At 70.9% G+C, this 47,847-nt stretch carries 46 protein-coding genes and 1 pseudogene; 26 read left to right on the top strand and 21 right to left on the bottom strand.

The window, feature by feature from the left end; genetic code table 11:
• Positions 1 to 61: 61 nt before the first annotated feature.
• Together FV226_RS14725 and FV226_RS14720 are read right to left on the bottom strand one after the other, a co-directional pair.
• A complete protein-coding gene (locus tag FV226_RS14725) occupies positions 62 to 1,132 on the bottom strand; it encodes a glycosyltransferase family 1 protein (protein ID WP_147763493.1) in 1,071 nt (356 codons plus the stop codon).
• Complete coding sequence (locus FV226_RS14720; RefSeq protein WP_147763492.1) at positions 1,129 to 1,950, bottom strand: UDP-2,3-diacylglucosamine diphosphatase; 822 nt, start codon at positions 1,948 to 1,950, stop codon at positions 1,129 to 1,131. Before FV226_RS14720 ends, FV226_RS14725 begins: the two co-directional genes overlap by 4 nt.
• A 696-nt stretch (positions 1,951 to 2,646) precedes the next feature.
• Between FV226_RS14720 and FV226_RS14715 the strand changes: the two genes are divergently transcribed.
• From FV226_RS14715 to FV226_RS28015, 11 genes are all read left to right on the top strand, one after another.
• Positions 2,647 to 3,858 (top strand): aminotransferase class V-fold PLP-dependent enzyme, encoded by a 1,212-nt coding sequence (locus FV226_RS14715; protein WP_147763491.1) that lies wholly within the window; start codon positions 2,647 to 2,649, stop codon positions 3,856 to 3,858.
• A gap of 142 nt (positions 3,859 to 4,000) precedes the next feature.
• Complete coding sequence (locus tag FV226_RS14710; RefSeq protein ID WP_147750975.1) at positions 4,001 to 4,939, top strand: D-2-hydroxyacid dehydrogenase; 939 nt, start codon at positions 4,001 to 4,003, stop codon at positions 4,937 to 4,939.
• A 211-nt stretch (positions 4,940 to 5,150) separates the two neighbouring features.
• Positions 5,151 to 6,011 (top strand): NADP-dependent methylenetetrahydromethanopterin/methylenetetrahydrofolate dehydrogenase, encoded by an 861-nt coding sequence (locus tag FV226_RS14705; RefSeq protein ID WP_147763490.1) that lies wholly within the window; start codon positions 5,151 to 5,153, stop codon positions 6,009 to 6,011.
• An 18-nt stretch (positions 6,012 to 6,029) separates the two neighbouring features.
• Positions 6,030 to 6,656 carry a methenyltetrahydrofolate cyclohydrolase gene (gene fchA, locus FV226_RS14700; protein WP_147763489.1) on the top strand — a complete coding sequence of 209 codons (627 nt, stop codon included), beginning with the start codon at positions 6,030 to 6,032 and terminating at the stop codon, positions 6,654 to 6,656.
• A 233-nt stretch (positions 6,657 to 6,889) separates the two neighbouring features.
• Positions 6,890 to 8,062, top strand: a complete 1,173-nt coding sequence (locus FV226_RS14695) for a malate--CoA ligase subunit beta (RefSeq protein ID WP_147750978.1) — start codon at positions 6,890 to 6,892, stop codon at positions 8,060 to 8,062.
• Positions 8,063 to 8,091: 29 nt separating this feature from the next.
• A complete protein-coding gene (gene sucD, locus FV226_RS14690) occupies positions 8,092 to 8,982 on the top strand; it encodes a succinate--CoA ligase subunit alpha (protein WP_147750979.1) in 891 nt (296 codons plus the stop codon).
• A 180-nt stretch (positions 8,983 to 9,162) separates the two neighbouring features.
• Complete coding sequence (locus FV226_RS14685) at positions 9,163 to 11,922, top strand: phosphoenolpyruvate carboxylase (RefSeq protein WP_147750980.1); 2,760 nt, start codon at positions 9,163 to 9,165, stop codon at positions 11,920 to 11,922.
• Positions 11,923 to 12,036: 114 nt separating this feature from the next.
• The gene (locus FV226_RS14680) at positions 12,037 to 13,011 is read left to right on the top strand and encodes a CoA ester lyase (protein WP_147763488.1); all 975 of its coding nucleotides are present in this window, start codon (positions 12,037 to 12,039) and stop codon (positions 13,009 to 13,011) included.
• A 163-nt stretch (positions 13,012 to 13,174) separates the two neighbouring features.
• Positions 13,175 to 13,609 (top strand): heme-binding protein, encoded by a 435-nt coding sequence (locus FV226_RS14675; RefSeq protein WP_147763487.1) that lies wholly within the window; start codon positions 13,175 to 13,177, stop codon positions 13,607 to 13,609.
• Positions 13,610 to 13,860: 251 nt separating this feature from the next.
• Positions 13,861 to 14,577, top strand: coding sequence for a cache domain-containing protein (locus FV226_RS14670; protein ID WP_147763486.1), 717 nt, complete (start codon positions 13,861 to 13,863; stop codon positions 14,575 to 14,577).
• Positions 14,578 to 14,669: 92 nt separating this feature from the next.
• A complete protein-coding gene (locus FV226_RS28015; RefSeq protein WP_187273587.1) occupies positions 14,670 to 14,846 on the top strand; it encodes a hypothetical protein in 177 nt (58 codons plus the stop codon).
• Between the two features lie 7 nt (positions 14,847 to 14,853).
• Here FV226_RS28015 and FV226_RS14665 read toward each other — a convergent pair whose 3' ends face one another.
• From FV226_RS14665 to FV226_RS14640, 6 genes are all read right to left on the bottom strand, one after another.
• Complete coding sequence (locus tag FV226_RS14665; RefSeq protein ID WP_147763485.1) at positions 14,854 to 15,249, bottom strand: hypothetical protein; 396 nt, start codon at positions 15,247 to 15,249, stop codon at positions 14,854 to 14,856.
• Positions 15,250 to 15,366: 117 nt separating this feature from the next.
• On the bottom strand, positions 15,367 to 15,573 hold the full coding sequence (locus tag FV226_RS14660; RefSeq protein WP_147750985.1) for a hypothetical protein: 207 nt from the start codon (positions 15,571 to 15,573) through the stop codon (positions 15,367 to 15,369).
• A gap of 307 nt (positions 15,574 to 15,880) precedes the next feature.
• Positions 15,881 to 16,675, bottom strand: coding sequence for a formylmethanofuran dehydrogenase subunit C (locus FV226_RS14655; protein WP_147763484.1), 795 nt, complete (start codon positions 16,673 to 16,675; stop codon positions 15,881 to 15,883).
• The gene (gene fhcD / locus FV226_RS14650) at positions 16,672 to 17,625 is read right to left on the bottom strand and encodes a formylmethanofuran--tetrahydromethanopterin N-formyltransferase (RefSeq protein WP_147750987.1); all 954 of its coding nucleotides are present in this window, start codon (positions 17,623 to 17,625) and stop codon (positions 16,672 to 16,674) included. The genes FV226_RS14655 and fhcD overlap by 4 nt, the downstream gene beginning before the upstream one ends.
• A 33-nt stretch (positions 17,626 to 17,658) precedes the next feature.
• Entirely contained in the window at positions 17,659 to 19,302 is a 1,644-nt protein-coding gene (locus tag FV226_RS14645) for a formylmethanofuran dehydrogenase subunit A (RefSeq protein ID WP_147763483.1), read from the bottom strand.
• Positions 19,302 to 20,330 carry a formyltransferase gene (locus tag FV226_RS14640; protein WP_147763482.1) on the bottom strand — a complete coding sequence of 343 codons (1,029 nt, stop codon included), beginning with the start codon at positions 20,328 to 20,330 and terminating at the stop codon, positions 19,302 to 19,304. The genes FV226_RS14645 and FV226_RS14640 overlap by 1 nt, the downstream gene beginning before the upstream one ends.
• A 356-nt stretch (positions 20,331 to 20,686) precedes the next feature.
• On the opposite strand from FV226_RS14640, the gene FV226_RS14635 reads away from it, so the two are divergent.
• The 8 genes from FV226_RS14635 (at position 20,687) to FV226_RS28010 (ending at position 27,900) form a co-directional block, all read left to right on the top strand.
• Positions 20,687 to 21,664 (top strand): beta-ribofuranosylaminobenzene 5'-phosphate synthase family protein, encoded by a 978-nt coding sequence (locus FV226_RS14635; RefSeq protein ID WP_147763498.1) that lies wholly within the window; start codon positions 20,687 to 20,689, stop codon positions 21,662 to 21,664.
• A gap of 95 nt (positions 21,665 to 21,759) precedes the next feature.
• Complete coding sequence (locus FV226_RS14630) at positions 21,760 to 22,653, top strand: NAD(P)-dependent methylenetetrahydromethanopterin dehydrogenase (protein ID WP_147750990.1); 894 nt, start codon at positions 21,760 to 21,762, stop codon at positions 22,651 to 22,653.
• Between the two features lie 7 nt (positions 22,654 to 22,660).
• Positions 22,661 to 23,860 (top strand): ATP-grasp domain-containing protein, encoded by a 1,200-nt coding sequence (locus FV226_RS14625; RefSeq protein WP_147763481.1) that lies wholly within the window; start codon positions 22,661 to 22,663, stop codon positions 23,858 to 23,860.
• Positions 23,796 to 24,764 (top strand): methenyltetrahydromethanopterin cyclohydrolase, encoded by a 969-nt coding sequence (mch, locus tag FV226_RS14620; RefSeq protein WP_147763480.1) that lies wholly within the window; start codon positions 23,796 to 23,798, stop codon positions 24,762 to 24,764. Before FV226_RS14625 ends, mch begins: the two co-directional genes overlap by 65 nt.
• Positions 24,765 to 25,018: 254 nt before the next feature.
• Complete coding sequence (locus FV226_RS14615; RefSeq protein WP_147763479.1) at positions 25,019 to 25,927, top strand: RimK family alpha-L-glutamate ligase; 909 nt, start codon at positions 25,019 to 25,021, stop codon at positions 25,925 to 25,927.
• Entirely contained in the window at positions 25,927 to 26,775 is an 849-nt protein-coding gene (locus FV226_RS14610) for a triphosphoribosyl-dephospho-CoA synthase (protein ID WP_147763478.1), read from the top strand. Before FV226_RS14615 ends, FV226_RS14610 begins: the two co-directional genes overlap by 1 nt.
• A gap of 222 nt (positions 26,776 to 26,997) precedes the next feature.
• Positions 26,998 to 27,510, top strand: a complete 513-nt coding sequence (gene fae / locus FV226_RS14605; protein WP_147750994.1) for a 5,6,7,8-tetrahydromethanopterin hydro-lyase — start codon at positions 26,998 to 27,000, stop codon at positions 27,508 to 27,510.
• Positions 27,511 to 27,726: 216 nt separating this feature from the next.
• A complete protein-coding gene (locus FV226_RS28010) occupies positions 27,727 to 27,900 on the top strand; it encodes a hypothetical protein (RefSeq protein WP_187273586.1) in 174 nt (57 codons plus the stop codon).
• A 13-nt stretch (positions 27,901 to 27,913) separates the two neighbouring features.
• Here FV226_RS28010 and FV226_RS14600 read toward each other — a convergent pair whose 3' ends face one another.
• A complete protein-coding gene (locus FV226_RS14600; RefSeq protein WP_147763477.1) occupies positions 27,914 to 28,213 on the bottom strand; it encodes an alkylphosphonate utilization protein in 300 nt (99 codons plus the stop codon).
• Positions 28,214 to 28,352: 139 nt separating this feature from the next.
• Positions 28,353 to 29,651, bottom strand: coding sequence for a crotonyl-CoA carboxylase/reductase (ccrA, locus tag FV226_RS14595; RefSeq protein ID WP_147750996.1), 1,299 nt, complete (start codon positions 29,649 to 29,651; stop codon positions 28,353 to 28,355).
• A gap of 519 nt (positions 29,652 to 30,170) precedes the next feature.
• Between ccrA and FV226_RS14590 the strand changes: the two genes are divergently transcribed.
• The 3 genes from FV226_RS14590 to FV226_RS14580 all read left to right on the top strand — a co-directional run bounded on the left by FV226_RS14590 (position 30,171) and on the right by FV226_RS14580 (position 34,245).
• Positions 30,171 to 32,228: a protein meaA gene (locus FV226_RS14590; protein WP_147763476.1), complete on the top strand. Its 2,058-nt coding sequence runs from the start codon at positions 30,171 to 30,173 to the stop codon at positions 32,226 to 32,228.
• 77 nt (positions 32,229 to 32,305) lie between these two features.
• The gene (locus FV226_RS14585) at positions 32,306 to 33,313 is read left to right on the top strand and encodes a glycosyltransferase family 4 protein (protein ID WP_147763475.1); all 1,008 of its coding nucleotides are present in this window, start codon (positions 32,306 to 32,308) and stop codon (positions 33,311 to 33,313) included.
• Complete coding sequence (locus FV226_RS14580) at positions 33,310 to 34,245, top strand: NAD-dependent epimerase/dehydratase family protein (RefSeq protein ID WP_246685558.1); 936 nt, start codon at positions 33,310 to 33,312, stop codon at positions 34,243 to 34,245. The genes FV226_RS14585 and FV226_RS14580 overlap by 4 nt, the downstream gene beginning before the upstream one ends.
• Here the strand turns inward: FV226_RS14580 and FV226_RS14575 are convergent.
• From FV226_RS14575 to FV226_RS14540, 8 genes and pseudogenes are all read right to left on the bottom strand, one after another.
• Entirely contained in the window at positions 34,239 to 34,502 is a 264-nt protein-coding gene (locus FV226_RS14575; protein WP_147763473.1) for a hypothetical protein, read from the bottom strand. The genes FV226_RS14580 and FV226_RS14575 overlap by 7 nt on opposite strands.
• Before the next feature lie 73 nt (positions 34,503 to 34,575).
• Complete coding sequence (locus FV226_RS14570) at positions 34,576 to 34,905, bottom strand: PepSY domain-containing protein (protein ID WP_246685559.1); 330 nt, start codon at positions 34,903 to 34,905, stop codon at positions 34,576 to 34,578.
• Between the two features lie 107 nt (positions 34,906 to 35,012).
• On the bottom strand, positions 35,013 to 37,004 hold the full coding sequence (locus FV226_RS14565) for an SDR family NAD(P)-dependent oxidoreductase (RefSeq protein ID WP_147763472.1): 1,992 nt from the start codon (positions 37,002 to 37,004) through the stop codon (positions 35,013 to 35,015).
• Positions 37,005 to 37,054: 50 nt separating this feature from the next.
• Positions 37,055 to 37,927, bottom strand: a complete 873-nt coding sequence (locus FV226_RS14560; RefSeq protein ID WP_246691606.1) for a DUF1206 domain-containing protein — start codon at positions 37,925 to 37,927, stop codon at positions 37,055 to 37,057.
• Positions 37,924 to 38,265 (bottom strand): hypothetical protein, encoded by a 342-nt coding sequence (locus tag FV226_RS14555; protein WP_147751003.1) that lies wholly within the window; start codon positions 38,263 to 38,265, stop codon positions 37,924 to 37,926. The genes FV226_RS14560 and FV226_RS14555 overlap by 4 nt, the downstream gene beginning before the upstream one ends.
• A gap of 74 nt (positions 38,266 to 38,339) precedes the next feature.
• Entirely contained in the window at positions 38,340 to 38,906 is a 567-nt protein-coding gene (locus FV226_RS14550; protein WP_147763471.1) for a Uma2 family endonuclease, read from the bottom strand.
• 73 nt (positions 38,907 to 38,979) lie between these two features.
• Positions 38,980 to 39,390: pseudogene (locus FV226_RS14545) on the bottom strand (Uma2 family endonuclease); the annotation flags it as partial.
• Between the two features lie 72 nt (positions 39,391 to 39,462).
• Positions 39,463 to 40,920, bottom strand: a complete 1,458-nt coding sequence (locus FV226_RS14540; RefSeq protein WP_147763469.1) for a saccharopine dehydrogenase NADP-binding domain-containing protein — start codon at positions 40,918 to 40,920, stop codon at positions 39,463 to 39,465.
• Positions 40,921 to 41,300: 380 nt separating this feature from the next.
• Between FV226_RS14540 and FV226_RS28005 the strand changes: the two genes are divergently transcribed.
• From FV226_RS28005 to FV226_RS14525, 4 genes are all read left to right on the top strand, one after another.
• Positions 41,301 to 41,471, top strand: a complete 171-nt coding sequence (locus FV226_RS28005; RefSeq protein WP_187278763.1) for a hypothetical protein — start codon at positions 41,301 to 41,303, stop codon at positions 41,469 to 41,471.
• Positions 41,472 to 41,578: 107 nt separating this feature from the next.
• Positions 41,579 to 42,280, top strand: coding sequence for an invasion associated locus B family protein (locus tag FV226_RS14535; protein WP_147763468.1), 702 nt, complete (start codon positions 41,579 to 41,581; stop codon positions 42,278 to 42,280).
• A gap of 79 nt (positions 42,281 to 42,359) precedes the next feature.
• Complete coding sequence (locus FV226_RS14530; protein ID WP_246691605.1) at positions 42,360 to 42,749, top strand: hypothetical protein; 390 nt, start codon at positions 42,360 to 42,362, stop codon at positions 42,747 to 42,749.
• 198 nt (positions 42,750 to 42,947) lie between these two features.
• Positions 42,948 to 46,334 carry a hypothetical protein gene (locus FV226_RS14525; RefSeq protein ID WP_246691604.1) on the top strand — a complete coding sequence of 1,129 codons (3,387 nt, stop codon included), beginning with the start codon at positions 42,948 to 42,950 and terminating at the stop codon, positions 46,332 to 46,334.
• Positions 46,335 to 46,433: 99 nt separating this feature from the next.
• Here FV226_RS14525 and FV226_RS14520 read toward each other — a convergent pair whose 3' ends face one another.
• The 3 genes from FV226_RS14520 to fliP all read right to left on the bottom strand — a co-directional run bounded on the left by FV226_RS14520 (position 46,434) and on the right by fliP (position 47,825).
• The gene (locus FV226_RS14520) at positions 46,434 to 46,781 is read right to left on the bottom strand and encodes a DUF6883 domain-containing protein (RefSeq protein WP_147763466.1); all 348 of its coding nucleotides are present in this window, start codon (positions 46,779 to 46,781) and stop codon (positions 46,434 to 46,436) included.
• Positions 46,778 to 47,005, bottom strand: coding sequence for a DUF4926 domain-containing protein (locus FV226_RS14515; protein ID WP_147763465.1), 228 nt, complete (start codon positions 47,003 to 47,005; stop codon positions 46,778 to 46,780). Before FV226_RS14515 ends, FV226_RS14520 begins: the two co-directional genes overlap by 4 nt.
• Before the next feature lie 94 nt (positions 47,006 to 47,099).
• Positions 47,100 to 47,825, bottom strand: coding sequence for a flagellar type III secretion system pore protein FliP (fliP, locus tag FV226_RS14510; RefSeq protein WP_147763494.1), 726 nt, complete (start codon positions 47,823 to 47,825; stop codon positions 47,100 to 47,102).
• Positions 47,826 to 47,847: the final 22 nt, after the last annotated feature.

The following is a 47,847-nucleotide window of genomic DNA, read 5'->3' as shown; positions in this document are numbered from 1 at the left end:
GGCGGGTCGCGTCTCCACGGGGCCGCGACCCTTCGCATTCCTCGTTCGGCCCGTCACCCCGTCAGCCGAGCAGCGCCGCCTCGGCGCCTGCCGGCAGGGCGAGGTCGGCGGCGTGGGCGTGCGCGCTCTCGATGTTGCCGAAGAACTGGCGGGCGCTCTCGGCCCATGTCCGCCGCAGTGCCTCGGCGCGGCATTGGGCGCGCGGGATCTCCAACGCGGCCAAGCACGCCGTCCGCAGGTCGGCGTCGAGCACGCCGGCGCCGGTCCCGGCGACGACGTCGAGGGGGCCGGTCACCGGGTAGGCCGCCACCGGCAGGCCGCAGGCCATCGCTTCGAGCAGCACGATGCCGAAGGTGTCGGTGAGGCTCGGGAACACGAACACGTCGGCGGCGGCGTAGAGGGCGGAGAGTTCCGCGCCGGTGCGGGTGCCGAGGAAGCGCGCCTGCGGGTTGGCGGCCGCGAGCCGGGCGCGGTCCGGCCCGTCGCCGACCACCACTTTGCTGCCGGCCAAGTCCAGGCCGAGGAAGGCGGCGACGTTCTTCTCCACCGCTACGCGGCCGACGAATAGGAAGATCGGGCGCGGCAAGCCGTCGAGCGCCTTGGGCGGCGACGCGTCCGCCTCGGCCGGGCGGAACAGCTCGGTGTCGACGCCCCGCGTCCAGCGCATCAGGTTGCGGAAGCCGCGACCGGCGAGTTCGTGTTCGAGGGAGGCGGTGCTGACCATCGTGCCGCTGGCGGCTCGGTGGAAGCGCCGCAACCAGGCGTAGCTCCAGGCCTCCGGGATCGGCGCGCGGGCGGCGAGGTATTCGGGAAAACGGGTGTGGTAGCTGGTGGTGAAGGGCCGGCCCTTGGCGATGCAGAGCCGGCGCACCGCGTGGCCGATGGTGCCCTCGGTGGCGATGTGCACGTGGGTCGGGTCGATTCGCTCCCAGGCCACGCCGATTCCGCGGGCGCCGGCGAGGGCGAGGCGGATCTCGGAATAGCCCGGCATCGGCAGCGAGCGGAAGTCGCGCGGGGTCAGGAAGAACGGCTCGAAGCCGCGCGCGGGAGCGGCCTCGGCCATACGCTCCAGCGAGCGCACCACGCCGTTGACCTGCGGCGCCCAGGCGTCGGTCGCGACGAGCAGCCTCACGCGACGGCCCGGCGGTCCGGCGCCGGAAGCGCCGCACGCTCGGCCTCCGCCGCGCGGGCTCGGAGGATGGTCGGATAGTGCAGCACCTCCATGCGGCCGTCGTAATGCTCGACGAGGGCGGTGCAGGATTCGACCCAGTCGCCGGTGTTGAGGTAGCGCAACCCGTCGATGCGCCGGTCGGCGGCGTGGTGGATGTGGCCGCAGATCACCCCGTCGGCACCCTGGCGCCGGGCCTCGTCGGCGAGGAAGGTCTCGAACGCGCCAATGAAGTTGACCGCGTTCTTCACCTTCAGCTTCGCCCAGGCCGAGAGCGACCAGTAGGACAGGCCCAGCCGCCGGCGCAGCTTGTTCAGACCGGTGTTGACGAACAGCGCGACGGTGTAGGCGCCGTCGCCCAGGTGGGCGAGCCAGCGGGCGTGGCGCACCACCATATCGAACTGGTCGCCGTGGATCACGAGGTAGCGCCGCCCGTCGGCCGCCTCGTGGATGCGGCTCTCTGCGATCTCGATGCCGCCGAAGGTGGTGCCGATGTAGTTGCGCAGGAACTCGTCGTGGTTGCCCGGCACGTAGACCAGGCTCGAGCCCTTGCGCACCTTGCGCAGCAGCTTCTGCACCACGTCGTTGTGCCCCTGCGGCCAGTACCAGCCCGAGCGGAGCTGCCAGCCGTCGACGATGTCGCCGACGAGGTAGAGCGTGTCGGCGTCGTAGTCCTTCAGGAAGTCCAGCAGCAGCCCGGCCTGGCAGCCACGGGTGCCGAGGTGCAGGTCTGAGAGGAACAGGCTGCGGACGCGGGTCGTCCCTTCCGTGTCGTCGGCCACGAGCATCTCCCGGCGGTCTTCGGCCGAGCCAAACCGGAAACGCGTCTCAGTTTGATGACGGTGGAGTCCGTTCGATGCTGCGATGCAGCAAGCAACACAATGGTCGTTCGCGCGATTGTTGCAGTGCACGACAATTTTTTTTCGCCATCCGGGAAGTTTTTCCAGTTTTGCTTGTGAGGCTTCGGTGTCCATAATGGATGCAAAGCGATCACCTGCCGAAAGGCGGGCGCCGGAGACGGCCAAGGGATCGCCGACCGGAGCGGCCGGCCTCGCCTTCGTGGCGGGGCGGCCGGACGGGTCGACTTGAATCGTGGCCCGGGGCGGGACGACGGGGAGGACAGTGCCGAAGGTCGTCGGAATTCCGGCGTGCAGGATCCGCGTCGAGCGGCTTGCGCACCGGGCACGGCCGACGCAAGGAAGACGAAGGCTATCGGAGGCGACCGGCATGGATCCATGCCGCGACCGCGAGCGGTGCAAGACCGTTCCGCCGCTCCGCATCGCCCGGCGATGCGACCGACCGACGAAGCGGAAGTTCCGCGCGGGACAGCCCTCCCGCGCGCTTCCGGCCGCGCCGGTTCGGCACACCGCTCGCCAGAACGCCCACGGATCACCACACGCCCATGCGCCGCCTGCCGGCGCATCGTTCCTGACGCCGGCTTGCCGGCCAACGTATCTTGGTAATCGGAGGACACACCCATGGCTGCAACGCGGCGCCCCGGACGCAACCACCTTTTCATTCCCGGCCCGACCAACATCCCGGACCGCGTGCTGCGCGCGATGCACGTCCCCTCGGAGGACCACCGCTCGCCGGACTTCCCGGCGCTGGTGAAGCCCCTGTTCCAGGACGCCAAGATCGTGTTCGGCTCCGAGGCCGGCACGATCATCTTCTATCCGTCCTCCGGCACCGGCATCTGGGAATCGGCGCTCGCCAACACCCTCTGCCGCGGCGACAAGGTCCTGACGGCCCGCTACGGCCAGTTCAGCCACCTCTGGGTCGACATGGCCCAGCGCCTCGGGCTCGACGTGATCGTGCAGGACGAGGCCTGGGGCACCGGCGCGGACCCGGAGAAGATCGGTGAGGCCCTGCGCGCCGACACCGACCACAAGATTAAGGCCGTGATGGTCGTCCACAACGAGACGGCGACCGGCGTCACCAGCGACATCGGCGCCGTCCGCAAGGCGATCGACGCCGCCGGCCACCCGGCGCTGCTGTTCGTCGACGGCATCTCGTCGATCGGCTCGCTGCCGTTCAAGATGGACGAATGGAAGGTCGACTGCGCCATCGCCGGCTCGCAGAAGGGCTTCATGCTGCCGGCCGGCCTCGGCGTGCTCTGCGCCAGCGCCAAGGCGATCAAGATCTCCGAGGGCGGCGGCGCGGGCGGCAACGACCGTCTCGGCCACGTCTACTTCGCCTGGTCGGACCAGCTGAAGCAGAACCCCACCGGCTACTTCCCCTACACCCCGCCGCTGCCGCTGCTCTACGGCCTGCGCGAAGCTCTGACGTGCATCCGCGAAGAGGGCATCGACAACGTCTACCACCGCCACCACGTGCTCGCCGAGGCGACCCGTCAGGCCGTGGCGGCGTGGGGCCTGAAGACCTGCGCCAAGGAGCCCAAGTGGAACTCCGACACGGTGACGGCGATTCTGGCGCCCGAGGGCGTCGACGCAGCCAAGATCATCAAGCACGCCTACGACCGCTACAACCTCTCGCTGGGCGCAGGCCTCAGCCAGGTCGCGGGCAAGGTGTTCCGCATCGGCCACCTCGGCGACCTGAACGAGCTGTCGCTGCTGGGCGCGATCGCCGGCGCCGAGATGGCGATGATCGATTGCGGCGTGCACGTCACGCCGGGCTCGGGCGTCGCGGCGGCGTCGAGCTACCTGCGCGAAAACCCGCTCTCCCGCGGCTGACGACGAAGGCCATCGCGCGGGGGCGGCGACGCCCCCACGCACACCCGGACGAGAGGGGATCATCTCGAACCGGATCGGGATCGCCGCGGCCGACGCGTCGCGGGCTTGAGACCCGATCCGGCCGTCGCATGAAAGGCGTTCCATGACGAAGAAGATCGTATTCCTCGACCGCGAGTCCCTCGACGCCACGGTCCGGCCGTTCAACTTCCCGCACGACTACAAGGAATACGATTCGACCTGGACGCCGGAGGAGATCGTCTCCCGGCTGGCCGGCGCCGAGATCGCGCTGATCAACAAGGTGCCGATGCGCGCCGACACGTTGAAGCAGCTCCCCGACCTCAAGCTCATCGCGGTCGCCGCCACCGGCACCGACGTGGTCGACAAGGCCCAGGCCAAGGCTCAGGGCATCACCGTCGTCAACATCCGCAACTACGCCTTCAACACCGTGCCCGAGCACGTCATCGCGCTGATCTTCGCCCTGCGGCGGGCGATCGTGCCGTACGCCAACTCGGTGCGCCGGGGCGATTGGAACAAGTCCACCCAATTCTGCTACTTCGACTACCCGATCCACGACATCGCCGGCTCGACGCTCGGCATCGTCGGCTACGGCGCGCTCGGCAAATCGATCGGCCAGCGGGCCGAGGCGCTCGGCATGAAGGTCATCGCCTACGACGTCTTCCCGCAGGAGGGCCTCGTCGACTTCGAGACGATCCTGACCCAGTCCGACGTGATCACGCTGCACGCGCCGCTCACGCCCGAGACCCGGAACATGATCGGCGCCGAGCAGCTGGCGAAGATGAAGAAGCACGCCATCCTCATCAACACCGCTCGCGGCGGCCTCGTGGACGAGGCGGCGCTCGCCGAAGCGCTCAAGGCCGGCACGATCGGCGGCGCCGGCTTCGACGTGGTGGTGCAGGAGCCGCCCAAGGACGGCAACATCCTGTGCGACCTCGACCTGCCGAACCTCATCGTCACGCCGCACGTGGCCTGGGCGAGCAAGGAAGCGATGCAGATCCTGGCCGACCAGCTCGTCGACAACGTCGAGGCCTACGTCGCCGGCACGCCGCAGAACGTGGTCTAGGCCCCGCCGCGCGTCGGAAGTCTCACCGCGGGGCCGCAAAGCGGAGCCTGGAATCTAGACACGCAGGGGTTGTTCCAACCGTCCGCATCCGCGGCTCTGGATTCTGGGCTCGCCTTCGGCGCCCCGGAATGACGTCGCGGCGGAGGGCGCCCGAACCTCGAATTCAACACCAAACGCCAGCCGCGCCGAGACGCGGACGAGAGGACGCACCATGAAGAAGCTTCTGTTCCTGTTCGACACCGATGCGATGCCGTCCGTGTTCGACACGGTCGTCGGCTACGACGGCGGCGCCGACCACATCACCGGCTACGGAGGCGTGACCCCGGAGAACGTCGGGGCGCTGGTCGACGGCACGATCTACACCCGCGGCGGCTCCGAGAAGAAGTCGACGGCGATCTTCGTCGGTGGCGGCAACATGGCGGCCGGCGAGGCCGTTCTCGCCGCGGTGAAGAAACGCTTCTTCGGCCCGTTCCGCGTCTCGACCATGCTCGATTCGAACGGCTCGAACACCACCGCCGCAGCCGGCGTCGCATTGGTGGCGAAGGCCGCAGGCTCGCTCGAAGGCAAGAAGGCCGTCGTGCTCGCCGGCACCGGCCCCGTCGGCATGCGCTCGGCCGCGCTGCTGGCCAAGGAAGGCGCCGAGGTCGTCATCGCCGCCCGCCAGCTCGACCGGGCACAGGCTGCGGCCGACGCCGTCAACAAGCGCTTCGGCGTCGCCGTGACCGCGGCCGCCACCCCCGACGAGGCCTCGCGCGCCGAGATCGTCAAGGGCAAGAACCTCGTGTTCTCGGCCGGCGCCATCGGCATCGAGCTGCTGCCCGAATCGGCCTGGAAGGACGAGGCCTCGATCGAGTTCGTGGCCGACTACAACGCCCAGCCGCCGCTCGGCTTCGGCGGCATCGACGCCATGGACAAGGGCAAGGATCGCCACGGCAAGAAGTCGTTCGGCGCGCTGGGGATCGGCGGCCTCAAGCTGAAGCTCCACCGCGCCTGCGTCGGGCAGCTCTTCGACAGCACCGAGCAGGTGTTGGACGCCGAGGAGATCTACGCCCTCGCCAAGAAGATGGCCTGAACAAAGGGAGTGGGGCGCATGGCCGAGCACGATACGATCGCCACCTTCCTCGACGGGCTGGCCAGCGCCGCCCCGACCCCCGGCGGCGGCGGTGCCGCCGCCATCTCCGGCGCCATGGGCGCAGCCCTGGTCTCGATGGTGTGCAACCTCACCATCGGCAAGAAGAAGTACGTCGAGGTCGAGGCCGAGCTGAAGGACATGCTCACGCAGTCCGAGGCTTTGCGGGCGCAGCTTACCGGCATGATCGCCGAGGACGTCGCCGCCTTCGACGCGGTGATGGGCGCCTACGGGCTCCCGAAGGCGACCGACGAGGAGAAGGCCGCCCGGGCGGAGAAGATCCAGGCGGCGCTCAAGGTCGCCACCGACGTTCCGCTCGCCTGCTGCCGCGCCTGCCGCGCGGTGATCGACCTCGCCGAGGTGGTGGCCGACAAGGGCAACCTCAACGTCATCTCGGATGCGGGCGTGGCCGTGCTCTCGGCCCATGCCGGCCTGCGCAGCGCCGCCCTCAACGTCTACGTCAACGCGAAGGGTCTCGACGACCGCGACTTCGCGGACGCACGCCTGAAGGAACTCGAAGGGCTGCTCGGCGACGCCGGCGACCTCAACGAGAAGGTCTACGACGTGGTCAAGGCCAAGGTGAACTGAGGCGCGTCCGGGTCGGCGGCGTTCTCACGGAAGCCGTCGATCCGATGCCGCGTGGTTCGCGACCCGTCGCGGCCGCGATATGCTGCGTCGCAGCAAGCACAATCCAAGCATTCCTTCGCCGATCAAGGCGAACTCAACGAGAATGCAAAAAAATTTGATGCGGCATCGGCCTCCCCCAAAGTAAAATGAGGGCGTAGAACCGTATCGAAGAACAATACGGAAGGAGGCGCCCGATGGACGTGCACGAGTACCAGGCCAAGGAACTGCTCGCGAGCTTCGGCGTCGCGGTTCCCAAGGGTGCCGTCGCCTTCAGTGCCGACCAGGCCGTCTACGCGGCGACCGAGCTCGGCGGCTCGTTCTGGGCGGTGAAGGCGCAGATCCATGCCGGCGCCCGCGGCAAGGCCGGCGGAATCAAGCTGTGCCGGACCTACAACGAGGTCCGCGACGCAGCCCGCGAGCTTCTCGGCAAGCGCCTCGTCACCTTGCAAACCGGGCCCGAGGGCAAGCCGGTGCAACGGGTCTACGTCGAGACCGCCGACCCGTTCGAGCGCGAACTCTACCTCGGCTACGTCCTCGACCGGAAGGCCGAGCGCGTCCGCGTCATCGCCTCGCAGCGCGGCGGCATGGACATCGAGGAGATCGCGGCGAACGAGCCCGAGGCGCTGATCCAGGTGGTGGTCGAGCCGGCCGTCGGCTTGCAGCAGTTCCAGGCGCGCGAGATCGCGTTCCAGCTCGGGCTCAACATCAAGCAGGTCTCGGCCGCGGTGAAGACGATCATGAACGCCTACCGGGCGTTCCGCGATTGCGACGGCACGATGCTGGAGATCAACCCGCTCGTCGTCACCAAGGACGACCGCGTGCTGGCGCTCGACGCCAAGATGTCGTTCGACGACAACGCGATGTTCCGGCGTCGCAACATCGCCGACATGCACGACCCGTCGCAGGGCGACCCGCGCGAGGCCCAGGCCGCCGAGCACAACCTCAGCTACATCGGGCTCGAGGGCGAGATCGGCTGCATCGTCAACGGCGCGGGCTTGGCCATGGCGACGATGGACATGATCAAGCACGCGGGCGGCGAGCCGGCGAACTTCCTCGACGTCGGCGGCGGCGCCTCGCCTGAGCGCGTCGCCACCGCCTTCCGCCTCGTCCTCTCGGACAAGAACGTGAAGGCGATCCTCGTCAACATCTTCGCCGGCATCAACCGCTGCGACTGGGTCGCGGAGGGCGTGGTCCAGGCGGCCCGCGAGGTGAAGATCGAGGTGCCCCTGATCGTGCGGCTGGCCGGCACCAACGTCGAGGCCGGGCAACGCATCCTCGCCGAGAGCGGGCTCGACCTGATCACCGCCGAGACCCTGTCGGACGCCGCGCGCAAGGCCGTCGAAGCCTGCGACGGCACCAAGCACTGACGTCCGTGAGATAAGCGAAGGAACCCGCCATGAGCATTCTCATCGACGAGACCACCCCGATCATCGTCCAGGGCATCACCGGCGACAAGGGCACCTTCCACGCCAAGGAGATGAAGGAGTACGGCGCCAACGTCGTCGGCGGCGTCACCCCCGGCAAGGGCGGCAAGACCCATCTCGGCCTGCCGGTGTTCAACACCGTGAAGGACGCGGTCGAGGCCACCGGCGCCACCACCTCGATCACCTTCGTCGCCCCGCCCTTCGCCGCGGACGCGATCATGGAGGCGGCCGACGCCGGGCTGAAGCTGGTCTGCTCGATCACCGACGGCATCCCGGCCCAGGACATGATGCGGGTGAAGCGCTACCTGATGCGCTACCCCAAGGAGCGCCGCACCATGGTGGTCGGCCCGAACTGCGCCGGCATCATCTCGCCCGGCAAGTCGATGCTCGGCATCATGCCGCCCCACATCTACTTGAAGGGCAACGTCGGCGTGATCTCGCGCTCGGGGACGCTGGGCTACGAGGCCGCCTCGCAGATGAAGGCGCACGGCATCGGCATCTCGACCTCGGTCGGCATCGGCGGCGACCCGATCAACGGATCGTCCTTCCTCGACCACCTCGCCCTGTTCGAGCAGGACCCCGAGACCGAGGCGGTGCTGATGATCGGCGAGATCGGCGGCCCGCAGGAGGCCGAGGCCGCGGCCTGGATCAAGGCGAACTTCTCCAAGCCCGTGATCGGGTTCGTCGCCGGCCTCACGGCGCCGAAGGGGCGCCGCATGGGGCATGCCGGCGCGATCATCTCCGCCACCGGCGACAGCGCCGCCGAGAAGGCCGAGATCATGCGCTCCTACGGCCTCACCGTGGCGCCGGACCCGGGCTCGTTCGGCGACACCGTGGCCGAGGTGATGCGCCGGGCGGCGTAACGCTCGACGCGCGAACCTGAAAGCGCGAGTTCCCTCGCCCGTCCGGTGAGGGACAGGATGAGGGGGATGCCCTCGCCGGATGGACCTGCATCCCTCACCCCAACCCTCTCCCGGACGGGAGAGGGGGCCGCGCGGTGCCACCCCCGCCAGAACGACATCCGCCCCAGGTGGCTTGATCCGATGCCAAAGACCCTCCACGCGTCCCTCAGCCATGCCGAAGAGAACGCCTTCGCGCCGCCGGTGATCACCGGCACCTCGTCGAAGGAGGCGCTCGACATCCTGTTCCACGCGCTGCTCGACGTGGCGCGCCGGCACGAGCCCGAACTCGAGGCGGTGCTGCACGGAACCGCCGACATCTCGACCTTCACGCCCGAGATGCTGGCCCGCGCCCTCCAGGTGCAGGGCATCTGGTTCCAGCTGCTGTCGATCGCCGAGCAGAACGTCGCCATGCGCCGGCGCCGGCACGTCGAGCGCACGGAAGGCCGCTCGGCCCTCGGCGGTTCGTTCGCCAAGGTGCTGGCCGAGGCCTCGGCGAGCGGCATCCCCGCGCATCAGATCCATGCGCTGCTGAAGGACCTGCGCATCCGCCCGACGATCACCGCCCACCCCACCGAGGGCAAGCGCGTGACCGTGCTGGAGAAGTTCCGGCGGATCTACCTCGTGCTGCGCGAGCTCGAACTGCCGCGCTGGACCACGCGCGAGCGCAACGGCCTGATGAACGAGCTGCGCGACCAGATCGAGCTCGTCTGGATGACCGGCGAGCTGCACCTGGAGAAGGCCACCGTCGAGCGCGAGGTTTCCTGGGGCCTGCACTTCTTCGACGAGACCCTGTTCGAGATGCTGCCGGAGGTGGTCTACTCGCTCGAGGAGTCGCTGGCGCAGTACTACCCGGACGAGAAGTTCGAGGTGCCGGCCTTCTTCCAGTTCGGCTCTTGGATCGGCGGCGACCGCGACGGCAACCCCTACGTCACCGCGAGCGTCACCCGCGAGACGCTGAAGTGGAACGCGCTCGCCTCGCTCAAGCGCTACCGCGACGGCGTGCTCCATCTCGGCCGTGTGCTCTCGCTCACCGAGCGCTCGATGCCCGTCCCCGAGACCTTCCGGGCCGAGCTCGCGCGGGCTTTGTCCGAGAGCGGCGACGCCAAGGCGATCGCCGGCCGGAACCCGGGCGAGGCCTATCGCCAGTACCTGTCCTGCATCCTGCGCAAGCTCGAGGCGACGATCCGGCGCAACGAGGGCGGTCGCGCGAACGGCCCGGACTACCCGAGCGCCGACGGCCTGATCAACGACCTGCGCACCCTGGAGCAGGGACTCTCGGACGCCAAGTGCACCTCGCTCGCCACCGACCTGGTGCGGCCGGTGCGGCGGATGGTCGAGATCTTCCGGTTCTCCACCGTCCGGCTCGACCTGCGCGAGAACACCACCCGCACCACCAAGACCCTGCACGCGCTCTACGCTCGCCAGAACGGCGGCAAGGCGCCGCCGGACCTCGACACGCCGGAATGGAAGGCCTGGCTCGTCGCCGAGCTGGCGCGACCGCGGACCGGCGAGACCTCCTTCGAGGGCCTGCCGGACGACGCCCGCGAGACCCTGGCCACCTTCGCACTGGTCGGCGAGATGCGCGACACCCTCGACCGCGAGGCCTTCGGCGCCTTCGTCCTGTCGATGACCCGCTCCGTCCCCGACATCCTCGGCGCGTACCTGCTGGCCAAGGAGGCCGGGCTCTACCTCGACGCGGCCGGCACCGAGATCTGCCCGCTGCCGATCGTGCCGCTGTTCGAGACCATCGAGGATCTGCGCGCGGCGCCTGCGATCATGAAGGAGCTGATCGCCGTCCCGGTGGTGCGCCGCTCCACCCGCTGGCAGGGCGGCGTGCAGGAGGTGATGATCGGCTACTCGGATTCGAACAAGGACGGCGGCTTCGTCGCCTCGAACTGGGAGCTGTACAAGGCGCAGTCCAAGCTGACGGCGCTCGGCAAGGAAGCCGGCGTGCCGATCGCCTTCTTCCACGGGCGCGGGGGCTCGGTGAGCCGCGGCGGCGTGCCGACCCAGCGCGGGATCGACGCGCAGCCGCCGGGCTCGATCAACGGCCGCTTCCGCACCACCGAGCAGGGCGAGGTGGTCTCGTTCAAGTACGCCAACCGCGGCACCGCCGCCTACCAGATGGAGCTGCTCGCCGCCTCGGTGTTCGAGCACGCGCTGCAATCCGAGCGGCAGCGGGCGAACCAGCCCCGGCACGAGTTCGACGACGCCCTCGAGGCGCTGTCGGGCGCCTCGCGCGCGGCCTACGTCAACCTTCTCCAGGCCGACGGCCTCGTCGACTACTTCCAGTCGGCGAGCCCGCTGGACGAGATCGCGCTGCTCAACATCGGCTCGCGACCGGCGCGGCGCTTCGGCGCGAAGTCGCTGAGCGACCTGCGCGCGATCCCCTGGGTGTTCGCCTGGGCGCAGAACCGTCACGTGGTCACCGGTTGGTACGGCGTCGGATCGGGCATCCGCAGCTTCCTCGACGTGCGCGGCGACCCAGGCGAGGCGCTGCTCAAGCGCCTGTTCCAGGAATGCCGGCTGTTCCGGCTGATCCTCGACGAGGTCGAGAAGACGCTGCTGATGGTCGACCTCGGCATCGCCCGCGACTACGCCGGCCTCGTCGCCGACCCCGAGATTCGCGAGCGCATCTTCGGGATGATCGAGGCCGAGTACGCGCTGACGCGCGAGATGGTGCTGCGGATCACCGGCGGCCGGGAGCTGGCCGAGCGCGCGCCGCTGTTCCGCGACAGGCTCACCGGGCGCCTGCCGACGATCAACCAGGTCGGCCGCGAGCAGGTCGAACTGCTGCGCCGCTTCCGCGCCGAGGCCGACGAAGACAAGCGCGAGGCGGTGAAGTCCGCCCTGCTACTCTCGATCAACTGCATCGCCGTCGGCTTCGGCGCCACCGGCTGAATACGTTCCGCCGGGCCTGTCGCGCGGTGCGACGCGGCCCATGTTGAAACACGACGCGCGGGCCCCTTAGCTGCGCCCGCGCTCCGACGACATCCACCCTATCAGGAGAGACCCATGAGCTTCACCCTCGTCCAGCAGGCCACCCCGCGGCTCCACCGTTCCGAGCTCGCCGTGCCCGGCTCGAACCCGACCTTCATGGAGAAGTCGGCCACCTCGAACGCCGACGTGATCTTCCTCGACCTCGAGGATGCGGTCGCGCCGGACGACAAGGAGAAGGCCCGCACCAACATCATCGCAGCCCTCAACGACATCGATTGGGGCACGAAGACCATGATGATCCGCATCAACGGTCTCGACACCCACTACATGTACCGCGACGTCGTCGACATCGTCGAAGCCTGCCCGCGCCTCGACATGATCCTGATTCCCAAGGTCGGCGTGCCGGCCGACGTCTACGCCATCGACGTACTGGTGACGCAGATCGAGCAGGCCAAGAAGCGCGAGAAGAAGCTCGGCTTCGAGGTGCTGATCGAGACCGCGCTCGGCATGGCCAACGTCGAGGCGATCGCGACCTCCTCCAAGCGCCTCGAGGCGATGTCCTTCGGCGTGGCCGACTACGCCGCCTCCTGTCGCGCCCGCGCCCAGGTCATCGGCGGCGTGAACCCCGATTACAGCGTGCTCACGGACAAGGACGAGAGCGGCAAGCGCGAGACCCATTGGCAGGACCCGTGGCTGTTCGCCCAGCAGCGCATGCTGGTCGCCTGCCGCGCCTACGGCCTGCGCCCGATCGACGGCCCGTTCGGCGACTTCTCCGATCCCGACGGCTACACCTCCGCTGCCCGCCGCTGCGCGTCGGCCGGCTACGAGGGCAAGTGGGCGATCCACCCCTCGCAGATAGACCTTGCCAACGAGGTGTTCACCCCGTCCGAAGCCGAGGTGACCAAGGCCCGCCGCATCCTCGTGGCCATGGAAGAGGCCGCCAAGGCAGGCCGCGGCGCCGTCTCGCTGGACGGCCGCCTGATCGACATCGCCTCGATCCGCATGGCCGAGGCGCTGATCGAGAAGGCCAACGCGATGTCGGCCAAGTAAGGACCGCAGACGTCGATCAATCCGCGGCCGCTCCGGACCATCCGGGGCGGCCGTCCTCGTTTTCGGCACCGGGCGCAAACCCGGCCGTTGTCGATTGGTATCCCCGCCGACCCCGCGGGGACGACGCGCCCCGGCCTGGCGGCGCCAACAGGGAGAGAACACCATGCACGTCACCATCGAGCAGGCGGAAACCGCGATCACTGCCGCGAAGGCCAAGGCGACCGAGCTCGGCACCCAGATGTGCATCGCGGTCGTCGATTCCGGCGGAAACCTGAAGGCGTTCTACCGGATGGACGGCGCCTGGGTCGGCTCGATCGACATCGCCCAGAAGAAGGCCAAGACCTCGGTGTTCTTCGGCATGATGACCGGCCAGATCGGCGCGCTGTCGCAGCCGGGCAAGCCCCTCTACGGCATCGAGCACTCGAACGAGGGGCTGATCACCTTCCCCGGCGGCATCCCGATCGTCGACGCGGACGGCAAAATGTCGGGCGCCATCGGCGTCAGCGGCTCGACCGTCGAAGACGACCACGCGGTGGCCGAGGCCGGCGCCAGCGCGATCGGCAAGACCGCGCTTCCGGCCCACCCCTGGCGGACCTGATCCCAGCAGGCGGCGCCGCCCTTCTTAAGAAGGGTGGCGCCGTCGAAGACGATGCATTGTTTTTCGGCCGCGCGATGCCTGCATTTCGAGCTTGAAGATTTGAAAAAATCGATGGAAGCTGTCGATCAGCAGGTCCAGGCCGACGGTGAACAGTCGTCGGCCGGACGAATCGAGGCTCCTTTGCGCGAGGCTCCCTTGCGATGGTGCCTTCGCCGCGCAGGTGCCTCCGCTCGACCGTCGAGGCACGACCGATGGGACCGTTCCGTTCGACCTTCGCCTTGACCCTCCTCGTCGCCCTTGGGCTGGCGGCTTCGCCCCAGGGCGCCCGCGCCTGCGGCGACGGCGAGGCGCCGACGTCCTGTGGCGACGTCGGTGCGGAAGCGAGCGCCAAATGGATGCTGAAGCACGTGGTCGCCGCGCTCGCGGCCGACAAGCCGGCGGCGCTCGCGCATTTTACCAAGGGCGAGGCGGGCTTCCGCACCGCGGACACCTACGTGTTCTGCGTCGGGCCGGACGGGGTGATGAGTGCCCACCCCAACCCGGTCCTGCAGGGCCAGAACGTGCGCGACCTGCACGACAGCGACGGCACCTACTTCATCCGCACGATGATGGAGACGGCGGCGCCGGGACAGGTCTCAGCGATCCGCTACCTTTTTCCGAAGCCGGGCAGCACCGTCGCGCTTCCGAAGACCACCTACTACACCCGCGCCGGCGACCAGGTCTGCGGCGTCGGGATCTACGAGTCGGATGCGGCCGCGCCGACGGACAGCCCCGGCGCACGCGCCACCCACCTACGCGACCGGCTGGACGGCGCGATGCCTCCCGCGCTGCGTGAGGACTGGACGGCCTTCCTCGAAGCGCTGAACGCCGAGGCCGGCGCGAAGGCGGCGGCGATGGAGAAGGCCCGCGCCGGGCTGCAGGCGGCGCAGGCCGCCCTGGCGCCGCCGACGACGGCGCCGGACGACTGATCCGCGCCTCGGCAGGCGGCCCGCACACCAACGGTTAAGCCTGTCGACCTATCACCGAACCTCCCCCAAGCGTCGTGCCGGGAGAGGCGCCGTTGACCCGTGACCAAGTCGCCACCGCACTCCGGCGCCTCGCCGCCTCGCAGGTCGAGGACATCGAGCGCGCCGTCAAGGACGGCCACAAGACCATCGCTTTGAACGAGCTGGCGGACCTGAACCGCCAGCTCAAGGCCTTCGCCGCAGCGCTGAAGAAGGCGCCGATCCGCGCCTGACGCCCGGCTACCAGCGCGGACCGCCCCATTCGCGATCCGGGATGTCGGCCGGCGGACGCGGCGGATGGTCGTAGAACACCGGCCGACGCCGTGGACCCTCGTCGTAACCGCCGGGCTCGTCGCAGACGCGAACCCGGCGCAAAACCTCCTCGCCGTACGCGTCGATTCGGCGCTTCACGAAGCTGCGGCAGCGTTCGGGCGGCTCGAAGTCCGGCCCGACCGTGAAGTGCGGGCGGCGGAACGTCGGCGGGGGAGGCGGCTCGCGATACGCGGGCTCGGCGTATTCCGGCGGGCGCGGCGGATAGGGACCGTCGAAGTCCGCGGCCCGCGCGGCGGTGGCGAGGCCCTGGCCGGCAAGCGCCAAGGCGCAGAGCCCGGCCAGACGAAAACGGAGAAGCGACACGACATGTCCTCGCGGAGTGCGTGGCCGGCGGCCATCGAAGTCCGGAGGATGATCGACCGAGTCTGAACCGTGCGCGAGCGCGTGGGTCGGCAACCGTTCAGCTTCGGCGGACGCCGCTCACAGGTCCCTCGGCACCGTTCCGCGCACCGCGCAGCGCCACTTCGCGACGTGGAGCTCGGGGTGGGCCGCCTGCCATTCGGCCAGCACGCTCTGGGCGTGCCGCAGGCAGATGAACGGGTTGGTGCCCTGGTAGGACATCGGGATCTGGTCGTCGTGGCACTGCGTCGGTTGCGACAGCAGGCAGGCGGACAGCAGGATCAGCATCGGCGGGGCGTCCTCGCATCGTCCCGGCTCCGTGGCCGGGTTGCGACGACCTTAAGGCGCCGCCGCGGCACGGCAAACGGAGATATCTCGCGGCGCGCCGACGCGAATCACCGCATGTCCAGCGCGGCTCATCCGCCCATTCGGAGGCTCGCCTTCACGTATCCCAATGCGTCGCCGGATCGAACGCGGGTCCCCTCTCCCGTTCGGGAGAGGGGGCCACGTTGCGTGACCTGCGATCCAGTCGCCACGGCGGAGGCGTTCGACGCGGCGTGAATGCGACATGCCCCTCCATGAGAGGGGCCGCACTTCAAGCCGCCGCCCAGATCTCGCCCTTGGCGATCGTCGCGAGGTCGCCGGAGTAGCGGCGGAGCGGGCCGGCGGCGATCTCGGCGTGGCGCGGGCTGAGGCGCTGGAGCGAGCGTGCCAGGAGGCGGAGGAAGACGAGGTCGTGAGTGCCGGTCTCGACGAAGGTCGGCGTCAGGCGGCCGTGGCTGCCGAGAAGGAGGGTGCCGCGGCGCATACCGAAGCCGGGGTGGTCGCCGACGGAGCCCGCCGCGATCGTTCCGGCGATCATCCGCGAGCCGGCGTGGTCGCCGGCCCGCTCGACGAGGATCAGCCCGCGCCGCATGCGGTCGCCGAGGTGGCGGCCGGCCGTGCCCTTGACGATCAGCGTCGCGCCGTCGAGCCCGGCCTTGGCCGCGTAGACCGCGCCGCCGGCATGGTCGCCGGCATCACCTTCGATCGTGATGGTGCCGCCGGTCGCGCCGGTGCCCGCATACGGGCCGACGTTACCGGTGACGGTGAGCGTGCCGCCGGCCATGCCTTCGCCGAGGCGCTGCCCGACATCGCCGACGACGCGGATCGTGCCCTGGCCGAGCGCGGCCCCGACGCGGTCGAGGCGCTCGTGACCGCCTTCGATGGTGAGGCTGTCGCCGCCGTCGAGCGACACCTGGAAGCAGTCGCCGAGGACGAGGCCGCGCCGGGTCGTGCCGATCGGCAGGCGCTCGGCCTCGCCTTGCGACAGCGCGGCCAGGGTCGCGGGGGCGATGTCGAGGAGGTCGAGGCGCTCGGGGGGCGCCTGCCGCAGGGAGAGGACGCTCACGCTTCGGTCTCCTTCACGGCAGGATTCTTTTCAAGCAGATCGCGAAGGCGATAATGGTGCCGCCCGAGGTTGCCGCCGTAATTACCCGCGGTGATCGCCACGAGTCCGTGCTGCGCGCCGACCTCGGTCGCCGCGTGCAGCGCCGCCCGCATCGAATCTGAAACGCCCTGAGAGGTCAGCGCGTCGATGACGATCTCCAGCACCACGCCGCATTCGGCCGGCAGCGCCGAGCCGGCCCGGCCCTTCAGCGTCGGGCAGTAGGCGTCGTTGGTCGAGGCCATCATGCCCTTGGTGCGGGCGCCGACCTTCGAGCCGGAGCGGACGATGCCGCCGGGGAAGGGCAGGATCGCCCCGGGGATCGCCTTCGCGGCCTCCACGGCGACCTCGGCCACCTTCAGGGTCTCGGCGTGGTTGCGGCCGAGGAACAGCAGGTTGCCGCCGCCGACCGCGCCGTCGACCGCGCGCACCGAATCCTCGCACAGGAACTCGCCGTCCATCACCGGGATGCGCCAGTAGCGGCGCATCTTGCCGGTGTGGTCGGGCAGGCGCTTGGCGATGGCGAAGCCGTCGCCAAAGTAGCGGATCGCGCCGCCGAGCTTGATCTTGGTCGGCCCCTCGACGCCGGCGAAGCACGCGGTGCCGGGGCAGGTGAGGATGCACTGCCCGACGCGCTTCAGGAGCTGCTCCTTCAGCCCGTTCGGCTCGAAGCCGAACAGCAGGATGCGCACGCCCGGGCGACCGTCCGGCGTCTCCTCGGGCGAGAGCTCGGCGTCGATCCCGGCCTCGGCGCCGCAGCCGATCACCGAGGTGGCGAAGCCCGTCATCGTGGTGGCGGCGATCATCGCCCACTTCGCGGTGTCGTTGGTGACGACGATCGCGGTGCCGGCGACGTCGAACGCCTCCGCGAAGGTGTCCTCGACGCGGATGCCGTTGAGGGTGAGGTCAGACATTCGGGTTCAGGTCCCTCACGCGAAGCCGCTCGTTCATGCCCGGCATGCCACGTCCTCGAACACATCGGCCTCGGGGAAGGCCGCATCCGGGACAGTGAAGCTGTCGAGGCCCTGGCCGAACCGGTCCTGCAGGTAGGCGTCGGTGCGGCGCTCCATCGCCTTGTCGGACTCGACGACGAGCGAGAGCGAACGGCCGACGTGCCAGTTCACGATTTCGCCGTCCTCGACGATCGCCACCCCGTCCTTGAGCACGAGCTTGGCGCTCGCGAACATCGCGGTGCGGTTCCTGTCCTCGCGGTAGACCGCGATGTCGGCGCGCGCGCCGTCGCGCAGGTGCCCGCGGTCGGCTATGCCCAGCAGCTTGGCCGGCCCGGAGCGCGTCAGCTCGGCGATCTCGGAGAAGGAATACTCGCGCTCGATCTCGGGCAGCGAGGAGCGCTCGTGCACCACCTTGGGCAAGGTCGCGATCTCGCGGTCGCGCTCCTCCTTGTCCATCAGCAGGTGGATGATGCGCGGGTAGGCGGTGAATGGGCCGCCGTTCGGGTGGTCGGTGGTCAGGATCGTGCGCTCGGGCTCGTTCGAGAGCAGCATGATCTCCAGGCCGATCGCCCATTGCAGCGAGCTCGTGGGCCCGCGCGGCTTGTAGAGGAACGGCACCACGCCGCCGCCCTCGGCGTCGCCCGCGTTCAGCACCCACTTCTTCGGGTTGGCGCCCTTGCGGCCGCCGAACTGGCGCAGGATGTCCATCGAGACGGTGACGGTCTGGCCGAACACCACCTGCCCGATGTCGAGCGTCGCGTGCGGGTTCGCGTGCATCGCGTCGACGATGCGGCGCGCGGCCGAGCGGAAGCCGCCGGTGCCGGGGTTCGCCGGGTCGGCGGCGCCGTAGGCGTAGAACTGCGCGTGGGCGAAGTGGATGCGCCGGCCTTCCGCGGCCGCCAGCGTCTCGACGAAGCTTTCGTCGGCGCCCGGCAGGCCGAGGTTGTTGCAGTGGACGTGCAGCGGGTGCGGCACGCCGATCTCCTCGACCGCGTCGAGAAGCGAGCCCATGATCTTGCGCGTCGAGAGCCCGTAGACCGGGATCTCGTCGTCGAGGCTGAGCTTCAGCACGCCATCCTTGAAAGCGGAGGCACCGCCGGCGTTGATGCACTTGACGCCGAGCGCCCGGCTCTGTGCCACGTTGAGCGCCACGAGATCGCGGATCGCGTCCTTGCTCTCGCCGTCGCGCAAGAGTTGCAGCAGCTGGTCGTCGTTGCCCATCACCGCGAGCGCGCCTCGGTCGAGGAGCGGGATGTCGGCGAGCTCGAGCTGGGTCGCCAGCGCGTGGGTCGGCGGCATCGCCGGCTCGACGGCGGTGGTGTAGCCCATCTTGGCGTAGGCGGCGCCGATCCAGGCCGCCGCCCCGCCGGCATGGGCGAAGGGGTGGCCGTTCGGCGCCGTCTCACTGACGTAGAGGTCCGGCAGCAGCAGCCGCGAGGTGATGACGTTGCCGCCGGCGATGTGCGAGTGCACCTCGACGCCGCCGGCCATCACCACGCAGCCCGTTGCGTCGACGGTGCGGTCGGGCGTCCGCTCGGAGGGGGCGACGACGCGACCGTCCTCGACCCAGACGTCGCCGACGCCGTCGCGGCCGGCCGTGGGGTCGACCACCCGGCCGCCCTGGATCCGGATCAGCATCAGGAATCCTTCCCAGCGATATGGTGTTCGATGCGCGCTAGCACGTCGGCGGCGGACGGGCCGCCGCCCGCGCCGGGCCGGTAGGTCAGGGCCGCGCGGCCCTCGTTCCAGAGGACGCCGTCCGCGCTTGCGCCGGGCACGCCCACCGCGATGACGATCTCGGCGGTGCCGGGCACGGCCTCGGGGCTGCCTTCGCCGACGATGGCGATCGAGTGCAGGGCGCCGAGCCAATCGGGGCGCGCGGCCGGAAGCGACGAGAGCCAGAGCACGGCGTCGGCCTCCCCGGCCGAGACCTGGCGCACGGCGTCGAAGCGCCAGGGATCGTGCTCGGGCACCTTGCGGCCGAAGCCCGTGCGCGGGGCCTGACCCGTGGTCCAGGCCGAGACCTGGACGACCGCGCGGTCCTGGTCGGAATCACCGAGCGAGAGCGCGAAGCAGCGCGTGACCTCGTTCACGTCCCGCACCAGACCCTGCAACATCTCGACGCCGAGCTCGCCGAGCTCGGCCGGGTCGTACAGGACCACGCCGTACTGTGCGGCGTAGAGGACGCGGGCGATCCCGTTGAGCGGCGACTCGTCCTTCAGGTGGCCCTTCGCGTAGGCGCGGAGCAGGGCGAGGTCGGAGGGCAGCGCCTCGGCGGAGGCGCCCCCGACGGAGAGCACCTGGCGGTCGGCTCCGGCCGCCCGGCCGCGCACCGGCTTGCCTCCGCGCAGGGCGGCAACGAGGGCGGAGGCTTCGGCCTTCGCGCCGACGACGAGCGCCACGTCGGCGCGCCCGCGCGCCTCGGCCGGGGTCGTCGTCATCGCGCCGACGCGGGCGAGCGCGCCGAGGTCGGCATAGGTGCCGGCGGCCCCTTGCGTGTCGAGGGAGGCGCCGATCGTGCCGGCGAGGCGGTAGGCTGCGCGAATCGCGGCGACGTCGGCGTTCAGGCCGGCGAAGACCGGTGCGTGCGCGGCGGCGAGCAAAGCGGCGGCGGCCGCGATGGCGCCCTCCGCATCGGTCGCGTCACCCTTCACCCAGGCTGTCATGCGTCCTCACCCGAACCGTTTCTTGAGGCGTCGCAGATCGTCGCCGTAAGACCGGGGAGGACGGCGGAAAAGCCGTCGAAGCCGGAATGGCCTGCCCGAACGGGATGCGATCCCGCCCAGGCGGCACTCGGAATGCCTGCGCTGGAAGGCACGTTTGCATCGCTCGCACGCCGCAGGCAACCCTTTGCCCGCGATTTGCGGGCGCCCGGCTCCGTCAGGCGGTTGCCCGGCGGGGCGCCTCCATGGGAGAAGCCGGCTTCCGCGCGGACCATTCCTGGAGGTTCGGAGCGACGACAGGGCGAGGCGGCGTGGCGAAGGCGGCAGGCATCGCGGAAGGCATCGCGGAAGGCATCGACATGTCGGAATCCGCCCGCAGCCCATACTGGGCCTCCGCGTCGCGTTCCGTTCGCGTCCGCGCGCCGGCGCGATTGCATTTCGGGTTCCTCGACCTGCATGGCGGCCTCGGCCGCCGCTTCGGCAGCATCGGCCTGGCGATCGACGCCCCCGCCGTGCGCCTGACCGCGACCGCGGCCGAGACGCTGAGCGTCACCGGGCCGGAGGAGACGCGCGTGCGCGGCTACGTCCAGGCGGCGGCGAGCCATCTCGGCGTGCCGGAGGCGGTGGCGATCCGGGTGGAGGAGGCGATCCCCGCCCATGCCGGCTTCGGCTCCGGCACCCAGCTCGCGCTCAGCGTCGCCGCGGCCCTGGCGAAGCTCTCCGGCAAGCCGTTCTCGGCGGAAGACTTCTCGAACGCGCTCGATCGGGGCAACCGCTCCGGTGTCGGCCTGTCGGCCTTCACCGAGGGCGGCATCATCGTCGACGGCGGACGCGACGCCACCGGTGCGCCACCACCGGTGATCGCGCGGCTCTCCTATCCGGAGGCGTGGCGCGTGGTGCTGATCCTGGACGAGAGCGCCACCGGGATCCACGGCTCGCGCGAGCAGCGCGCCTTCGCCGAGCTGCCGCGCTTCCCCGAGCGCCAGGCCGCGGAAATCTGCCGGATCGTGCTGATGCAGGTGATGCCGGCCGCGGCGCTCGCCGAGCCCCAGGGCTTCGGCGCCGGCATCACCCAGATCCAGCGGCTGATCGGCGACCACTTCGCCCCACACCAGGGCGGCCGCTACGCGAGCCCCGCCGTCGCCGAGGCGCTGCGGACGATCGCGGACCAGGGCGTGGCCGGCTACGGCCAGAGCTCCTGGGGCCCGACCGGCTTCGCGCTGATGCCCTCGGAGGCCGAGGCGAACGCCCTGGTCGCCGGGCTGGCGCGGCCGGGCCCGCTGCGCTTCCTGATCGCGCGCGGCCGGAACGCGGGCGCCGAGATCGCGGACGCATGATTCGTCACGCCTGACCCGTTACGCTTGACCACGAGCCGCGATTGCGACTCACACCGACGTCGAACGACGCTCCTCGCACCAGACAGGGAAACGCCATGGCCCGCTCGATCCTGCACATGCTGACGCCGCTCAAGCACATGAGCCCGTTCGACGTGAACATGGCCGTGGATGCCGGGTTCGAGACCATCGTCACCTACACCGACGTGACGCTGCCCGACGTGGTCTCGCTGACCCAGGACTCGATCTTCTCGCGCGCGCCCGGCGACGGCGCCCGCACCGGCATCTTCATCGGCGGCAAGAACGCCGAGGACGCCCTCGACATGATGGACCGGGCCAAGAAGGCCTTCGTGCCGCCCTTCGCCAACCACCTGTTCGCCGACCCGGCCGGATCCTTCACCACCGGCGCGGCGATGGTGGCGCAGGTCTCGCGGGCGCTGCGCGAAAAATTCGGCACCGGGCTGAAGGACAAGCGCATCGTCATCTTCGGCGGCGCCGGCGTCGTGGCCTACGTCGCCGCGGTGATCGGCGCGCTCGAAGGCGCGAAGACGGTGATCGTCGGGCACGACGGCGAGGAGCGCGTCTCGAAGATCGCCTTCACCATGAAGTGGCGCTTCGGCATCGAGGTCGGCGCCGTCGACGGCACCACCCCGGACGACCGCCGCAGGGCGATCGCCGACGCCGACGTGATCCTGTCGGCCGGCCCCGCCGGCATCCCAATCCTCTCGGCCGAAGACCTGAGCTTCGCGCCGAACCTGCTCGTCGCCTCCGACGTCAACGCCGTGCCCCCGGCCGGGATCGCCGGGATCGACGTCAACGCGGTGGACGTGGCGCTACCGGTCGGCAAGGGCGTCGGCATCGGCGCGCTCGCGGTCGGCAACGTGAAGTACCAGACGCAGAAGCAGCTGTTCGGGCGGATGCTCGCCTCAGAGACGCCGCTCTGCCTCGATTTCCGCGACGCCTACACCCTGGCGGTCGAGGTCGCCGGCTGACCTCGGCATGGCCGGCGACGCGGTCCTGATCGCGGCGCAATCCGGCCGCGCGCTGGCCGAGGCCGCGCGCCGCGCCGGGCTCCGCCCCTTCGTCGCCGACCTGTTCGCCGATTCCGACACCCTGGAGCTGGCCGAAGCACATCGCCCGCTGGAGGGCCGATTCGACACCGGTCGGCTCGGGGCGGCGGTGCTCGCGAGCCTCGACGAGCTGTCGGCGTCGGCCGGAGGCAGGCCGATCGGCGTGATCCTGGGAAGCGGGTTCGAGGCGGCGCCGGCTCTGATCGACGCGATCGGCGCGCGTCATCGCCTGCTCGGCGCGAGCGCCGCCGCCGTCTCGGCCCTGAAGGACCCGCTGCGCTTCGCGGCCCTCTGCCGAAGTCTCGACATCCCCCATCCGGCCGTGACGCTGGCGCGGCTCGACGAACCGAAGGCGTGGCTGCTAAAGCGCGCCGGCGGTTCGGGCGGGGGCCACATCCGGCCCGCGACCCGCGGGCCGGCCCCGCCGGGCGCGTATTTCCAGGCGCGGGTGCCGGGGCGGGCCTTCGCCCTGAATTTTCTCGCCGACGCGTCCGAGGTCCACGTGCTCGCGCTCACCGAACAATGGAGCGTAGCCTCGCCCCTGCGCCCCCACCGCTACGCCGGCGCGCTGGCGCCGGGGCGGAACGAGGCGTCGCCGCTCGCCCCTGCGATCGTCTCGGCGATCGTGGAGGCGGCCGGGCGCCTCGTCCGCGCGACCGGTCTGCGCGGCCTCGCCAGCGCCGACGTCCTGTCCGACGGTGCGGGATGGTGGCTGACCGAGATCAACCCGCGCCCGGGCGCCACCCTCGACGTCCTCGACCGCCGCGGCGTGCCGCTGCTTGCCGCCCACGTCGCGGCCTGCCTCGGAGCGGCGCCCGCCCTCGGACCCGCCCCGGAGGATGCGGCGGCGTCCCAGATCTGTTACGCGGCGCGGGATCACGCCGTCATCCCGGCGGTCGCCTGGCCGGACCACGTGCGGGACCGGCCCCGCGCCGGGACACGCGTGACACGGGACGCACCGCTCTGCACCGTCCTGGCGGGGGGGCTGGACGGGCCGGCGGCACGACAAGAATTGAGGACCCGGATCGCCAGCTTGCGCGACCGGCTGCCCGAGGAGGAAACACATGAGCACCAACCAGCCGAGCCTGAACGCCCTCGCGACGCCCCTGGTGGAGCGCTTCGTCGCTGACGCCGACGTGCTGCGCCTGTCGGTCACGCAAGAGCCCGGCGGCGCGCGCATGGTCGACGCCGGCGCCTCGGCCCGCGGCTCGATCGAGGCCGGCCGCCGTATCGCCGAGATCTGCCTCGGCGGCCTCGGCACCGTCTCGATCAGCCCGTCGGGCCCGATCCCGTCCTGGCCGTACTCGGTGGTGGTGCATACGACCGACCCGGTGCTGGCCTGCCTCGGCAGCCAGTATGCCGGCTGGTCGCTCGCCGACGAGGACGGCGATTCCGGCTTCTTCGCCCTGGGCTCCGGCCCGGGCCGCGCCGTCGCCGTGGTCGAGGACCTCTACAAGGAGCTCGGCTATCGCGACACCGCCGCGAAGACGGCCCTGGTGCTCGAAGCCGCCGGCGGCCCGCCCGCGAGCGTCGTCGCAAAAGTCGCCGAAGCGTGCTCCCTGCGGCCGGAGGACCTGACCTTCATCTTCGCGCCGACCCAGAGCCTCGCCGGCGCGACCCAGGTCGTCGCCCGCGTCCTCGAGGTCGCCCTGCACAAGGCGCACACGGTCGGGTTCGACCTGCACCGGATCGTCGACGGCATCGGCTCGGCCCCGCTCTCGCCGCAGCACCCGGACTTCATCAAGGCGATGGGCCGCACCAACGACGCGATCATCTACGGCGGCCGCGTCCAGCTCTACATCGACGCCGACGACGCGGAGGCCAAGCAGCTCGCCGAGCAGCTGCCCTCGACCACGTCGAGCGACCACGGCGCGCCTTTCGCCGAGATCTTCTCGCGGGTGAACGGCGACTTCTACAAGATCGACGGCGCGCTGTTCTCGCCGGCCGAGGCGATCGTCACCTCGATCCGCACCGGCGCCACCTTCCGCGGCGGCAAGCTGATGCCGGAGCTGGTCGAGGCGTCGTTCGCGTAGCATCGGACGAGGCCGGCTTTCTCGAAACGGTGGCCCTTGCCTACGGCTCTGCCTGGGTTTCCCCGCCACCGTCATTCCGGGGCGCCGCAGGCGAGCCCGCAATCCAGATCCGCCGAGGCGGCAAGCTCGGGCGCCGTCGGCGGCTTCTGGATCCCGGGCTCCGCTTTGCGGCCCCGGGATGACGGCGTGGAGCGTGAGGGCGCTGCGGGTCGGCGGAGCCGGCGGCCTGAACCATCGTTAGGGTGAACGACAGCATGCGCATCGCGCTCGCGGCCGACAACGGCAATTGGCACAAGGCCCGGCTCCTGGCGGCGCTTCGCGCCCAGGGGGTCGAGCCGGTGCAGTTCTCGCTCGCCGACGTGGCGATCGTCACCGGCGGCGGCGAACCGCTGCGGGTGCCTGGCTTCCCGGAGACGCTGCCCGACGGCGTGTTGCTGCGGACGATCGCCGGCGGGACCTTCGAGGCCACGACGATGCGCCTCGGCGTGCTGCATGCGCTCGTCGCGTCCGGCGTCACCGTCTGGAACGGCCCCGTCGCGATCGAGCGCTCCGTCGACAAGGCGGCGACCAGCCTGATGATCGCCCGCGCCGGCCTGCCGACGCCCGACACCTTCGTGGTCTCCAAGCGCGCCGCCGCCGCCGAAGTGGTCGCGCGCGAGGCCGGTCCCGGCCGTCCCCTGGTGCTGAAGCCGCTGTTCGGCTCGCAAGGGGAGGGCTTGCAGCTCATCGAGCGGCCCGACGACCTGCCGCCGGAGGATGCGGTCTCGCGGGTCTACTACCTCCAGCGCTACGTCCCCCGCAGCGACGGGCTGTGGCGCGACTACCGGGTCTTCGTGTGCGAAGGCCGCGCCATCGCCGGGATGATCCGCGAGGGCGACGGCTGGATCACCAACGTCCACCTCGGGGGCCGGCCGCTGCCCTGGGCGATGCCGCCGCGCGCCGCCGAGCTCGCCGAGGCCGCCGCCGCCGCGGTGGGCGTCGACTACACCGGCATCGACCTGGTGGAGGACGGGGAGGGCGGCTTCCTCGTGCTCGAGGTGAACTCGATGCCGGCGTGGTCGGGCCTGCAGAAGGTCTGCGAGGTCGACATCGCCGGCGCCGTCGTGCGCGGCTTCCTCGCCGCCGTCCGCGCCGCGCACCGGCCGCGCCTCGTGGTCGCCTGATGCGCCTCGCGCCGGCGACGATCGCGGCTCTGTACCAGGCGGCGTGCCTGGCCGAGCTCGACGCCCTGAAGCCCGGCAACGTCCACGCCTACGCGGCCGGGCACCGGATGGCGGTGTCGGATTTCGTCGCCAGCGCCGCCGCCTCGGCACCGGCACTCGCGGGTGCCGGGACCGGCGTCGGCGCACGGGTCCGCGATGCGGTTGCGGCGACGTTTGCCGCGGTCGGCCAGAACACGAACCTCGGCATCCTCCTGCTCTGCGCGCCGCTTGCGGTGGCCGCCGAGCGCGCGAGCACCGTGGCCGCGGTGCTGGCCGGGCTCGAACCGGCAGATGCGCAGGGCGTCTTCGAGGCGATCCGCCTCGCCAACCCCGGCGGGCTGGGCCAGGCCGCCCGGCACGACGTGGCCGCGCCGGCCCCGGATTCGTTGCGCGCGGCGATGGAAGAGGCGGCGCCGCGCGACCGCATCGCCCGCGCCTACGTCGACGGATTCGGCGACCTGTTCGCGGTCGGGCTTCCGGCGCTGGCGGGCGCACGCGGGCAGGGGCTCGATCCGGCCTGGTGCACCACCGCCGTACATCTGGCCTACCTGCAGGCCTTTCCCGACAGCCACGTGGCGCGCAAGCACGGGGCGGAGCGGGCTGAATCCGTTCGCGCGCAGGCCGTGGCGGCCTTGGCTGGGCTCGATCTTCGCACCCGGCCGGTCGCGCCGCTGCTCGCCCTCGACGCGGCCTGGAAGGCAGCCGGAATCAATCCCGGCACCAGCGCGGATTTCACGGTGGCGACGCTCTTCGCCGACGCGCTGGCATCCGCCGGCGCCCGGTTGGCGGACGCGGCGCGCGTCGCCTGAAAAAGTTCCCCGCGTCAAGCGCCGGGCCGCACTTTTAATATCGATTCCAGCGCGTTGCCATGGGTTGTGACGGGCCGGACCGCGCTGTAGGGTCCGCGCCGCTATCCGGGCTAACCGGCCCGGCTTTTCCAAGGCCGGGCGTCGCGAACAAGGATGGCTTCCGGCCGCGCCCGACACGACGGGCCGCGGTCCTCGAGTTTGGAATCCAGGGAGAAAACCCGAATGGCAAAGATCACCAAGGTCCAGGTCGGCGAAGCCCTCGTCGGCGACGGCAACGAGGTCGCCCACATCGACCTGATCATCGGACCGCGCGGTTCGCCGGCCGAGACGGCTTTCTGCAACGGCCTCGTGAACAACAAGCACGGCTTCACCAGCCTGCTGGCGGTCATCGCGCCGAACCTGCCGTGCAAGCCCAACACCCTGATGTTCAACAAGGTGACCATCAACGACGCCCGCCAGGCCGTCCAGATGTTCGGCCCCGCGCAGCATGGCGTCGCCATGGCCGTGCAGGACGCCGTCGCCGAGGGCATCATCCCCGCCGACGAGGCCGACGACCTGTTCATCCTGGTCGGCGTGTTCATCCACTGGGAGGCGGCCGACGACGCCAAGATCCAGAAGTACAACTACGAGGCCACCAAGCTGTCGATCCAGCGCGCCGTCTCCGGCGAGCCGAAGGCCGCCACGGTCACCGAGCAGCGCAAGTCCGCGACCCACCCCTTCGCCGCGAACGCTTAGATCGGGGACAGTCCTGGGCAGAGCGCGCCTCCGCCCGCACCGCGGGGCCTGCTCCAGCGACTGGCCTCTATCTTCCTCGGACGATAGAAACACGAAGGCGGGACGGCGAAAGCCGCCCCGCCTTCTTTCGTCTGTCGCGTTCCCTTGCGATGGGCCTGCCGCGGGCGATCCCGACCCGGGCACGCCGATCCCGACGATCCCGAAGCGAGGCCCGGCATGAGCGAGACGAACAACACCTTCAAGAAGGCGCCCAAGCGCAAGGCCGAGAAGGCGCGCACGGTCTCGGTCTCCCCGGAGATGCGGCAGGCCTATGCCGACCTGATCACCGAGAAGGCGACCAAGCAGGAAAGCTACGGGCGCCACCTGCCGGGGACCGAGACGAAGCGGTAGCGCCGTCGGCAGGCTATCGCTTGCGCACGAACTCGGTGCGCAGGACGAGCCCCTTGATCGCGTCGTGGCGGCAGTCGATCTCCTCGGGATCGTCCGTGAGCCGGATCGAGCGGATCACCGTTCCCTGTTTCAGGGTCTGGTTGGCGCCCTTGACCTTCAGGTCCTTGATCAGCGTGACCGAGTCGCCATCAGTCAGCAGGTTGCCGGAGGCGTCGCGCACCTCCGCCCGCGCGGAGGTCGCGGCAGCCGCGCCCGGGGCCAGCCACTCGCCGGTGGCCTCGTCGTATACGTAAGACTCGTCGTCGCCAGCCACGTCCGTACCCTGCCGCCCAAGCTCGGCCCTTCTCGATGCCGGACCGGGCGGAGACAAGAGGTGCGAGACGCGTTCCGGCCATGCGACCGATGAGAGATATTGGGAGCGGGCCGGCCGCTCGGCCGGCCCGCGCGGGGGCTCAGCGCTTGAGCGGTCCCGCCTCGATCACGTCCTCGACCGTGCGCAGGCCGGCGCGCGGAGCGTTGACGAGGCAGGCCATGTTGCCGGGGGCGTGCTGGTTCTTCCACATCTTGGTGTGGGCCTGGGGGATCTTATCCCAGGGGAAGACCTCGCTCATGCACGGGTCGATGCGCTGGTCGAGGACGAACTGGTTCGCGGCCGACGCCTGCTTGAGGTGGGCGAAGTGCGAACCCTGGATCCGCTTCTGGCGCATCCAGACGTAGCGGGCGTCGAAGGTGATGTTGAAGCCGGTGGTGCCGGCGCAGAACACGATCATGCCGCCGCGCTTGGCGACCAGCGTCGAGACCGGGAAGGTCGACTCGCCCGGGTGCTCGAACACGATGTCGACGTCGTTGCCCTTGCCGGTGATGTCCCAGATCGCCTTGCCGAACTTGCGGGCTTCCTTGAGCCAGGTGTTGTACTCAGGCGAGTTGACCTTCGGCAGCTGGCCCCAACAGTCGAACTCCTTGCGGTTGATCACGCCCTTGGCGCCGAGGCTCATGACGTAGTCGCGCTTGGTGTCGTCGGAGATCACCGCGATGGCGTTGGCGCCGGACGCCGCGCAAAGCTGCACCGCGAACACGCCGAGGCCGCCGGACGCGCCCCAGACGAGGACGTTCTGGCCCGGGCGCACGGTGTGCGGCGCGTGGCCGAACAGCATGCGGTAGGCGGTGGCGAGCGTCAGCGTGTAGCAGGCCGCCTCCTCCCAGGTGAGGTGCTTCGGGCGGACCATGAGCTGGCGCGACTGCACCCGGCAGTACTGGGCGAAGGAGCCGTCACCGGTCTCGTAACCCCAGATGCGCTGCGAGGGCGAGAACATCGGGTCGCCGCCGTTGCACTCCTCGTCGTCGCCGTCGTCGCGGTTGCAGTGGACGATGACCTCGTCGCCGACCTTCCAGCGCTTCACCTTGGCGCCGACCTTCCAAACGATGCCGGAGGCGTCCGAGCCCGCGATGTGGTACTCGCCCTTGTGCACGTCGAAGGGCGAGATCGGCTCGCCGAGGCCGGCCCAGACGCCGTTGTAGTTCACGCCGGCGGCCATGACGTAGACCAGCACCTCGTCGTCGCCGATGTCCCAGACCGGCAGGATTTCGAGCTGGTGCGACTGCTCCGGCGGCCCGTGCCGCTCGCGGCGGATCGCCCAGGCGTACATCTTGGCGGGCACGTGGCCCAGCGGCGGGATTTCGCCCATCTCGTAGAGGTCCTTGACCTCGCCCGTCCCGGCACCGGCCGGTTGCAATGCCGCGCTGGCAGCCATCGTCGCTCTCCTGATCGTTTCGTGTCCACGCGCGGTTCTGACGACGCCGCGGTTCCGGCTTAGCGCTATAACGACGAAGCAGAGGGCGTCCAAGGGTCTGCAAGTCGTCCAAAAGGCCAGGAACCCGGCGACCGACAAGAAAAATGGCGCCGGCTTAGGCCGAGGCGCGCTGGATACAAAATTAACTTGGTGGCCGACCAAAAACTATTCGCGGACCGTGCACTTCGTCTGACCGCTCAAGACCTCGGTGAAAGAAGTCGGCTTGCACCAGGTACCTGTAGCCGATCACCGATTCCTGGACAGGCCGGCCCTTGTCCAGCAGCGCGCACCGATTCCGGGACGCGCACGTCCTCAAATTTCCTTAGCTGCCGCCCTCAGTATTTTGCGCATCCAGCGCGCCACGGGAACGAAAGCCGACGCCCGGCATGTGATGACGGCTCGCGGCGGCTTCGCTACGGTGCGCCGCAAGGGGCGGGGCGAGCGGGCCGCGCGACGAACAAATCAGCGGAGACGGGTGACATGAGCGCGAGCGCGAGCGTCGACGAGGTGAAGCGCGACAAGCCTCAGCGCGACAAGCCCTGGATCATCCGCACCTATGCGGGCCATTCGAACGCCAAGGAGTCGAACGCGCTCTACCGCGGCAACCTGGCCAAGGGGCAGACCGGCCTGTCGGTGGCCTTCGACCTGCCGACCCAGACCGGCTACGACCCCGACCACGAGCTCGCCCGCGGCGAGGTCGGCAAGGTCGGCGTCTCGATCGCGCATCTCGGCGACATGCGGACCCTGTTCGACCAGATCCCGCTGCAGCAGATGAACACCTCGATGACGATCAACGCCACGGCACCGTGGCTGTTGTCGCTCTACCTCGCGGTGGCCGAGGAGCAGGGCGCGCCGTTCTCGGGGCTGCAGGGCACCACGCAGAACGACATCATCAAGGAATACCTCTCGCGCGGCACCTACGTGTTCCCGCCCGCGCCGAGCCTGCGGCTGACCAAGGACGTGATCCTGTTCACGACCAAGGAAGTGCCGAAGTGGAACCCGATGAACGTCTGCTCCTACCATCTGCAGGAGGCCGGGGCGACGCCGGTGCAGGAGCTGTCCTACGCGCTCGCCATCGCCATCGCGGTGCTGGACACGGTGCGGGACGACCCCGATTTCGATCCCGAGAGCTTCCCCGAGGTGTTCGGCCGGATCTCGTTCTTCGTGAACGCGGGCCTGCGCTTCGTCACCGAGATCTGCAAGATGCGGGCGTTCTCGGAACTCTGGGACGAGATCGCCCAGGAGCGCTACGGCATCGACGACCCGAAGAAGCGCATCTTCCGCTACGGCGTGCAGGTCAACAGCCTCGGACTTACGGAACAGCAGCCTGAGAACAACGTCCACCGCATCCTGATCGAGATGCTGGCGGTGACGCTGTCGAAGCGGGCCCGCGCCCGCGCCGTGCAGCTTCCGGCCTGGAACGAGGCGCTCGGCCTGCCGCGCCCGTGGGACCAGCAATGGTCGATGCGGATGCAGCAGATCCTCGCCTTCGAGACGGACCTCCTCGAATACGACGACATCTTCGACGGCTCGAAGGTGATCGACGCCAAGGTCGAGGCCTTGAAGGTCGAGACCCGAGCCGAGCTGGAGCGCATCGGCGGCATCGGCGGCGCGGTCGCGGCGGTCGAGACCGGTGCGCTCAAGCGCTCGCTCGTCGAATCCAACGCTCGCCGCATCTCGGCGATCGAGGCCGGCGACCAGATTGTCGTCGGCGTCAACAAGTGGCAGCAGGGCGAGCCTTCGCCGCTGACCGCGGGCGAGGGCGCGATCTTCACCGTGTCCGAGACCGTCGAGATGGAGGCCGAGGCCCGCATCCGCGAATGGCGCACCAAGCGCGACGACGCCGTCGTCGGCAAGGCGCTCGAGGAGCTGGAAGCCGCCGCGCGCTCGGGCGCCAACATCATGCCGGTCTCGATCGCCGCGGCGAAGGCCGGCGTCACCACCGGCGAATGGGGGCAGCGTCTGCGCGAAGTGTTCGGCGAGTACCGCGCGCCGACCGGCGTCACCCTGCAGACCGTCTCGTCCGGTGCGGCGGAGGAGGCGAAGCTCCTGATCGCCGACCTCGGCGAGCGCCTCGGCGAGCAGCCGCGCCTCGTCGTCGGCAAGCCCGGCCTCGACGGCCACTCGAACGGCGCCGAGCAGATCGCGCTCCGCGCCCGCGACGTCGGCTTCGACGTCACCTACGACGGCATCCGCCAGACCCCCGCCGAGATCGTCGCGAAGGCGAAGGAGACCGCCGCCCACGTGGTCGGGCTCTCGATCCTTTCGGGCAGCCACGTGTCGCTGGTGCGCGACGTGAAGGCGAAGATGCGCGAGGCGGGCCTCGACCACATCCCCCTCGTCGTCGGCGGCATCATCTCGCCCGACGACGAGCTCGTGCTCAAGAACATGGGCGTCTCGGCGGTCTACACCCCGAAGGACTACGTCATCGACACGATCATGATCGGCCTCTGCAAGGTGGTCGAGCGCTCGATCGACAAGACCAACCGCACCGCCGGCGCCGCCAAGGGCAAGGACGAGGCCGCGCAGGTCTATTGAGGCGGCGTCGCCGCCGGGGCGAGGCCATGCGCGCCCGGCGGCTTCACCCGTCGGGCCGGCCGGCGTAGAGCGGCGTCATGCTCGCTCCCCTCATCGCAGTTCCTATGGCGGCGGCCCTCAGCGCCGGCCTGATCGTCCGGCTGCGACCGCTGCTGGTGCGCTACGCGTTGGCCCGGCCCAACGCCCGTTCCAGCCATACCGAGCCGACGCCCCAGGGCGGGGGGATCGCCGTCGTCGCGGCGACGCTGGCCGTCACCGGGTTGCTAATCGCCGCGCCGGAAGCGAGCCGGGACGTGCTGGTGCTGGGGTTCGGCGCCGTGGTGCTGGCGCTCGTCGGCGCCGTCGACGACATCCGGCCGCTGCCGGCTTGGGCGCGGCTGATGCTGCAGGCCGTCGTGGTCGGCGGGGTGGTGGCCGGCGTCGACGGGCGGCTGGTTCCGGCCTTGCCGCCGGCGGTGGAGCGCACGCTGGCGGTGCTCGCCGGCGTCTGGTTCGTGAACCTCGTCAACTTCATGGACGGGCTCGACTGGATGAGCGTGGCCGAGACGGTACCCGTCGCCGCCGCCCTGGCCCTGTTCGGCGGGTTCGGCGCCTTGCCGCCGGCCGCGATCCTGGTCGCCGCCGCCCTGCTCGGAGCGATGCTCGGCTTCGCGCCGTTCAACCGCCCCGTGGCAAAACTCTTCCTCGGCGACGTCGGCTCGCTGCCGCTCGGGTTGATCCTCGCCTGGCTGCTGTACCGGCTCGCCCTGGAAGGCGGGCTCGCCGCGGCGATCCTGCTGCCGCTTTACTATCTCGCCGACGCCACCCTGACGCTGATCCGGCGCGCGGCCCGGCGGGAGCCGGTGTGGCAGGCCCATCGCAGCCACTTCTACCAGCGGGCCACCACGAACGGCCTCACGGTCGGCGGCGTGGTCGGGCGGGTGTTCGCGCTCAACCTCGCCCTCGCCGCCCTCGCGGCCGCGACCTTGCTTTGGCCGTCGCCGGTCGTCACGCTCGGTGCGCTGGCGGCGGGATGCGGGCTGGTCGCGGCCCTGCTGATCCGGTTCTCGCGGGCGCCGACGGCGGACGGAACGAGGGTGCCTTGAGCCAACTGATCGCGCTGACCGGGGCGACCGGCTTCATCGGCCGCCATGTCCTGCGGGACCTGACCGCGCGGGGCTACCGCGTCCGCTTGCTCCTGCGCCGCCCGGTCGACGCGATGCCGGAGGGCGCTTCGAGCGCCGTCGTCGGCGACCTGACCCGGCCGATGAACATGGCGGCGGCGCTGGCCGGCGTCGACGCGGTGGTCCATTCGGCCGGGCTCGCGCACGCCATGTCGGGCGCGCCGGAGGACGATTACCGCACGCTGAACACCGAGGCGACGCAGCGCCTGGCCGAGGCCGCCGCGCGCGCGCGGGTGCGCCGCTTCGTGTTCCTGTCCTCGATCCGCGCGCAGACCGGCCCGACCGCGCCCGGCATCGTGACGGAGGCCGACGGCCCGGCCCCGACCGACGCCTACGGCCGGTCCAAGCTCGACGCCGAGCGGGCGCTAGCCGCCATCGGCATCGATTGGGTCGCGCTGCGGCCCGTCCTCGTCTACGGCGCGGGGGTGAAGGGCAACATGGCCGCCTTGGTGCGGCTCGCCCGCTCGCCGTATCCGCTGCCGCTCGCATCGCTCGCCGGGCGCCGATCGCTGGTCTCGGTGGAGAGCCTGTCGGCCGCGATCGACGCGGTGCTGCGAACGGACACGTCGCCGAACCGGCCGCTGGTCGTCGCCGACCCGGATGCCCAGACGTTGCCCGAGATGCTGACGGCCCTACGCGCCGGACTCGGCCGGAGGCCCGGCCTCGTTCCGCTGCCCTCCGCCGCGATCGGGCTCGCCTGCCGGCTCACCGGCCGCGAGGCGCTGTTCTCGCGGCTGGCCGAGAACCTCGTCGCGCGCAGCGTCGGGTTGTCCGCGCTGGGCTGGGCGCCGGCCGGCACGACCCGCGACGGCCTCGCACGGCTCGCGCGGGGACAGGCGTCCGCAAATCAGTAGTCTCGGCAGAATGCGGGCGCGGTGCCGTCGTCGAACAGGCGGCAGCTGCGGACGATCTCGGATTCGATCAGCGCGCAAGCGTTGGACGCGTTGCAGGGTGGGTGCGTCGCCGGCGAGACGGCGAGGCAGCGTTCGACGAGGCGGGCGGAGTCGCGTTCGCCGACGCTGGCGCGGCAGCTCTCGGCCCGGGCGGCGACGGACCCGAAGGTCACCACCGAGACGGCGACGACCAATGCACCGGCGCGGGACGACATCATCGATCAGGCCTCGGCCAAAAGAAAACCCCGGCCTCGCGGCCGGGGTCTTTGTTACGATACCGAGGCGCCGATGTCAGCGGCGGACGTCGATCACGTCGCCCGAGCGGCTGTCCACCACCACGGTGATGTCGTCGCCGCGCCGGTCCGAACCGCGGACGATGATGCGCGGACCGCGACGATCGACGTTGTCGACGTCGGTGAGACCCTGGCGACGCGCGATGCGGATCGCCTCGCCGCGGCTGAGGTCGACGTCGTCGCGCGGGCCGCGGTCGCGATAGCCGGGATCGACGCGGACGCCGCCGGGTCCGATCTGGATGCCCTGGGCCGAGGCGGGGGCGGCGAGCCCGGCGACTCCCAGTCCGGCAACCATCGTCAGGCCAGCGAGTACCGTCTTCGTCCGCATTGCTTCGTCCTTCTCTCGGCACGCTCCCTGTTCGGAAACTGCGCTCGGTTCGGTCGTCGCCTCAATCTGCGGGGCGAGGAATAGTTCCCGAACGGGACGTTCGCGAATCAACAGGGCTCGGCGAGGACGGTTCCGGTCGCGCGCTGGTCCGGGCTCGCCGGCGCGGCTTCGACCGGCTTGTCGAAGCGCTCGCGGAAATGCGGGATCGCCGCCTCGAACACCGCCTCGGCGGCGGCCCGGTCGCCGCGCGCCACCGCCTCGCGCAGGGACGCCGTCCAGGCGTCGAGGCGGGCGCGGTCGGCGAAGACGGGCTTGGCCGCCATCACCCCGTCGATCCCGTCGAGGCTGACGCGGGGCTCCTCGCGGGCGAACAGGATCTCGTTCAAGCGTTCCCCGGGCCGGGCGCCGGAGAACACCAGCTCGATCTCCGCGCCGGGCTCGAAGCCGGCCAACCGGATCATGCGCTCGGCGAGCTCGGCGATCTTCACCGGCTGGCCCATCTTGAGGACGTAGACCGCCGCGCGCTGGTCGGCCGCGCCGGGCACGAGGCTGCGCGCCTCGCCGTCGGCATGGGAGGCCGCGGTGAGGACGAGGTCGGCGGCCTCCCGCACGGTCATGAAGTAGCGGACCATGTCGGGATGGGTGACGGTGACGGGGCCGCCGCGAGCGATCTGAGCCTTGAACACCGGCACAACCGAGCCGACCGAGCCGAGCACGTTGCCGAAGCGCACGGCGATCAGCCGGGTCGGGTGGCCGGGGATCGCCGCCTGCTCGGCGTCGCGGGCCTGGGCCACCATCTCGGCGAAGCGCTTGGTGACGCCGAGCTGCGAGACCGGCTCGATCGCCTTATCGGTCGAGATCATCACCAGAGCGCGGGCGCCGGCCGCCACCGACGCGTCGGCGACGTTGATCGAGCCGAACACGTTGGTCTTGACGCCCTCGCTCCAGTCGCGCTCCAGGTAGGGCACCTGCTTCAGGGCGGCGGCGTGGAAGACGTAGTCCGGGCGGAATTCGGTGAAGACCGCGTGCAGGCGCTCGCGGTCGCGGATGTCGGCGAGCGAGCCCGCGATCTCGGCCTGGGCGTTGAGCAGGGCCGGCTGGCTCAGGATGCCGTGGAGCGCCGGCTCCGAGCTTTCCACCACCATCAGCGCCGAGGCGCCGAAGGCGAGCGCCCGGGCGCAGATTTCCGAGCCGATCGAGCCGCCGCCGCCGGTGACGAGGACGCGCTTGCCGGCGAGGAACCGTTCGAGCCGCGGCCGGTCGATCGCGACGGTCGGGCGCAGCAACAGGTCCTCGATCTCCAGCGGCGCCAGCTCGGCGTCGCGCATGCCTTCGCCGAGGCTGACGACCCGTGCGAGCGGCAAGCCGAGGCGCCGAGCGCGGGCGATCAGGTCGTCGGGCTCGGCCTCCGGCGCCAGGGCGCTCGGCGTCGCGACGAGGCGGCGAACCGGCTGGCCGCGGGCGGCCAGCTCTCCGACCACCCGCTCCAGGTCGGCGAAGCCGCCGAGCACGGTCACGTCGCGCATGGTCTGCCCGGCCTCGTCGGCGCGCGGCGAGAGGATGCCGCGCGGGGCGAGCTTGCGCACCGAGCCGGATTCGATGGCGCGCAGCAAGGTCTCGATGTCGGCGCCGCGCCCGAGCAGCAGGGTCGGCACCGTAGCGGACCGGGCGCTCGACTGCTTGGAGCGGGCGTATTTCAGGTAGCGGAACGCGAGCCGCGTGCCGCCGAGCAGGAAGATCTGCAGCACCCAGTACAGGACGATGGCGATCTTGCCGAAGAAGTAGAACCCGTACAGGTCCGACGAGACCAGCACGTAGTCGAGCACCAGCAGCCCGAAGGCGAGCACGCTCGCGGCTCGGACGATGCCCGCGAGGTCGGGCAGCGAGGCGAAGCGCCACTTGGTGCGGTAGAGCCGAAATTGCCGGTAGACGAGGCCGGCCACGACGAGGAACGGCGGCAGCAGGACCGGGAGCGCGTGAAGGCGCTCGGCGAGGGCGTCGCCGGTGAAGCGGAACACGAAGGTGAGGACCACGGCCAGCGCGGTCGCCACGAGGTCGTGGACCACCATCACCGCGGTCTTGTAGGTACGCTGCTGCATGATGTTCCGCGGCGGTATCGGCTCCGCCTCGGGCGGTGTCAACGCGGGCGTCAGGCCCCCGGGCGCACCGCCCGCGCCACCGCGTCGTCGGCCTGGTCGATGTCGGGTGCGTCGATCCGCCGGTAGCGCGCCTGGATCAGGCCGAAGGCGCCGAACGCCACGTGGCCAGCCGCCACGATCGCCAGCAGGACGCGGCCGTAGGGCTGGGCGCGCAGCGCCTGGAACGCCCCCGACAGGCCCTTCACCTCCGAGGAGGCCTGGTACCAGGCCGCGACGACGACGAAGCCGCCGATGATCAGGAACGCGATGCCGCGGGCGGCGTAGCCGAACCGGCCGACCGGCTCAGCCCAGGCCTGCCGCGCCGCGTCGAGGGCGAGCCGTTCGGTGACGTCGCCCCGCGCCGCCTTCACCAGGAAGCCGACGCCGCCCCCGACGACGCCGAGGCCGATCAGCGCCACCGCGACCCGGCCATAGGGTTTCGCCAGCAGCCAGGCGGTCCAGTCCTGCAGGCCATCGCCGTCCGATTGCAGCCCGAGACCGAGGGCGAGGCTCGCCGCGGTCAAGCCGAGGCCGGCGTAGATGCCGGCGCTGATCAGGTGAGCGCCCCGCACCGCGAGACCCTTGGGGGAAGTGCCGCGCCGGTCGGCGTCGGTCACGGCCTCGACCAGCCGCCAGGCGGCGAAGCCCCAGAGCCCAAGCGCGATCAGGCCGACGATCCAGGCCCCGAGCGGGCCGAGCAGCACGAAGCGCAGCGCACCCGCACTGTCGCCGGCCTTGCCGCCGGCGCCGACGGCCGCGAGCACCGCCAGCACGCCGACGACGCAGTAGACGGCGCCGCGGGCGCAGAAGCCGAAGCGGGCCAGGCGCTCGATCGTGTTGCGCCCCGCAAAGCGGGTGGACGAGCGACCGGAAGGGCCGCTCACGCCGGATCGCGCTGCGGCTTCCCGGACAAAGCCACGTAGAACCCGAGGCCGTCGCCGGCCGGCAGCGTCTGCAGGCGGTCGACCAAGCCGCGGCGCTTGGCGTCCAGCAGCAGGCGTCCGGCCGGCTGGAACAGCGTCTCCCCGCCCCCCTCGGGCGGCGGGTCGAGGCGGATCGCCACGGTCTTGCCCTTGGCGAAGCGGCTGCGTTCCAGCATCTCGTTGAGCGACGCCTCCGCCGTGGCCCGGTTGGCGCCGCGCAGGTCCATCACCGATTCCGCATCGGTGAGGCCGAGGCCGCCGCGCAGCTTGTCGGCGTAGAAGTCTTCGAAATGGGGCAAGGGCGACGACCTGCTGGGAGTTTGTCAAAGTACTGGCGAACGCGGTGGATGCCGGCTCGCGCGAGGAGGATGCTCTAGAACGACAGACCGGCGAAGACGGTTGCGACGGGCAGGGCGCCGCCGAACTCGGGCAGCTCGATCGCGCCGTCGAGGCCGAGTGCCTGCTTGCGCCAGGCGTTTCCCTCCTGGCGCCGCCAGACCTCCACCCGCGGTTCGTCCTGGTACACGATCAGGAAGACCTGAAGGCTTTCGACCGCGCGGTAGAAGTCGGTCTTGCGGCCGCGGTCGGCGCTCATGGTCGAGGGCGACAGCACCTCGGCGACGAGGACGGGATCGGAGGCGTAGACGTCCGGGAGGATCGGACCGCAACGCACCACCACGTCGGGGATCGGCGCGATGTCGTCCATGTGCCGGCTCACGATGGCGATGCCGGGGACAACGCGGCAGCCCTTCGGCTCCACGAGTTCGGCGAGCCTTCGTGACAAGGTGAAAACGATGGTCTGGTGCCGCTCGCTCGGCGGCGACATCAGGACCGGCTCGCCGTCGAGCAGTTCCCAGCGCTCGTCGTCCGGGCGGCCGGCGACCCAGTCCTGGTACTCGGCGACGCCCATGCGGTCGTCCCGCTTTGCCGCGACTGCCATGCGAGCCTCCGAACCACGTAGGCGAGAATGTCACGAGATGGGTCGGCGCGCGACCGACGTCATCCGCAAACGATCAGAATTCCACCCGGGCATAGATGTCGGAGACCGCGAGCGTGCCGCCGAGTTCGGGAAGGTCGACGGCCTCGCCCTGGCCGAGCATCCGCATCGCCCAGCCGGCGTCCCGCTGCCAGACCTCCACGCGATGCGCGTCCAGGTAGACGATCAGAAACGTCCGGATCGATGCGACCGTCCGGAAGAAGTCGGTCTTGCGGCCTCGATCCATGCTCATCGTCGACGGCGAGAGCACCTCCGCGACGACGAGCGGGTCCCGCGTGTAGCCGTCCCGCGGCAGCGGCCCGCACTGCACGACGATGTCGGGAATCGGCGCGAAGTCGTCCATTGCATCGCTCAGCACTGCGAGGCCGGGGAGGGCGTGCGCGTCCCTGCGTTCGGCGAGGTCGTCGAGGCGTCGGGCAACAGCCATCGCGGCCTCCTCCGGTGAGGCCGCGATGGTAGCATTCCGGGGGGCGTCCGCAACGATCGCGGACGGCCGGCTTCAGCCGCGCACGAGCACGTTGCGGAACTGCCAGGGGTCGCTCGCGTCGATGTCCTCCGGGAACAGGCCGGGGCGGCCGGCGAGCGGGGTCCAGTCGGTGTAGACGCCGACGACGGGCCCGAGATACGGGGTCTGGACCTCGAGGCAGCGGCGGAAGTCCATCTCGTCGGCCTCGACGATGCCGGCCTCCGGGTTCTCCAGCGCCCAGACCATGCCGGCGAGCACGGCCGAGGTCACCTGCAGGCCGGTGGCGTTCTGGTAGGGTGCGATCCGGCGGGTCTCCTCGATGGAGAGCTGCGAGCCGTACCAGTAGGCGTTCTTCTTGTGGCCGTAGAGCAGCACGCCGAGCTCGTCGATGCCGTCCTCGATCTCGTCCTCGTCGAGGATGTGGTGCTTCTCCTGCACCTTGCCGGCGTTGCCGAACATCTCGTGGAGCGAGAGCACGGCGTCGTTGGCCGGGTGGTAGGCGTAGTGGCAGGTCGGGCGGTAGGCGGCCCGATCGCCCTCGCGGACCGTGTAGTAGTCCGAGATCGAGATCGCCTCGTTGTGGGTGACGAGGAAGCCGAACTGCGACTGCGCCGTCGGCGTCCACGAGCGCACGCGGGTGTCGGCGCCGGGCTGGAGCAGGTAGATGGCGCAGCGCGAGCCCTTCTCCTGCTCGCGCGCGTTCGCGGGCATCCAGGTCTCGTGCGTGCCCCAGCCGAGCTCGGCCGGCTGGTTGCCCTCGGAGACGAAGCCCTCGACCGACCAGGTGTTGACGAACACGCCCTGCGGCTTGGGGTGCTTGGCGCGCTGCGTGTCGCGCTCGGCGATGTGCACGCCCTTGACGCCGACCTCGCGCATCAGCGCGGCCCATTCCTCACGGGACTTCGGCTCGGGGGTCGTGACGCCGGTATCCTTCGCAATGTTGAGCACCGCCTGCTTCACGAACCACGACACCATGCCGGGGTTGGCGCCGCAGCACGAGACCGCGGTGGTGCCGCCGGGGCTGGCGGCGCGGGCGTCGAGGATGTCCTGGCGCAGGGCGTAGTTGGTGCGGTCGCCCTGGCTCTTGTCCTTGTCGAAGTAGAAGCCCGGCCACGGCTCGGCGACGGTGTCGATGTAGAGGGCGCCGAGCTCGCGGCACAGCTCCAGGATCGCCCGCGACGAGGTGTCGACCGACAGGTTCACGCAGAACCCCTGGCCGCCGCCCTCGGTGAGGAGCGGGGTGAGCACGTCGCGGTAGTTCTCGCGGGTGAGGGCCACCGTCTCGAAGCGCAGGCCGTGCTTGTCGGCGAGCGCGCGATGCGAATCGTCGGGGTCGATCACGGTGAAGCGGGCGTGGTCGTATTCGAAGTGGCGCTCGATGAGGGGCAGCGTGCCTCGGCCGATCGATCCGAACCCGATCATCACGATGGGCCCGCTGATGCGGCCGTGGACGGGCGCCTTGTTCGAACCTGGCTTCGGCGTATCGGTCATGGCGGGGGCGGTCCTTCGGATGTGCGCGGCGCGCAGAGGCGGCTCGGGTTAGGCGGCCGATGTGACGATGGGGCGACAGGCCGGGCCCGTCCGCGAACGCGACGTCCCCTCAGGCCGCCCGGCGGCGCTGCCGTTCCGGGCTCTCGGCCGTCGCAGGGCGCCGCGTGGATGCCGGACCTAGTGCCGCCTCATGCCGCAAGGGTCAACCGCACGGCGCCCGCGCGAACCGCAGAGGTGTTGACGACGTGTTGCGCATGCATGCGACCTCTGCATGCGAGACCTTCGAACCGGTGCGTTGCGTGCACCGCACAACGATCGCATGCTGCATCGCAAGATCGATCGGAGACCCGTTCCGGGTCGCAGGTCGCACGGAGTCGTCCATGCTGTCCGTCCTCACCGCGCACGTCCCGGCCCCCGCCGACGAGCCCCGGGATCGCGATCCCGGTTTTCTGACCCTCGCCTTCACGGTGGTCCGCGCCCTCCGTCGCGAAGGCCGCAACGCCTTCGAGCGTCGCTGCGCCCGCGCCGCCGAGACGCTTCCGCACGCCTGATCCGACCCCCGCGCCGGAAAATCCGGCGGCGCCGGATTGCGCCGCCCCGCCCCGGGCTTTAGGCGCCTTCCTCGAAGCCATGTCGGCCGAGGGGGGCCTAGTCTCGCATGTCGCCGATCCGCGCATCTCGCCATTCTGCGCGCCTCGCCGCGCTCCTCGCGGCCTCCCTGATCGCGCTGTCCGTGGGCGCCGTCCCGTCCGCCGCGCAGGAAGAGGCGCCGGACGCCGCGCCTGCAGCGCCCCCCAAGGTCAAGCCGAAGCCGCGCCCGCCCGTCCCGAAGCCGGCACCGAAGGCGAGTCCGGCCGCAACGCCCGCGTCGGCGGCCGACGCCAAAGCCGCCGCCAAGCCGGCACCGGTCTGGCCCGCGGGCGCGCTCTCGATCACCGAGAATTACGGCGAGTGGACGCTCACCTGCACCCGGCCCGAGACGAACACCGCCTGCATGCTGATGCAGTCGCAAGGGGACAACAAGACCGGCAAGCGCCTGTTCGCCTTCGAGTTGCGGACGCCGAAGGACGGGCGGGCGGAGGGCCTGATCCTGATGCCGTTCGGCCTCTCGATCGACCCGGGCGTCACGTTCAAGCTCGACGACGTGGTGCTGGGCAAGGGCGCGCCCTACATTTCGTGCAGCGCGGAAGGCTGCCTCGTGCCGATCAGCTTCCCGACGCTTGCCACCGACGCGATGCGGACCGCCAAGACCCTCCAAGTGATCGGCGTGAAACCGAGCAACGAGGAGCCCCAGCCGATCGCGGTGCCGCTCGGCGGGTTCGCGGCGGTCTGGGACCGGGCGATCGCCTTCACCAACTGATCCGACGACGGACGGCAGACACCGAGAGCGGCCGGCAAGGCCGCCGACCCGGGCAGGCGAGACGACGAGAGGGCCGAGCATGCGCGACACGATGATCCTGGCGGGGCTGCTGGCCTGCCTCGCCGCCCCGCTCGTCGCGCAGGAGGCCACTCCCTCCGGCGGCCCGCCCGATTCGACGCCGGACGCCCCGCCGATGGACAAGAAGCGCGTCATGGCCGCGCGCCTCACCGGGCTGGTCGGCTTTACGAACAGCTCATGCCCGGACTTGCAGGGCGATCCGGCCCTCCTGAAGGGCGCCGTCGAGCGCCTCGGGGTCGACCCCAAGGACCTGGAGCAGGGCGAGCTGGCGATGGTCGCGCGCTCGTTCTCCGAGACCTACCAGAAGGACGTGCCGGCGAACTGCAAGCGCGCGATCGAGACGTTCGGCCCGTCGAGCCGGATCGTCCCGAACCTCATCGTGAAACGCTGACCCTCGTCTCGGTTGAGGCGCGCGGGGACGGCGCGGGACGGCGTCCGAAACCACGATTAAGCGTGCGTTAGCCGCGATCCGGCAGTGTCGGCCCTCAGCGGCGTCGGAGCGTTGCGTCCCTTGTCCGGGGCGCCCGCCGCCCCCGGGTGCGGCGTATCGATGGGCGGGTGGCTCGAGACGGGACCAAGGGTCCGCCGCATGCCCCGCCGCGCGGGCCTCGCGCTCGCGATGCTGGCAGGCCTCGGGCTTCCGGCCGAGGCCGCCAAGCTCCTCGCCGTCTCCGGCACCGAGGCGCAGGGCTACGCCCGCATCGCCTTCACGTTCGACAGCGCGGTCTCGATCAAGGCGCGCCTCTCCGGCGGCGTGCTGGTGCTCAACTACGACGAGCGGACGGAGGCCGGACCGGAGCGGCTGGTCTCCGAGCTGCCCGGCTACCTCGCCGCCGTCCGGCGCGATCCCGACGGCAGCGGGCTGCGGCTCGCCCTGCAGCGGCCGATCCGCGTCAACGTGCAGGAGGCCGGCGAGAAGGTCTTCGTCGACCTGCTGCCCGAGAACTGGACCGCCCTGCCGCCGCCCCTGCCGCCGGACGTCGTCGCCGACCTCGCTCGCCGCGCCCGGGCCGCCGAGGCGATCCTGAAGGCGCGCAACCCCGCCCCCGTGCGCCGCCCGCTCGGCGTCGAGGTCGCGAAGCTGCCGACGCTCACCCGCCTGACGGTGCGCCTGCCCGAGGGCGTCGCGGCGACGATCGACCCGGAGGGCGGCGCCACCCGCCTGCGCGTGCCCGGCGCCTACAGCTTCGACCTGTCCGAGACCCGAGGCCGCCTGCGGCCGGACATGGCGCGCCTCACCGCGACCGCGGACGACGCCTCGGCCGGCCTCGCGGTCGCGGTCGCCGACGGGTTCACGGTCTCCACCGACCGCGACGACGGCGCCGTGGTGTTCGACATCGTCGCGAAGAAGGACCCGGCCAAGGCCGACGCGACCGCGTTCGAGGTCGTAAAGCTCGACGCCGCCAGGGCCGAGGGCGCCGGCAAGGCCGAGCCCAAGGAAGCGGCGAAAAGCGAAGCGTCCAAGGGTGACGGAGGCAAGGGTGACGGAGGCAAGGGTGAGGGAGCCAAGAGCCCCACCAAGGCCGACCTTCCGGCGCCCGGTTCCCGCTCCGGCGCCTCGGAGGCCGCCGCCCGTCCGCCCCTGGCCGAGCCGCCTGAGCGTCAGGCCGGCTCCGGCCTGGTCTTCCCCTTCGCCAAGCGCCCGCCGGTCGCCCTGTTCGAGCGCGGCGGCATCGCCAACCTCGTCTTCGAGACCGCCGAGCCGGTCGCCCTCCCGGCTGCCGGAACGGGCGCCCTGCGCTCCGTCGGCGAGCCGCTGCGGATGGGAGGGCAGACGGTGCTTCGCTTCGCGGTGCCCGCCGGCGTCCTGCTCGACCTCGTGCCGGTGCGGGCCGGTGCCGCCGCCGGCGCCTGGGAGCTGATCGCGGGCGACAACCTCGGCCCGAGCGACACCCTGGCCCCGACGCGCCTGCCCGATGCCGCCGGGCGCTCCCGCGTCGCGATCGGCCTGCCGCAGCCGGGGGGCGCCGCCTGGCTCGACCTCGACGGCGAACGCGTCGCCGTCGTGACGGCGCGGGGTTGGAAGCCCGCGGGCATCGCCAAGCGGCAGCGCTTCGTCGACTTCGAGCTGCTGCCGAGCCGCTTCGGCGTCGCCGTGCTGGCCCAGGCCGACGACCTCACCGTCCGCCCCGACCTCGACGGCGTCGTCGTCGGGCGCGACGGGGGCCTCGCGATCTCGGCCGTGGCACGCCCGCCCGACGCACCGCTGGCCGAGGTGTCGGATTTGGCGATCCAGCGCGAGCCCTGGGCGCAGGCGCGGCTCGGCGACGTGCGCGAGACGATCCGGACGCAGTTCGCGGCCTCGATCGCGGCCTCGGCCGGTACGCGCGGCCCGATGCGCGTGATGCTGGCGCGCACGCTGCTCGCCAACGGCCTCGCCGCCGAGGCCCTGACGACTCTGGAGTTGGCCTGCGCCGACGACCCGGTGGTGGCGAGCAGCCGCGAGGCCGCGATCCTGCGCGCCGCATCGCTCGCCGGCATGGGCCGCAACGCCGAAGTGCGGAAGGCGCTGGCAGCCGGGACGCTGGCGCGCGACCCGGAAGCCGTGCTGTGGCGCGCCGTCGCCGACGGGCAGGCGGGCCGCTGGCGCGAGGCCGAGGAGGGGCTCTCCCAGGCGATGCCGCTGCTCGAGCGCTACCCGCTCGCCCTCCAGGCGACGCTCCGCACGCTTGCGGCGGAAGCGGCGATCGAGACCGGCGACATCGACGCCGCGTCGCGGCGGATCGTACTGCTCACGACGACCGACCTGTCGCACCTGGATCGCGACCGCGTCGCCCTGGTCCGCGCGCGCATCGACGAGGCGACCGACCGGACCAAGGCGGCGCTCGAGGCCTACGACAGCCTGGCCGAATCGGGCGAGCGCCCGGTGGCTGCGGCGGCGGCCCTGCGTGGCACGCTGCTCGGCCGCGACGCCGGCAACCTCACACCCGCGGAGGCGATCGATCGCCTCGAACGCCAAGCGATCACCTGGCACGGCGGGGAGATCGAGGACGCGATCACCGCGGGCCTGGCCCGCCTCTACATGGCGGCCGGGCGCTATCGCGAGGCCTTCACCGCCGTCCGCGCGATCGACGCCATCGCGCCGGACGCCGCGTCGAACCGGGCCCTGCACGACGAGGCGGCGTCCCTGTTCGACGACCTGTACCTCTCGCCGCGCGGCGATGCCCTGGGCGGCGTGGACGCGGTGGCTTTGTACTTCGACTTCAAGGAGTTCGCCCCGATCGGGCGGCGCGGCGACGCGATCGTGCGGCGCCTCTCCGAACGGCTCGTCGGCCTCGACCTGCTCGATCCGGCGGCCGAGCTGCTGCAATACCAGCTCGACCACCGCCTCACCGGCCCGGCCCGGTCGAGCGTCGCGACCCAGCTCGCAACGATCCGCCTGATGGACGGGAAGCCGCTGAAGGCGCTGGAGGCGATCGAGGGGACCTACCTGCCCGAGCTCCCGCGCGACCTGCGGCGCGCCCGGGCGCTGCTGCGCGCGCGCGCACTCTCCGACCTGTCGCGGACCGATCTGGCGCTGGAGACGATCGAGGGGGAGGCCGGCCCCGATGCGGTGCGGCTGCGGGCCGACATCCTGTGGTCGGCCCGGCGCTGGCGCGAGGCCGGGGAGGCGCACGAGGCCCTGCTCGGCGACGCGTGGCGGACCGGCAAGGCGCTCGACGACGCCACCCGCTCCGACGTGATCCGCGCCGGCATCGCCTACGACCTCGCGGGCGAGCCGATCGGGCTGGAGCGGCTGAAGGCCAAGTTCGCAGGCGCCATGGCCGAGAGCGCGGACGCCCGCACCTTCGCGCTGCTGACGAGCGCCGACGCGACCAGGAAGCCCGGCTTTCGCGAGATCGCGCAGAAGGCGACGAACGCCGAGACGCTGGCGGCCTTCCTGGCCGAATACCGCAAGCGCTACCCGGACACCGCGCTTCCCCCCCGCGGCGAAGCCGAGAAGCGCGCCGACGGGCAGGGGACTCCGCCGGGCTGAGCATCACGCGACCGATCGAACTCTGATCCGTGTCGGGATGAATGCGGTTGCCGCGAGCGTTCCCCGCTGATCGGTCGCCCCGTTGCATCGCCGGCGATCTCAACGCGTCAGCGGCACCGCGGTGATGAGGCGCCAAGCGATCGTCGCCTGTCGCTGCCAGACGACGCGGACGTGCGGCCGCCGCCCGTCCGGGGCAACGACCGGCCCCTCGACGACGAGGCGCATCCGTCCGTCGACTTCAACGAAACGGAGCGCATCCGTGCCGAACAGCGCGTCGGCCTGTGCCAGCAAGGCACGGCCAAGCTCGTCCGGCTTGGCCCGATCGAACCCGAAGGACAGGAAGAAGCGCGCTTTGGGTCCGCCGATCGGATGAGCGAGGTTCAGACGATAATCGATCAGCTTGCGGTCCGGGATTTCCAGGACCGGCCACCAGCCCTCGTCGATCACGGAATCGCGCGTCCCGTGCGGGCGAGCTGAGCAGCGTCGACGGTGGCGAGTGCGCCGGGCGGTTCGGAGAACTCGACCTCGTAGGTTTCGCCCGCTCCCCAGACCGCGACCACGGCTCCCTCGGTGCCCGCCGGGATCGTGTCGCCGTCCAGGGTCACGACGCTGGCCAGCACGCGCACGTCGTCGAGATCCTGCAGCGGAGCGCTGGGATCGGTCCGCCGCATGAGATGGATGGTGTCGACCGACCTGGCGGCGGGATGGGCCGGGCCGGCCGGGTCATCAAATCGCGTCGGGCGGGAAACGCAGGAGCGACGCGCGTCAGCTCCCGCCGTAGCTCTGCACCAGCGACCCGGCGACCAGGGTCCAGCCGTCGACGAGCACGAAGAAGATCAGCTTGAAGGGGAGGGCGACGGTCGCCGGCGGCACCATCATCATGCCCACCGCCATCAGCACCGAGGCGACCACGAGGTCGATGATCAGGAAGGGGATGAACAGCAGGAAGCCGATCTCGAAGGCGCGGCGCAGCTCCGAGATCAAGAACGCGGGGGTGACGATCTCGAGGCCCACCGCCTCGGGGCCCAACGGCACCGGCACCTTGGCCATGTCGAGGAAGAGCTTCAGGTCCTTCTCGCGGACGTTCTTCAGCATGAAGGTCTTGAACGGCGCCGAGGCCCGCTCGAAGGCCTGCACCTGCGTGATCTGGTTGGCGAGCAGCGGCTCGATGCCGGCGCGGTAGGCCTCGCGGCCGGTCGGCGCCATCACGAAGGCGGTGAGGAACAGGGCGAGGCTGACGATCACCGTCGTCGGCGGCGCGGTCTGGGTGCCGAGCGCCGAGCGCAGGATCGACAGGACCACCACGATCCGCGTGAACGAGGTCGCCATGATCAGCACCGAAGGCGCCAGCGCCAGCACGGTGATGAGCGCGACGAGCTGCAGCGCGCGCTCGCTGGCGCCGCCCGTCCCGAGGTCGACGGTGAGGCTCTGGGCCGCGGCCGGACCCGCCCCGAGCCCGAACGCGAAGGCGGCCAGGGCGAGGCGGCGCAGGGTCCGAAGCTTAGGGTGGGGG

Origin of the sequence: Methylobacterium sp. WL12 (assembly GCF_008039475.1) — a bacterium.
Taxonomy (GTDB): Bacteria; Pseudomonadota; Alphaproteobacteria; order Rhizobiales; family Beijerinckiaceae; genus Methylobacterium; species Methylobacterium cerastii.
Note: the sequence above shows the minus strand (reverse complement) of the source record. Positions and strands in the feature narration are given on the sequence as shown.

What these genes read in the sequence shown, in the direction of transcription:
- FV226_RS14715 (WP_147763491.1), top strand. Translation starts at nt 2,647, where the DNA reads ATGGCTGCAACGCGGCGCCCCGGACGCAACCACCTTTTCATTCCCGGC.
- FV226_RS14710 (WP_147750975.1), top strand. Translation starts at nt 4,001, where the DNA reads ATGACGAAGAAGATCGTATTCCTCGACCGCGAGTCCCTCGACGCCACG.
- FV226_RS14705 (WP_147763490.1), top strand. Translation starts at nt 5,151, where the DNA reads ATGAAGAAGCTTCTGTTCCTGTTCGACACCGATGCGATGCCGTCCGTG.
- fchA (WP_147763489.1), top strand. Translation starts at nt 6,030, where the DNA reads ATGGCCGAGCACGATACGATCGCCACCTTCCTCGACGGGCTGGCCAGC.
- FV226_RS14695 (WP_147750978.1), top strand. Translation starts at nt 6,890, where the DNA reads ATGGACGTGCACGAGTACCAGGCCAAGGAACTGCTCGCGAGCTTCGGC.
- sucD (WP_147750979.1), top strand. Translation starts at nt 8,092, where the DNA reads ATGAGCATTCTCATCGACGAGACCACCCCGATCATCGTCCAGGGCATC.
- FV226_RS14685 (WP_147750980.1), top strand. Translation starts at nt 9,163, where the DNA reads ATGCCAAAGACCCTCCACGCGTCCCTCAGCCATGCCGAAGAGAACGCC.
- FV226_RS14680 (WP_147763488.1), top strand. Translation starts at nt 12,037, where the DNA reads ATGAGCTTCACCCTCGTCCAGCAGGCCACCCCGCGGCTCCACCGTTCC.
- FV226_RS14675 (WP_147763487.1), top strand. Translation starts at nt 13,175, where the DNA reads ATGCACGTCACCATCGAGCAGGCGGAAACCGCGATCACTGCCGCGAAG.
- FV226_RS14670 (WP_147763486.1), top strand. Translation starts at nt 13,861, where the DNA reads ATGGGACCGTTCCGTTCGACCTTCGCCTTGACCCTCCTCGTCGCCCTT.
- FV226_RS14660 (WP_147750985.1), bottom strand. Translation starts at nt 15,573, where the DNA reads ATGCTGATCCTGCTGTCCGCCTGCCTGCTGTCGCAACCGACGCAGTGC.
- fhcD (WP_147750987.1), bottom strand. Translation starts at nt 17,625, where the DNA reads ATGTCTGACCTCACCCTCAACGGCATCCGCGTCGAGGACACCTTCGCG.
- FV226_RS14645 (WP_147763483.1), bottom strand. Translation starts at nt 19,302, where the DNA reads ATGCTGATCCGGATCCAGGGCGGCCGGGTGGTCGACCCCACGGCCGGC.
- FV226_RS14640 (WP_147763482.1), bottom strand. Translation starts at nt 20,330, where the DNA reads ATGACAGCCTGGGTGAAGGGTGACGCGACCGATGCGGAGGGCGCCATC.
- FV226_RS14635 (WP_147763498.1), top strand. Translation starts at nt 20,687, where the DNA reads ATGTCGGAATCCGCCCGCAGCCCATACTGGGCCTCCGCGTCGCGTTCC.
- FV226_RS14630 (WP_147750990.1), top strand. Translation starts at nt 21,760, where the DNA reads ATGGCCCGCTCGATCCTGCACATGCTGACGCCGCTCAAGCACATGAGC.
- FV226_RS14625 (WP_147763481.1), top strand. Translation starts at nt 22,661, where the DNA reads ATGGCCGGCGACGCGGTCCTGATCGCGGCGCAATCCGGCCGCGCGCTG.
- mch (WP_147763480.1), top strand. Translation starts at nt 23,796, where the DNA reads ATGAGCACCAACCAGCCGAGCCTGAACGCCCTCGCGACGCCCCTGGTG.
- FV226_RS14615 (WP_147763479.1), top strand. Translation starts at nt 25,019, where the DNA reads ATGCGCATCGCGCTCGCGGCCGACAACGGCAATTGGCACAAGGCCCGG.
- FV226_RS14610 (WP_147763478.1), top strand. Translation starts at nt 25,927, where the DNA reads ATGCGCCTCGCGCCGGCGACGATCGCGGCTCTGTACCAGGCGGCGTGC.
- fae (WP_147750994.1), top strand. Translation starts at nt 26,998, where the DNA reads ATGGCAAAGATCACCAAGGTCCAGGTCGGCGAAGCCCTCGTCGGCGAC.
- FV226_RS28010 (WP_187273586.1), top strand. Translation starts at nt 27,727, where the DNA reads ATGAGCGAGACGAACAACACCTTCAAGAAGGCGCCCAAGCGCAAGGCC.
- ccrA (WP_147750996.1), bottom strand. Translation starts at nt 29,651, where the DNA reads ATGGCTGCCAGCGCGGCATTGCAACCGGCCGGTGCCGGGACGGGCGAG.
- FV226_RS14590 (WP_147763476.1), top strand. Translation starts at nt 30,171, where the DNA reads ATGAGCGCGAGCGCGAGCGTCGACGAGGTGAAGCGCGACAAGCCTCAG.
- FV226_RS14585 (WP_147763475.1), top strand. Translation starts at nt 32,306, where the DNA reads ATGCTCGCTCCCCTCATCGCAGTTCCTATGGCGGCGGCCCTCAGCGCC.
- FV226_RS14575 (WP_147763473.1), bottom strand. Translation starts at nt 34,502, where the DNA reads ATGATGTCGTCCCGCGCCGGTGCATTGGTCGTCGCCGTCTCGGTGGTG.
- FV226_RS14570 (WP_246685559.1), bottom strand. Translation starts at nt 34,905, where the DNA reads ATGCGGACGAAGACGGTACTCGCTGGCCTGACGATGGTTGCCGGACTG.
- FV226_RS14565 (WP_147763472.1), bottom strand. Translation starts at nt 37,004, where the DNA reads ATGCAGCAGCGTACCTACAAGACCGCGGTGATGGTGGTCCACGACCTC.
- FV226_RS14550 (WP_147763471.1), bottom strand. Translation starts at nt 38,906, where the DNA reads ATGGCAGTCGCGGCAAAGCGGGACGACCGCATGGGCGTCGCCGAGTAC.
- FV226_RS14540 (WP_147763469.1), bottom strand. Translation starts at nt 40,920, where the DNA reads ATGACCGATACGCCGAAGCCAGGTTCGAACAAGGCGCCCGTCCACGGC.
- FV226_RS28005 (WP_187278763.1), top strand. Translation starts at nt 41,301, where the DNA reads ATGCTGTCCGTCCTCACCGCGCACGTCCCGGCCCCCGCCGACGAGCCC.
- FV226_RS14535 (WP_147763468.1), top strand. Translation starts at nt 41,579, where the DNA reads ATGTCGCCGATCCGCGCATCTCGCCATTCTGCGCGCCTCGCCGCGCTC.
- FV226_RS14530 (WP_246691605.1), top strand. Translation starts at nt 42,360, where the DNA reads ATGCGCGACACGATGATCCTGGCGGGGCTGCTGGCCTGCCTCGCCGCC.
- FV226_RS14525 (WP_246691604.1), top strand. Translation starts at nt 42,948, where the DNA reads ATGCCCCGCCGCGCGGGCCTCGCGCTCGCGATGCTGGCAGGCCTCGGG.
- FV226_RS14515 (WP_147763465.1), bottom strand. Translation starts at nt 47,005, where the DNA reads ATGCGGCGGACCGATCCCAGCGCTCCGCTGCAGGATCTCGACGACGTG.